The 55,631-nt window shown below is 73.2% G+C and carries 54 protein-coding genes (2 of these 54 only partly in view); 30 read left to right on the top strand and 24 right to left on the bottom strand.

Annotated features, from left to right (window positions below; genetic code table 11):
- Positions 1-1,549, bottom strand: the 5' portion of a protein-coding gene (locus tag ACIRGB_RS01555) for a prolyl oligopeptidase family serine peptidase (protein ID WP_403857460.1). It extends 575 nt beyond the left edge of the window; the window shows 1,549 of its 2,124 coding nt (coding positions 1-1,549); it begins with the start codon at positions 1,547-1,549; the stop codon falls past the left edge of the window.
- Positions 1,550-1,736: 187 nt separating this feature from the next.
- Here ACIRGB_RS01555 and ACIRGB_RS01550 point away from each other — a divergent pair, with 187 nt between their 5' ends.
- The 4 genes from ACIRGB_RS01550 (at position 1,737) to ACIRGB_RS01535 (ending at position 5,786) form a co-directional block, all read left to right on the top strand.
- A complete protein-coding gene (locus ACIRGB_RS01550; protein WP_403857457.1) occupies positions 1,737-1,931 on the top strand; it encodes a hypothetical protein in 195 nt (64 codons plus the stop codon).
- Positions 1,932-1,972: 41 nt separating this feature from the next.
- The gene (gene mshB / locus ACIRGB_RS01545) at positions 1,973-2,869 is read left to right on the top strand and encodes an N-acetyl-1-D-myo-inositol-2-amino-2-deoxy-alpha-D-glucopyranoside deacetylase (RefSeq protein ID WP_403857454.1); all 897 of its coding nucleotides are present in this window, start codon (positions 1,973-1,975) and stop codon (positions 2,867-2,869) included.
- Positions 2,866-3,288, top strand: a complete 423-nt coding sequence (locus ACIRGB_RS01540; RefSeq protein WP_403857451.1) for a DUF6113 family protein — start codon at positions 2,866-2,868, stop codon at positions 3,286-3,288. The genes mshB and ACIRGB_RS01540 overlap by 4 nt, the downstream gene beginning before the upstream one ends.
- A gap of 155 nt (positions 3,289-3,443) precedes the next feature.
- Complete coding sequence (locus tag ACIRGB_RS01535) at positions 3,444-5,786, top strand: hypothetical protein (protein ID WP_403857449.1); 2,343 nt, start codon at positions 3,444-3,446, stop codon at positions 5,784-5,786.
- A 66-nt stretch (positions 5,787-5,852) separates the two neighbouring features.
- On the opposite strand, the gene ACIRGB_RS01530 is transcribed toward ACIRGB_RS01535, so the two are convergent.
- Together ACIRGB_RS01530 and ACIRGB_RS01525 are read right to left on the bottom strand one after the other, a co-directional pair.
- The gene (locus ACIRGB_RS01530; RefSeq protein ID WP_403857446.1) at positions 5,853-6,737 is read right to left on the bottom strand and encodes a transglutaminase-like domain-containing protein; all 885 of its coding nucleotides are present in this window, start codon (positions 6,735-6,737) and stop codon (positions 5,853-5,855) included.
- Positions 6,738-6,778: 41 nt separating this feature from the next.
- Positions 6,779-7,795, bottom strand: a complete 1,017-nt coding sequence (locus ACIRGB_RS01525) for a GNAT family N-acetyltransferase (protein ID WP_403857443.1) — start codon at positions 7,793-7,795, stop codon at positions 6,779-6,781.
- A gap of 140 nt (positions 7,796-7,935) precedes the next feature.
- On the opposite strand from ACIRGB_RS01525, the gene fdxA reads away from it, so the two are divergent.
- Entirely contained in the window at positions 7,936-8,256 is a 321-nt protein-coding gene (fdxA, locus tag ACIRGB_RS01520) for a ferredoxin (RefSeq protein WP_003973842.1), read from the top strand.
- Between the two features lie 115 nt (positions 8,257-8,371).
- The gene (locus ACIRGB_RS01515) at positions 8,372-9,469 is read left to right on the top strand and encodes a bifunctional succinyldiaminopimelate transaminase/glutamate-prephenate aminotransferase (RefSeq protein WP_403857440.1); all 1,098 of its coding nucleotides are present in this window, start codon (positions 8,372-8,374) and stop codon (positions 9,467-9,469) included.
- Positions 9,470-9,681: 212 nt separating this feature from the next.
- Here ACIRGB_RS01515 and ACIRGB_RS01510 read toward each other — a convergent pair whose 3' ends face one another.
- Together ACIRGB_RS01510 and ACIRGB_RS01505 are read right to left on the bottom strand one after the other, a co-directional pair.
- Positions 9,682-10,113, bottom strand: coding sequence for an ATP-binding protein (locus tag ACIRGB_RS01510; protein ID WP_403857437.1), 432 nt, complete (start codon positions 10,111-10,113; stop codon positions 9,682-9,684).
- A 337-nt stretch (positions 10,114-10,450) separates the two neighbouring features.
- Positions 10,451-11,419: a heavy metal transporter gene (locus ACIRGB_RS01505; protein WP_403857434.1), complete on the bottom strand. Its 969-nt coding sequence runs from the start codon at positions 11,417-11,419 to the stop codon at positions 10,451-10,453.
- Between the two features lie 83 nt (positions 11,420-11,502).
- Here ACIRGB_RS01505 and dapE point away from each other — a divergent pair, with 83 nt between their 5' ends.
- Positions 11,503-12,582, top strand: coding sequence for a succinyl-diaminopimelate desuccinylase (dapE, locus tag ACIRGB_RS01500; protein ID WP_403857431.1), 1,080 nt, complete (start codon positions 11,503-11,505; stop codon positions 12,580-12,582).
- A 108-nt stretch (positions 12,583-12,690) separates the two neighbouring features.
- Positions 12,691-13,449, top strand: coding sequence for a TIGR00730 family Rossman fold protein (locus ACIRGB_RS01495; RefSeq protein WP_403857429.1), 759 nt, complete (start codon positions 12,691-12,693; stop codon positions 13,447-13,449).
- A gap of 96 nt (positions 13,450-13,545) precedes the next feature.
- Here the strand turns inward: ACIRGB_RS01495 and folP are convergent, their stop codons facing one another.
- On the bottom strand, positions 13,546-14,406 hold the full coding sequence (gene folP, locus ACIRGB_RS01490) for a dihydropteroate synthase (RefSeq protein WP_403858173.1): 861 nt from the start codon (positions 14,404-14,406) through the stop codon (positions 13,546-13,548).
- Positions 14,407-14,605: 199 nt separating this feature from the next.
- On the opposite strand from folP, the gene ACIRGB_RS01485 reads away from it, so the two are divergent.
- Both ACIRGB_RS01485 and ACIRGB_RS01480 read left to right on the top strand, forming a co-directional pair.
- Positions 14,606-14,965 (top strand): DivIVA domain-containing protein, encoded by a 360-nt coding sequence (locus tag ACIRGB_RS01485; RefSeq protein ID WP_356371480.1) that lies wholly within the window; start codon positions 14,606-14,608, stop codon positions 14,963-14,965.
- Positions 14,962-15,546: a DNA-3-methyladenine glycosylase I gene (locus ACIRGB_RS01480; protein ID WP_403857424.1), complete on the top strand. Its 585-nt coding sequence runs from the start codon at positions 14,962-14,964 to the stop codon at positions 15,544-15,546. Before ACIRGB_RS01485 ends, ACIRGB_RS01480 begins: the two co-directional genes overlap by 4 nt.
- A gap of 33 nt (positions 15,547-15,579) precedes the next feature.
- Here ACIRGB_RS01480 and ACIRGB_RS01475 read toward each other — a convergent pair whose 3' ends face one another.
- Positions 15,580-16,383 (bottom strand): enoyl-CoA hydratase/isomerase family protein, encoded by an 804-nt coding sequence (locus ACIRGB_RS01475; RefSeq protein ID WP_403857421.1) that lies wholly within the window; start codon positions 16,381-16,383, stop codon positions 15,580-15,582.
- A 381-nt stretch (positions 16,384-16,764) separates the two neighbouring features.
- On the opposite strand from ACIRGB_RS01475, the gene ACIRGB_RS01470 reads away from it, so the two are divergent.
- On the top strand, positions 16,765-16,932 hold the full coding sequence (locus tag ACIRGB_RS01470) for a DUF3117 domain-containing protein (protein ID WP_003966491.1): 168 nt from the start codon (positions 16,765-16,767) through the stop codon (positions 16,930-16,932).
- Positions 16,933-17,067: 135 nt separating this feature from the next.
- On the opposite strand, the gene ACIRGB_RS01465 is transcribed toward ACIRGB_RS01470, so the two are convergent.
- Positions 17,068-17,766: an O-methyltransferase gene (locus tag ACIRGB_RS01465; RefSeq protein ID WP_307852241.1), complete on the bottom strand. Its 699-nt coding sequence runs from the start codon at positions 17,764-17,766 to the stop codon at positions 17,068-17,070.
- Between the two features lie 247 nt (positions 17,767-18,013).
- Between ACIRGB_RS01465 and sigE the strand changes: the two genes are divergently transcribed.
- From sigE to ACIRGB_RS01440, 5 genes are all read left to right on the top strand, one after another.
- Complete coding sequence (gene sigE, locus ACIRGB_RS01460; RefSeq protein ID WP_385953736.1) at positions 18,014-18,685, top strand: RNA polymerase sigma factor SigE; 672 nt, start codon at positions 18,014-18,016, stop codon at positions 18,683-18,685.
- Complete coding sequence (locus tag ACIRGB_RS01455) at positions 18,682-19,671, top strand: zf-HC2 domain-containing protein (protein ID WP_403857418.1); 990 nt, start codon at positions 18,682-18,684, stop codon at positions 19,669-19,671. The genes sigE and ACIRGB_RS01455 overlap by 4 nt, the downstream gene beginning before the upstream one ends.
- A gap of 94 nt (positions 19,672-19,765) precedes the next feature.
- Positions 19,766-22,096, top strand: coding sequence for a trypsin-like peptidase domain-containing protein (locus tag ACIRGB_RS01450; protein ID WP_403857415.1), 2,331 nt, complete (start codon positions 19,766-19,768; stop codon positions 22,094-22,096).
- A gap of 146 nt (positions 22,097-22,242) precedes the next feature.
- Positions 22,243-22,704, top strand: coding sequence for a sec-independent translocase (locus tag ACIRGB_RS01445; protein ID WP_403857412.1), 462 nt, complete (start codon positions 22,243-22,245; stop codon positions 22,702-22,704).
- A 228-nt stretch (positions 22,705-22,932) separates the two neighbouring features.
- A complete protein-coding gene (locus ACIRGB_RS01440; protein WP_164273098.1) occupies positions 22,933-23,604 on the top strand; it encodes a hypothetical protein in 672 nt (223 codons plus the stop codon).
- An 84-nt stretch (positions 23,605-23,688) separates the two neighbouring features.
- On the opposite strand, the gene ACIRGB_RS01435 is transcribed toward ACIRGB_RS01440, so the two are convergent.
- The 3 genes from ACIRGB_RS01435 to ACIRGB_RS01425 are packed head-to-tail and all read right to left on the bottom strand — an operon-like array spanning position 23,689 to position 26,748.
- Positions 23,689-24,822 carry an Mrp/NBP35 family ATP-binding protein gene (locus tag ACIRGB_RS01435; protein ID WP_403857409.1) on the bottom strand — a complete coding sequence of 378 codons (1,134 nt, stop codon included), beginning with the start codon at positions 24,820-24,822 and terminating at the stop codon, positions 23,689-23,691.
- 44 nt (positions 24,823-24,866) lie between these two features.
- Entirely contained in the window at positions 24,867-25,466 is a 600-nt protein-coding gene (locus ACIRGB_RS01430; RefSeq protein WP_403857406.1) for a DUF1003 domain-containing protein, read from the bottom strand.
- Entirely contained in the window at positions 25,456-26,748 is a 1,293-nt protein-coding gene (locus ACIRGB_RS01425) for a magnesium transporter MgtE N-terminal domain-containing protein (protein ID WP_403857403.1), read from the bottom strand. The genes ACIRGB_RS01430 and ACIRGB_RS01425 overlap by 11 nt, the downstream gene beginning before the upstream one ends.
- A 283-nt stretch (positions 26,749-27,031) precedes the next feature.
- On the opposite strand from ACIRGB_RS01425, the gene ACIRGB_RS01420 reads away from it, so the two are divergent.
- Entirely contained in the window at positions 27,032-27,769 is a 738-nt protein-coding gene (locus ACIRGB_RS01420) for a hypothetical protein (RefSeq protein WP_403857400.1), read from the top strand.
- Between the two features lie 15 nt (positions 27,770-27,784).
- Here ACIRGB_RS01420 and ACIRGB_RS01415 read toward each other — a convergent pair whose 3' ends face one another.
- A complete protein-coding gene (locus ACIRGB_RS01415; protein ID WP_403857397.1) occupies positions 27,785-28,297 on the bottom strand; it encodes a hypothetical protein in 513 nt (170 codons plus the stop codon).
- 33 nt (positions 28,298-28,330) lie between these two features.
- Positions 28,331-29,446, bottom strand: coding sequence for a magnesium and cobalt transport protein CorA (locus ACIRGB_RS01410; protein ID WP_403857394.1), 1,116 nt, complete (start codon positions 29,444-29,446; stop codon positions 28,331-28,333).
- 520 nt (positions 29,447-29,966) lie between these two features.
- On the opposite strand from ACIRGB_RS01410, the gene ACIRGB_RS01405 reads away from it, so the two are divergent.
- Positions 29,967-30,563, top strand: coding sequence for a suppressor of fused domain protein (locus ACIRGB_RS01405; protein ID WP_356371467.1), 597 nt, complete (start codon positions 29,967-29,969; stop codon positions 30,561-30,563).
- 42 nt (positions 30,564-30,605) lie between these two features.
- Here ACIRGB_RS01405 and ACIRGB_RS01400 read toward each other — a convergent pair whose 3' ends face one another.
- Positions 30,606-31,829: an MFS transporter gene (locus ACIRGB_RS01400; RefSeq protein WP_403857391.1), complete on the bottom strand. Its 1,224-nt coding sequence runs from the start codon at positions 31,827-31,829 to the stop codon at positions 30,606-30,608.
- A gap of 172 nt (positions 31,830-32,001) precedes the next feature.
- Between ACIRGB_RS01400 and ACIRGB_RS01395 the strand changes: the two genes are divergently transcribed.
- From ACIRGB_RS01395 to ACIRGB_RS01385, 3 genes are all read left to right on the top strand, one after another.
- Positions 32,002-32,652 (top strand): DUF6758 family protein, encoded by a 651-nt coding sequence (locus ACIRGB_RS01395; RefSeq protein WP_403857388.1) that lies wholly within the window; start codon positions 32,002-32,004, stop codon positions 32,650-32,652.
- Positions 32,653-32,789: 137 nt separating this feature from the next.
- Positions 32,790-33,647, top strand: a complete 858-nt coding sequence (locus ACIRGB_RS01390; RefSeq protein WP_403857385.1) for a PHP domain-containing protein — start codon at positions 32,790-32,792, stop codon at positions 33,645-33,647.
- A 55-nt stretch (positions 33,648-33,702) separates the two neighbouring features.
- Positions 33,703-34,308, top strand: a complete 606-nt coding sequence (locus ACIRGB_RS01385; RefSeq protein ID WP_003973815.1) for a MarC family protein — start codon at positions 33,703-33,705, stop codon at positions 34,306-34,308.
- Positions 34,309-34,375: 67 nt separating this feature from the next.
- Here the strand turns inward: ACIRGB_RS01385 and ACIRGB_RS01380 are convergent, their stop codons facing one another.
- Positions 34,376-34,528 (bottom strand): hypothetical protein, encoded by a 153-nt coding sequence (locus ACIRGB_RS01380; protein ID WP_007444413.1) that lies wholly within the window; start codon positions 34,526-34,528, stop codon positions 34,376-34,378.
- 298 nt (positions 34,529-34,826) lie between these two features.
- Here ACIRGB_RS01380 and ACIRGB_RS01375 point away from each other — a divergent pair, with 298 nt between their 5' ends.
- Entirely contained in the window at positions 34,827-35,723 is an 897-nt protein-coding gene (locus ACIRGB_RS01375; protein WP_403857382.1) for an NYN domain-containing protein, read from the top strand.
- Between the two features lie 25 nt (positions 35,724-35,748).
- Here the strand turns inward: ACIRGB_RS01375 and ACIRGB_RS01370 are convergent, their stop codons facing one another.
- Both ACIRGB_RS01370 and ACIRGB_RS01365 read right to left on the bottom strand, forming a co-directional pair.
- The gene (locus ACIRGB_RS01370) at positions 35,749-36,645 is read right to left on the bottom strand and encodes an alpha/beta fold hydrolase (RefSeq protein WP_403857379.1); all 897 of its coding nucleotides are present in this window, start codon (positions 36,643-36,645) and stop codon (positions 35,749-35,751) included.
- 116 nt (positions 36,646-36,761) lie between these two features.
- Positions 36,762-39,329, bottom strand: a complete 2,568-nt coding sequence (locus ACIRGB_RS01365) for a DEAD/DEAH box helicase (protein WP_403857376.1) — start codon at positions 39,327-39,329, stop codon at positions 36,762-36,764.
- 492 nt (positions 39,330-39,821) lie between these two features.
- Between ACIRGB_RS01365 and ACIRGB_RS01360 the strand changes: the two genes are divergently transcribed.
- Positions 39,822-40,595 (top strand): ferritin-like domain-containing protein, encoded by a 774-nt coding sequence (locus ACIRGB_RS01360; RefSeq protein WP_403857373.1) that lies wholly within the window; start codon positions 39,822-39,824, stop codon positions 40,593-40,595.
- A 42-nt stretch (positions 40,596-40,637) separates the two neighbouring features.
- Here the strand turns inward: ACIRGB_RS01360 and ACIRGB_RS01355 are convergent, their stop codons facing one another.
- The 4 genes from ACIRGB_RS01355 to ACIRGB_RS01340 all read right to left on the bottom strand — a co-directional run bounded on the left by ACIRGB_RS01355 (position 40,638) and on the right by ACIRGB_RS01340 (position 42,553).
- Entirely contained in the window at positions 40,638-40,907 is a 270-nt protein-coding gene (locus ACIRGB_RS01355; RefSeq protein WP_403857370.1) for a hypothetical protein, read from the bottom strand.
- A 189-nt stretch (positions 40,908-41,096) separates the two neighbouring features.
- Positions 41,097-41,324: a DUF3107 domain-containing protein gene (locus ACIRGB_RS01350; protein ID WP_007444428.1), complete on the bottom strand. Its 228-nt coding sequence runs from the start codon at positions 41,322-41,324 to the stop codon at positions 41,097-41,099.
- 142 nt (positions 41,325-41,466) lie between these two features.
- Entirely contained in the window at positions 41,467-42,108 is a 642-nt protein-coding gene (locus ACIRGB_RS01345; protein ID WP_403857367.1) for a TetR/AcrR family transcriptional regulator, read from the bottom strand.
- Positions 42,109-42,325: 217 nt separating this feature from the next.
- On the bottom strand, positions 42,326-42,553 hold the full coding sequence (locus ACIRGB_RS01340; RefSeq protein ID WP_403857364.1) for a hypothetical protein: 228 nt from the start codon (positions 42,551-42,553) through the stop codon (positions 42,326-42,328).
- Positions 42,554-42,865: 312 nt separating this feature from the next.
- On the opposite strand from ACIRGB_RS01340, the gene ACIRGB_RS01335 reads away from it, so the two are divergent.
- The 7 genes from ACIRGB_RS01335 to moeZ all read left to right on the top strand — a co-directional run bounded on the left by ACIRGB_RS01335 (position 42,866) and on the right by moeZ (position 52,136).
- Positions 42,866-43,924 carry an alpha/beta fold hydrolase gene (locus ACIRGB_RS01335; RefSeq protein ID WP_403857361.1) on the top strand — a complete coding sequence of 353 codons (1,059 nt, stop codon included), beginning with the start codon at positions 42,866-42,868 and terminating at the stop codon, positions 43,922-43,924.
- A gap of 8 nt (positions 43,925-43,932) precedes the next feature.
- Positions 43,933-45,621: a DUF3152 domain-containing protein gene (locus tag ACIRGB_RS01330; protein ID WP_403857358.1), complete on the top strand. Its 1,689-nt coding sequence runs from the start codon at positions 43,933-43,935 to the stop codon at positions 45,619-45,621.
- Positions 45,622-45,826: 205 nt separating this feature from the next.
- Positions 45,827-47,569, top strand: a complete 1,743-nt coding sequence (locus tag ACIRGB_RS01325) for a DUF3492 domain-containing protein (protein ID WP_403857355.1) — start codon at positions 45,827-45,829, stop codon at positions 47,567-47,569.
- A complete protein-coding gene (locus ACIRGB_RS01320) occupies positions 47,566-48,981 on the top strand; it encodes a hypothetical protein (RefSeq protein WP_403857352.1) in 1,416 nt (471 codons plus the stop codon). The genes ACIRGB_RS01325 and ACIRGB_RS01320 overlap by 4 nt, the downstream gene beginning before the upstream one ends.
- Before the next feature lie 117 nt (positions 48,982-49,098).
- On the top strand, positions 49,099-50,157 hold the full coding sequence (locus ACIRGB_RS01315; protein ID WP_403857349.1) for an NAD-dependent epimerase/dehydratase family protein: 1,059 nt from the start codon (positions 49,099-49,101) through the stop codon (positions 50,155-50,157).
- Positions 50,145-50,894: a spherulation-specific family 4 protein gene (locus ACIRGB_RS01310; protein ID WP_403857346.1), complete on the top strand. Its 750-nt coding sequence runs from the start codon at positions 50,145-50,147 to the stop codon at positions 50,892-50,894. The genes ACIRGB_RS01315 and ACIRGB_RS01310 overlap by 13 nt, the downstream gene beginning before the upstream one ends.
- Before the next feature lie 63 nt (positions 50,895-50,957).
- Positions 50,958-52,136, top strand: coding sequence for an adenylyltransferase/sulfurtransferase MoeZ (moeZ, locus tag ACIRGB_RS01305; protein WP_385967940.1), 1,179 nt, complete (start codon positions 50,958-50,960; stop codon positions 52,134-52,136).
- A gap of 71 nt (positions 52,137-52,207) precedes the next feature.
- Here moeZ and ACIRGB_RS01300 read toward each other — a convergent pair whose 3' ends face one another.
- From ACIRGB_RS01300 to ACIRGB_RS01290, 3 genes are all read right to left on the bottom strand, one after another.
- Complete coding sequence (locus ACIRGB_RS01300; protein WP_403857343.1) at positions 52,208-53,749, bottom strand: alpha/beta hydrolase; 1,542 nt, start codon at positions 53,747-53,749, stop codon at positions 52,208-52,210.
- A gap of 141 nt (positions 53,750-53,890) precedes the next feature.
- Complete coding sequence (locus ACIRGB_RS01295) at positions 53,891-55,441, bottom strand: alpha/beta hydrolase (RefSeq protein ID WP_403857340.1); 1,551 nt, start codon at positions 55,439-55,441, stop codon at positions 53,891-53,893.
- 81 nt (positions 55,442-55,522) lie between these two features.
- Positions 55,523-55,631, bottom strand: the 3' portion of a protein-coding gene (locus tag ACIRGB_RS01290) for a YbhN family protein (protein WP_403857337.1). It continues 2,669 nt past the right edge of the window; 109 of the gene's 2,778 nt are visible here — the last part of the coding sequence; its start codon lies off the right edge, out of view; the stop codon is at positions 55,523-55,525.

Below are 55,631 nucleotides of genomic sequence, written 5' to 3'. Positions count from 1 at the left end.
CGGCGACGACCACCGCGAACCCCTGGTCGGCGAACCACTGCGAGGTGAGGTGGGCGTTGTGCGCGGCCACGACGCGCTGGCCGTGCGGTCCCCCGTAGGGGTCCAGGAGGACGGGGAGGGGGGTGTCACCGTGGTAGTCCGTTGGCATAAGCACGGCGCACGGGACACGCCGTGCGCCCCCTTGGGTGAGGGTCACGCGCGGGGACAAACCGGGGTCTTCGGCATAGGACGCGATGGCCACCGCAGGCTTCCCGTCCCGCAGCACCCGCACCCGGGCGCCCGGCCGGTCCAGGGTGGCGGAGACGAGCACGGTCACGTCCCCCGCGCGCACCGCCGAGTGCACGCCGGGCTCCTGCGAGAGGCGCTCCACACCGAGTTCGCTCACCCGGTAGACGTGCACCTCGCCGGTCTCCGCCTCGGCCGCCTCCTCGCCCGCCGAGGCGGAGACCAGCACGTCGTCGGCCCCGACGTCCAGCACCGCCCGCAGGTGCAACTGGGCGCCGGTGAGCGGCCGTTCACCCACCGCGAGCACCCGGGCGCCGCCCTCGTCGGCGATCCGCACGAGTCGGCCCGAGGGGCTCCAGCAGGGCACCCCGGGGAAGAGTTCCAGCCAAATTGGATCTTCGTCGGCGTGCACCATGCGGGTCGTCCCCGAGGTGGTGTCCACCGCCAGGTACAGCTGGCTGCGCTGGTCGCGCGCCTGTACGAGAAGCAGCGGCGCACCCGCCGCTGACCAGTGCACTCGCGCCAGATACGGATACCGCGCCCGGTCCCAGAGGACCTCCGTGCGCCCCCCGTCGAGACCGACGAGGAACAGCCGCACGTCCGCGTTGGCGGTGCCCGCCGCCGGGTACGGCACGTGTTGTGGATCACGTTCGGGGTGGGCCGGGTCGGAGATCCACCAGCGCTGCACCGGCGTGTCGTCCACCCGCGCCACCAGCAGCCGGTCCGACTCCGGGCTCCACCAGAAGCCCCGGCCGCGCGACATCTCCTCGGCCGCCACGAACTCGGCGAGCCCGTACGTGACGCCCTCGCCGTCCGCCTCGGCCAGCGCCCTGTCCCCGTCGCCCTCGGCGCCCACGACCCGCAGGGCGCCCCGGGCGACGTACGCGACGTGCCGGCCGTCGGGGGAGGGGCGCGGGTCGATCACCGGCCCGGGGGTGGGCAGTTCGCGCGCGGTGCCGACCCGCAGCTCGGCCGTGAACAGGCGCCCCGACAGCGCGAAGGAGGCCAGCTCGACCGCCGCGTCGGTGGCGTAGCCGACGATCCCGGCGCCGCCCTCGCGGCTGCGCTCGCGCCGGGCCCGTTCCTCGGGCGAGAGGCGTTCCTCGGTGCCGCCCAGCAGGGCGCGGGGGTCGGCGGCGACGCGCTCCCCGCCCTCCTCGACGTCCAGGACCCACAGGGAGTTCGCCCGGTCCGTACCGGAACCGGAGCGCAGGAAGGCGACCCGTGAACCATCGGGTGCCACGGTGAACGAACGCGGCGCGCCGAGCGTGAACCGCTGGGTGCGGGCGTGCCGTTTGGGGAAGGAGTCGGACTCGGTCGTCATGCCTTGACCATATTGGCCATGCGCCCCCTTGTGCGGCCGTGCGCCGAGGGATGCGCGCGCACGGATAGTTATGATCACTAGCGCATAGTGGGTATCAACCAGGTGCTCCGTTGCGTGGATTTATCTGCCCCGAGCTTTGACTGCGACCGACCCCCCGTGTCCCTGGGCCCATTGGAGGTGAGCCGCCGTGGCACTCTCGATCTCGGCGGTTGTGCTGCTGGCGATCATCGTCTTCCTGCTGGTCAAGAAGTCAGGCTTGAAGGCCGGCCATGCGATCGTGTGCGTGCTCCTCGGCTTCTACCTGGCCTCCTCGACGATCGCTCCCACGATCAATGATCTGACGACCAACATCGCCGGGGTGATCGAGAGCATCAACTTCTGACGCCGCTGCCGACGCCGGCGCGGGCCTCATAAGGTGGGGGCATGACGGAACCACCCGCCCGGCGTCTGCTGCTGGTGCACGCGCACCCGGACGACGAGTCGATCAACAACGGCGTCACCATGGCCCGGTACGCGGCCGAGGGCGCGCACGTGACGCTGGTGACCTGCACCCTCGGCGAGCGGGGCGAGGTCATTCCGCCCGCGCTCGCCCACCTGTCCGGACCCGCCCTCGGCGGGCACCGCAGGGGCGAGCTGGCGGACGCGATGCGCGCGCTCGGCGTCGAGGACTTCCGGCTGCTCGGCGGACCGGGGCGGTTCGCCGACTCCGGGATGAGCGGACTGTCCGACAACGACGACCCGGGCTGCCTGTGGCAGGCGGACGTCGACGCGGCCGCGGCCCTGCTCCTCGACGTGATCCGCGAGGTGCGGCCCCAGGTGCTCGTCACCTACGACCCGAACGGCGGCTACGGCCACCCCGACCACATCCAGGCCCACCGCATCGCCATGCGGGCGGTGGAGCTGGCGGCCGAGGCCGGGTGCCCCGTCGAAAAGGTCTACTGGAACCGCGTGCCCCGCTCCTACGCGGAGGACGCCTTCGCCCGGCTCCGGGAGGACCTGCCCGGCCTGCCGTTCGACAAGGCGGCCGGCGTCGAGGACGTACCGGGCGTCGTCGACGACGAGCGGATCACCACCGAGATCCGCGGCGAGGGCACCGCGTACGCCGCCGCCAAGGCCGCCGCGATGCGCGCGCACGCCACCCAGATCACGGTCGCCGGACCGTACTTCGTCCTCTCCAACGACCTGGCCCAGCCCCTCCTCGCCACCGAGCACTACGAACTGGTGCGCGGCGAGCGGGGCGGCGGCGACGGCCTCGAGAGCGACCTGTTCGCCGGGATCGCCGGGACCGCAGGGGTCTCCGCGACCGGGGCGGCGTCGTGAGCGGCCGCGACGAGCCGGCGGGCTCCGCACTCGCCCAGCCCCTGCGCCCGCCCTCGCCCGGCCGGGCCGCCCTGTACGTGGGGCTCTTCGTGCTCGGCGCCGTCCTCGGCGTGGCGGGCGCGCTGGTGCAGCCGGCCTGGTTCCCGGGCGGACTGCTGCTCGCGCTGGCCGCCGAGGCGGGGCTGTGCGTCGGGGCGGGCCGTGCCGTGGGGCGCCGGGGAGGGGCCGTGGCGCCCGCCCTCGGCTGGGGGCTCGCCGTGGTGCTGCTCACCACCAGCCGGCCGGAGGGCGACTTCCTCTTCGCCGCCGGTGCCGGCTCCTATCTCTTCCTGCTCGGCGGTATCGCCGTTGCTGTGATCTGCGCCACCCTCGCGCCGGTGCGGCAACCGGACGGCGGCTCCGCCCGACTTCGCAAGTGACGTACCGCTCCGCCGTGCCGCGGGCGTGCGAGTCCCGTGTGGGTTTCCCCGGCGGTCACGGGATACGCGTGAGGAGTGGCCAGTATGGTGGTGCGCGCCGCCGAGCCGCCCGCTGAAGGCGTGACGGGCGGCGGAGCCAACCGGGAGAACCTGCCTTGAGTCGTGAAACTGACAGTTCGTCCTCCGGGCCCCACGGGCGCGGCGGAGCCGCATACCCGTCGGGCACCCCGCCCTACGGGACACCCACGGCTTCCGACGCCGGTGCGGACGCGAGCCGTTCGGCCGCGCGACCGGAGGAGCGCAAGACCGAGACGACGCTGACGACCCGGATCCGGATCAACATCCCCGGGTCGCGGCCCATTCCGCCGGTCGTCGTGCGCAAGCCCGTCGCGGACACCGGGGATGCCGCCGACACCGCCGACGACACGGAGACGACGGGCGAGCGGCCCGCGCCGGCGCCGAGTGCCGCCGCGCCCACGGCCGCCGCTGACGAGGCGCCCGCCGAGACCGGCCCGTCCGCCGAGGAGAGGCCGACCAGCGACTGGTTCGCGCCCCGCAAGTCGGGCCCGGGCAAGGGCACTCCCGGTGGCGGCTCCACCAACGGCGCCGGTCTGCCCGGCGGTTCCGCGGCGGCCGCCGGGGGCGCGGGTGCGCAGGGCCCGCGCGGGGCGGGTACCGCGGGCGCGGGTGCTTCGGGTGCCGGTGCGCGGCCGGGCGGCGGGAGTGGCCGTCCCGGTGGTGTCGTCGGCTCCATGAGCGCGCCCGGCGGCTCCCGGCCCGGCTCCGCGGGCGGCGCCCCCCGTGCCGGTGCCACCGGTGGGCCCGTGGCGCCCGGCCACGGAGGCGGCACCGGTTCCTTCGACGTGACCGAGGCGCTGGCGGCCGGTCCACTGGGCGGCAACGGCAACGGCAACGGCAACGGCAACGGCAGCGGCAACGGCTCCCGGCCGGGCGGCGACGCCGGTGGCGAGCCGCGCCGCGACGACCTGCCGTACTTCGCGGAGGACGGGCAGGCCGCCCCGGGCCCCGGCGCCCCCGGCGGGCAGCAGAACGGCCTGAACGGGCAGTCCCCCTACGGCAACGGACCCCAGGGCCCCGCGGGCCCGACGAGCGGTCCGGTCACCGGCGACGGCCGGCTGGCGCCGCCCCCGGTCGGCGACCTCGGCGACCTGGGGATGTCCGGCGGCCCCGGAGCGCCGGCCGGGCCGCGTGAGCCCGCGCCCAACGGCCTGCGCGGCCCGGGCAGCCTGGGCGGGCCCGCGGGCTCCGGTCCCGGCGCGGGCCCGGACGCCACCCGCCCGGGCCCGGGCGGCGGGCTCAGCGACGACACCGCGATCCTCACCCCGCAGCGGCCGGTTCCCCCCGGCATGGGCAACCCGGACAACATCTCCGGCAACACCGTCACCAGCGGTATCCCCGTGGTGCCGGGCGAGCGCACCGCACCGTTCCCGGCCGGGTCCGGCGACGGGCCGCTGCCGCACACGCCGCCCAAGCTGCCCGAGCCGGTCTCCGCGCCGCCGGCCGGCCCGGCCAAGCCCGCCAAGGCCGCCAAGAAGAAGGGCCGGGGAAAGCTCCCGCTGCTCGCCGGCGGGCTGGTCGTCGTCGCCGGTGTCGCCTACGGCGCCGGCCTGCTGATGAACCGTTCCGACGTGCCGAAGGGCACCACCGTGCTCGGCGTCGACATCGGCGGCGGCACCCGCGACGACGCCGTCGAGAAGCTGGACGCGGTCCTCGGTGTCCGCGCGGCCAAGCCGCTCAAGCTCACGGTGGGCGGCGACACCGTCTCCCTGAAGCCGGACCAGGCGGGACTCCAGCTCGACACCCAGGCCACGGCCAGCGACGCGGCGACGAGCGACTACAACCCGATGTCCGTGATCGGCTCGCTCTTCGGCCAGAAGCGGGTCGTCGAACCGGTCATGCCCGTCGACGAGGAGAAGCTGCACGCCGCCCTGGCGAACGCCGCGAGCGGGGCCGGGTCGGTGACCGAGGGCACGATCAAGTTCGAGTCCGGCAAGGCCGTCCCCGTGTACGGCAAGGCCGGCAAGGGCATTGACGTCGCCAAGTCGACCGAGGCCGTGGAGGCCGCGTACCGCTCCCAGGTGGAGACGGGCACCGCCGCCGCGGTGAACGTGCCGACGACCACCAAGGAGCCCACGGTCTCCAAGGCCGAGGTCGACCGGATGCTGAAGGAGTTCGCCGAGCCGGCCATGTCGGCCAGGGTGACCGTGCAGACGGACCCCGCGCACTCCATCCCGATGAGCCCCGAGAAGTCGCTGTGGAAGTTCCTCAGGGTCACGGCCGTCGACGGCAAGCTCGTCGACAAGCCCGACCTGAACGCCCTCAAGGAGCTGTACGGCCAGACCTTCGACGGTGTGCTCATCACCCGGGCCAACGGTGAGAAGACCGCCGTCACCCCCCAGGACGTCTACGGCGCCATGCGCCAGGCCCTGAAGAGCAAGACCGACCGGGTGGCCGTCATCGACACCGACCCCAGCTGACACGGCAACAGGAATGAGGGGCGCCCGGCACTCGCCGGGCGCCCCGCCGCCGCGGCCGCGACGGCCTCAGTTCAGCATCGCCCGAGCCGCCCGGGCCTCCCCCCGCACCACCTCGGCGGCATCGCCGTCCACCGCCCCCACCACCTCCGCGTACGCCTCCAACTCCCCGGCCCCGGCCAGGAAATCCCCCCGCTGCACCAGCAACCGCGCCCGCTCGTACCGCAACCGCGCCGCATGCGCCGGCAACAGCAGCGCCAGCTCGACCGCCCACAGGCCCACCGCCGACTGCTCGGGCCGCCTGGCCGCCCACGCCCGGATGTTGTTCAGCACCCGCGACACGACGTCCAACGGCGCCGCGGGCTCCAGCATCGACGGCCGCAGCTCCGCCCCCGTCGCCCCGGCGACCAGCGTCTCCGCGTCCTTCCCGCTCAGCAGCCGCCCCCCGTCGAACGGGTCGACGAGCACCCGCTCCTCCAGCGGCCCGGACCCCGGCCCCGGCTCCGCCCCGAAGCCGACCACGAAGTGCCCCGGCAGCGCGACCCCGTACACCGGCGCCCCGGCCCGCCGGGCCACCTCGATCCACACCACCGACAGCAGGATCGGCAGCCCGCGCCGGCGCCGCAGCACCTCGTGCAGCAGCGACGACTCCAGCCGCTGGTAGTCGGCCGCGACCCCGTGGAACCCGTACCGCTCGCCGAGCAGGTCCCGCAGCGCCACCGCCCAGGCCCGCGGCGTACCCGGCCGGAACGGCAGCTGCCCGGCCAGCCGGTCCAGTTCCACCTGCGCGGCGTCCAGCCCCGCCTCGTCCAGCGTCCCGTCCGCCTCCGCGGCCACCAGCAGGCACAGCGTGGCCAGGTCGGGCCGCTCGGACCGCGCCTCTTCGGCGAACCGCCGCCGCAGTTCGGCCGAACGCTCCGGCGACGGGGGCTGGGGTGGATGAGGATGAGGCATGGCCGGCTCGTGCCCTTTCACAGCGATGTCACGGCGACGGATCACCGGTCCGTCCCGGTGTCCCCGGGTTCCCGGTAGTGGTGGTAGGCGTGGTGCGCGGCGAAGCCCATTCCGGCGTACAGCGCCCGGGCCCCGGCGTTGTCCGTCTCCACCTGGAGCCAGGCCGCCGACGCGCCCTCGTCGAGCGCCCGCCGGGCCAGCGCGGCCATGACGGTGGTCGCCAGCCCCCGGCGCCGCTGCGCGGGGTCGACCTCGACGGCCGCGAAGGAGGCCCAGCGCCCGTCCACGACACACCGTCCGATCGCCGCCGGGACACCCGTCGCGTCCGCACCGGGCACCGTGGCGAACCACACCGACGGCCCGGCGCCCAGCACCCGCAGGGCCACGTCGCTCACGCCCTTGCGCTGGTACCGGGCCAGCCACGCCTCGTCCGCCGCCCGGGACAGGACCACACCGGTGCCCTCGGCCAGATCGGCGACCGGAGCGAGTCCGCCCGTCCACATCTCGGCCGTCACCTCGCGGACCCAGCCCCGCCGCTCCAGCTCCGCGCACAGCGGCTCCTGCGTGCCCTCGGCGCCGGTGGCGGTCTGGACGTACGCGGGCAGCCCGCGCTCGCCGTACCAGCGGCGTACGGCCGTCAGCGCCTCGTCTAGCGGCAGCCCCGGATCGCCGAGCGGCAGCACGGAGTTGGCCCGCCGGGTGAAGCCCCCGGCCGCCCGCAGCTCCCACCCGCCGAGCCGCTCGCTCTCCACCGGCGGCCAGGCCCGCGCGGCGACCCGCGCCAGCTCCTCGTAGGACGCGGCGGGGCCGCGACGGCGGGCGGGCGCGGCCGGCACGACCTTTCCGGCGACCAGGGCGGACTCCGCGACACGCACGGATTCGCCACTCTTTCGTGTGATCAGCAGCACACCGTCGGTCCATGATGTGAGAACACCGACCGTGTCGGTGAACTTCTCGCCCGCGACACCAGCTTCGCTCAAGCGCCGTACGGAGACTCGTTTGCCCACGTCAGCAGCGGTGATACGGACCTCAAGCCGCCCTGCGGCAGAGATTTCCACGGGTCGGTCCACCCCTCCTGTTCGGATCATGCCCAAGAACGGAGATACTAGGGGCGGGCATCGACGACGCCGCGCTCCCGCGCGCCAGGCGGCGGAGCCTGAGGAGGCCCGCCAGCGCCCTATCGAGGAGGAACGACAGCGTGACCTACGTCATCGCGCAGCCTTGTGTCGACGTGAAGGACAAGGCGTGCATCGAGGAGTGCCCGGTCGACTGCATCTACGAGGGCCAGCGGTCCTTGTACATCCACCCGGACGAATGCGTCGACTGTGGTGCCTGTGAGCCGGTCTGCCCGGTCGAGGCGATCTTCTACGAGGACGACACTCCGGAGGAGTGGAAGGACTACTACAAGGCGAACGTCGAGTTCTTCGACGAGCTCGGTTCGCCGGGCGGCGCCAGCAAGCTGGGCCTGATCGAGCGCGACCACCCCTTCGTCGCCGCGCTGCCGCCGCAGAACCAGTAAGAGCGGCCCGCACCCGCGCCGCCTCGGTCCCGTACGGCCCGATCCCCGATCGGCGCCGTACGGGACCGAGGCGTTTGCCGTGCCGGGCGCTCACGAGGAAAGGGAGCCACCCACCGTGTCCGCAGTCTCCGACCGACTTCCCACCTTCCCCTGGGACAAGCTGGAGCCGTACAAGAAGACGGCCGCGGCCCACCCCGGCGGCATCGTCGACCTCTCGGTCGGCACCCCGGTCGACCCGGTCCCCGAGCTGATCCAGAAGGCCCTGGTCGACGCGGCGGACTCCCCGGGCTACCCGACCGTCTGGGGCACCCCGGCGCTGCGCGACGCGATCACCGGCTGGGTGGAGCGCCGCCTCGGCGCCCGTGACGTCACCCACCGCCACGTGCTGCCCATCGTCGGCTCCAAGGAACTCGTCGCCTGGCTCCCGACCCAGCTGGGCCTCGGCCCCGGCGACAAGGTGGCCTTCCCGCGCCTGGCCTACCCGACGTACGAGGTCGGCGCGCGCCTGGCCCGCGCCGAGTACGAGGCGTACGACGACCCGACCGAGCTGGACCCGGCGGGCCTGAAGCTCCTCTGGCTCAACTCCCCGTCGAACCCGACCGGCAGGGTGCTCTCCAAGGGCGAGCTGACCCGCATCGTGGCCTGGGCCCGCGAGCACGGCGTCCTCGTCGTCTCCGACGAGTGCTACCTGGAGCTGGGCTGGGAGGCGGCCCCCGTCTCCGTCCTCCACCCGGACGTCAACGGCGGCTCGTACGACGGCCTGGTCGCCGTCCACTCCCTCTCCAAGCGCTCCAACCTCGCCGGCTACCGCGCGGCCTTCCTGGCCGGGGACCCGGCGGTCCTGGGCCCGCTCCTGGAGATCCGCAAGCACGGCGGCATGATGACCTCGGCGCCGACCCAGGCCGCCGTGGTGGCGGCCCTCGGCGACGACGAGCACGTCCGCGTCCAGCGCGAGCGCTACGCGGCCCGCCGCACCGCCCTGCGCGAGGCCCTGCTCGGTCACGGCTTCCGCATCGAGCACAGCGAGGCCAGCCTCTACCTCTGGGCCACCCGCGACGAGTCCTGCTGGGCCACGGTCGCCCACCTCGCCGACCGCGGCATCCTGGTGGCCCCCGGCGACTTCTACGGCCCGGCGGGCGAAAACTTCGTCCGCGTAGCCCTGACAGCGACAGACGAACGCGTTCACGCAGCGGTCGAGCGCCTGCAGCCCTGACCCGCCTGCGGGCGCCGCTCCCCCCCCCCGCTGTGGGCAGTCGTTCCGCAGGGCGATGGGGGTACCTCCCATGCCTTTAAGGCAATGGGGGAGGGTGGGCACAGCGCCCGACGCCGGGCCACGGCCAAGACACGCCCACTGCAGGCGTAGGCAAGCAAAACGCCGGGGCCCAGGAAAGAAACCTGGACCCCGGCGCCGTACAAGCCCGGCGCTCAGCCGATCGGCAGCCCCTGCACCGGCAGCCCCCCCTTGCCCAGCGCCTCCGTCGGCAGCCCACCCTTCGTGGCGGTCGACGCCGTGTCACCCACGATGTCCCCGGCGGAGCCCGCCGCGTCCCCGGCCGCGTTCTGCGCCGCCGGCGTGGCCTTCTTGACGACCGATCCACCGGTCTTGCCGGCGGTCGGCACGGCCTTCTTGACGGCCTTGCCGCCGGTGTCGCCCGCGGTCCCGGTGACGCTCTCGGCCGCGGAGGCGGCGGTGTTGCCGACGTTCGCCCCGTCCAGGGCGGTCAGTCCCCCGAGGTTCGGGGTGGCCGGCAGTTCGGGCGCCGCGCTGGCGGAGCCGGCCGCACCGACCCCGGCAGCCGCTCCCGCAGCGACGAGCAGCGCGGCACGGGCGATCCGACGGGTCAGGGGGAGGGACATGATGCTCCTTCGACGTAAGTCGACGACAACGATGGGTAATCCGACCGGGCCCGGAGGGCGACCGGAGAGTGATCGACCGGGCTCGGACGCAGTGACTACCGCTCGAGAGCCACGAAGGTTGCGGCGGCCCAACGTAAAGAGTTGGTAATGCGTCGCATTATCAGGTGCACAGAAAAACGGGCAAAAGGGCGCCGGTCGGAAAGTCTGCTGAATCCTTACGGCCCTTGATTTTCCTGGGCTCCGACGCATTCGCGGGTGAGGGTGCGAAAACCCGTCCTCCGCGTCGGCCACGGACCGCCGCGGGTCACTCGCGCAGATGACGCTTCGTACGCGCGCGCTACCGGGTGGAGGTGATCCGCACCGGTCCCGCCGCCCGCTCCGCGCCCTGGGCGCCCGCGGCACCCGCCGGCTTCCACTTGCTGTCCGTGTTGCCCGCGGTCCACTCCCGGCCCGCGTAGGTGACCCGCTGGATGTGCAGCGAGGAGGCGTTGGCCACCGCCCAGTGCGCCAGCTGCCAGCCGCGCCGCACACGCTCCCCGGCCGCGCCGGAACCGGTGCCGCCGGTCACCGGCAGCGTCACGGTCCGCTCGTCGGAGCCGGCCGCGGGCCGGGCGGAGGCGGCGTCGCCGCCCACCTCGGCGCCGGCCGGGCGGAGCACGTCGTCCCCGAAGTCCCGTACCAGCGCCGCGCGGACCGCGTCCGGGCCCTTCTCCTTGGCCGTCCCGGGGAGCCCGTCGCAGGTCAGCGTCGCCGCGGACCGCCCGGTCAGCGCGGCGGCGAGCAGCTCGGCGCCCGGTTCGTGCTTGGCGTAGGCGTACGGGAAGGCGCTGCGCTGCACGCGCTGGGCGGCGTCGGTCAGCGGCAGGTCCAGGTAGCCGGGGATCTCGACCAGGTGGTCGTAGAACAGGCCCGCCGAGTACACCGGGTCCATGATCTCCTCGGGCTTGCCCCAGCCCTGCGAGGGCCGCTGCTGGAACAGGCCGAGCGAGTCCTTGTCGCCGTGGTCCAGGTTGCGCAGCGACGACTCCTGGAGCGCGGTCGCCAGCGCGATCGTCACAGCCCGCTCGGGCAACTCGCGCGCGGTGCCCACGGCGGTGATCGTCGCCGCGTTCACCGCCTGCTCCGGCGTGAACTCGTAGGCCGCCCGGTCGCCCCCGCCCCCGGCCACCCTGCACCCCGGGGCGCCCCCGCCCCCGGTGACGTACTGCACCGCCAGGTAGCCGGCGACCGCGAGGAGGGCCAGGGAGGCGGCGCCCGAACGGGCGAGGCGGCCACGGCGTTTGCGGGGTGGGGACGGCTGGAGCACGCGTACAAGGTACTGGAGGGTAGGGTCCGGTGTCCGCCGGGTACGGACTCTGCCCGAAAGGGCAGGGCGTTAGGGTCGGGGCCATGGCCGATACCCCGCTTGACCTCACGCTGGACGCCGCGGAGCTTACCGCGCGGCTCGTCGACTTCCCGTCCGAGAGCGGCACCGAGGGGCCCCTGGCGGACGCGATCGAGAGCGCCCTGCGCGCCCTGCCGCACCTGTCGGTCGAGCGGTACGGCAACAACGTCGTCGCCCGGACCGACCTGGGCCGCGCGGAGCGGGTCGTCCTGGCCGGCCACATCGACACCGTGCCGATCGCCGGCAACGTCCCGTCCCGGCTGGACGAGGACGGGGTGCTGTGGGGCTGCGGCAGCTGCGACATGAAGGCGGGCGTCGCCGTCCAGCTGCGCATCGCGGCCACCGTCCCCGCCCCCAACCGCGACCTGACCTTCGTCTTCTACGACAACGAGGAGGTCGCCGCCGAGCTGAACGGCCTGAAGCACGTCGCCGAGGCCCGCCCCGAGTGGCTGGAGGGCGACTTCGCGGTGCTCCTCGAACCGTCCGACGGGCAGGTGGAGGGCGGCTGCCAGGGCACCCTGCGGGTGCTGCTGAAGACGGCGGGGGAGCGGGCGCACTCCGCGCGCTCCTGGATGGGCTCCAACGCCATCCACGCCGCCGCCCCGATCCTGGCGCGCCTGGCCGCGTACGAGCCGCGCCACCCGGTCATCGACGGCCTGGAGTACCGCGAGGGCCTGAACGCGGTCGGCATCACCGGCGGGGTCGCGGGCAACGTCATCCCCGACGAGTGCGTGGTCACGGTCAACTTCCGCTACGCCCCGGACCGCAGCCCCGAGGACGCCCTCGCCCACGTCCGGGAGGTGTTCGCGGACTGCGGGGTGACGGAGTTCGTGGTCGACGACCACAGCGGCGCGGCCCTGCCGGGGCTGTCCCACCCGGCCGCAGCGGCCTTCATCGAGGCCGTGGGCGGCACCCCGCAGCCCAAGTACGGCTGGACGGACGTGTCCCGTTTCTCCGCCCTCGGCGTCCCGGCGGTCAACTACGGCCCCGGCAACCCGCACTTGGCGCACAAGCGCGACGAGCGGGTCGAGGTGGCGAAGATCCTCGCCGGTGAGGAACGCCTGCGGTCGTGGCTGACGGCTTGATCCACCGCGGGTTTATGTCGCTGCGTGGCGGACATGCTGAGGTCCCTCGTACGTAACCCGCGTAGATCTACGCTGAGGTGGAAGAACCTGCAACTGGAGGGAGCGCGCATGGCTACCGGCAACCCCGAGGGCAAGAAGCGGCCACCGGAGGAGCAGCGCCTGGGCCCCGTCCTCCGGCGGCGGGACAAGGTGCAGAAGAGCACCACGGACCAGCGGCTGCTGGACGAGCGCGCCCCGACGGACTGGGTGCACACCGACCCCTGGCGCGTCCTGCGCATCCAGTCGGAGTTCATCGAGGGCTTCGGCACCCTGGCCGAACTGCCGCCCGCCATCAGCGTCTTCGGCTCCGCCCGTACGGCCGCGGACTCACCGGAGTACGAGGCGGGCGTGCGGCTGGGCCGCGGCCTGGTGGAGGCGGGCTTCGCCGTCATCACCGGCGGCGGGCCCGGCGCCATGGAGGCGGCCAACAAGGGCGCCCTGGAGGCGAAGGGCACCTCGGTCGGCCTGGGCATCGAGCTGCCCTTCGAGCAGGGGCTCAACCCCTACGTCGACATCGGCCTGAACTTCCGTTACTTCTTCGTCCGCAAGATGATGTTCGTGAAGTACGCGCAGGGCTTCGTCGTCCTGCCCGGCGGCCTCGGCACCCTGGACGAACTCTTCGAGGCCCTCACCCTGGTGCAGACCCAGAAGGTGACCCGCTTCCCCATCGTCCTGTTCGGCTCCGAGTACTGGGGCGGCCTGGTGGACTGGCTGCGCGGCACCCTGGTGGCCCAGGGCAAGGCCGCGGAGAAGGACCTCATGCTCTTCCACGTCACGGACGACGTGGACGAGGCCGTGGCCCTGGTCTCCAAGGAGGCGGGCCGGTAGCGGCGCGTCACGGGCGGGGGCGAAGCCCCGGGCCCACCCCCGCCGAAGCCCCGGGCCCACCCCCGCCGAAGCCCCGGGCCGGCGCCCGCCGAAGTCCTAGGCCAAGCCCCGCCGGGCCGCCGCGGGCTCCCGGTGCCCGGCGATCGCCGCCACCATGTCCAGCACCTGCCGGGTCTCCGCCACCTCGTGCACCCGGTACACCCGGGCCCCCAGCCACGCCGAGACCGCGGTCGTCGCCAGCGTGCCGATCAGCCGTTCCTTCACGGGCCGGTCCAGCGTCTCCCCGACGAAGTCCTTGTTCGACAGGGACACCAGCACCGGCCACCCCGTCTCCGCCATCTCCCCGAGCCGCCGCGTCGCCTCCAGGCTGTGCCGGGTGTTCTTCCCGAAGTCGTGCCCGGGGTCGATCAGCACCGCCTCCCGCGGCACCCCCAGCCCCACCGCCCGCTCGGCCAGTCCCAGCGTCACCCGCAGGATGTCCGCCATCACGTCGTCGTACGCCACCCGGTGCGGCCGCGTGCGCGGCTCGGCGCCGCCCGCGTGCGTGCACACCAGCCCCACCCCGTACCGGGCCGCGACCTCCGCGAGCTTCGGGTCGACGCCGCCCCACGCGTCGTTCAGCAGGTCCGCGCCCGCCTCGCACACGGCCTCGCCGACCTCGTGCCGCCAGGTGTCCACGCTGATCACGACGTCCGGGAAGCGCCGCCGGACCTCCGCGACGAAGCCCACCGTCCGCCGCGCCTCCTCCGCTGCCGACACCTCGTCCCCGGGGCCCGCCTTCACCCCGCCGACGTCGATGATCGCGGCGCCCTCGGCCACCGCCTGCTCCACGCGCGCGAGGGCGGGCTCGTCGCGGAAGGTGGCCCCCTGGTCGTAGAAGGAGTCCGGGGTCCGGTTCACGATCGCCATGATCACCGGCTCGTGCGCCGCGAATTCGCGCCTGCCCAGCCTGAGCATCCCCTGTGACATCTCCTCGACCACACCGTTTCTCTCGTGCCGCTCTCGACCTCGGGCGCACGGTCCTTCGACGACCGCGGTCCCGGCTGTCAGACTCGCATGGCACGATCGGACCCGACACAACCGACTCCGGCACAACAGTCCGGCACAACCGGCCCGGACTCCTGCCGCACTCCGACCCGACCATGGGGGCCCAGCGATGGTCATGTTCCTGTTCCTCGTCATCGCGCTGGCCGTCGTCGTGGCCGCGGTGACGCTCGCCGTGGTGGGCGGCGGCGAGAGCGGGCCGCTGCCCGACGCCGCACCCGAGCGGGTACGGGACGCGCTGCCCCCGGACCGTCCGGTGGACCGCGGCGACGTGGAGCGACTGCGCTTCCCGCTGGTGGTCCGCGGCTACCGCATGGCGGACGTCGACGACGCCCTCGGCCGCCTCGGCGCCGAGCTGGCCGAGCGGGACGCCCGGATCGCCGACCTGGAGTCCGCGCTGGCGGGCGCCCGGGCCGCGGCGGCCCACCGCCACGTCGTCATGGACAAGCCGGCCCAGGAGGAGCAGCAGTGAGCGCCGGGGAGGCCATCGCGGGCCCGGACGGCGCGCTGCGCTGCCCCTGGGCGCTCTCCACCGCGGACTACGTCACGTACCACGACGACGAGTGGGGCCGCCCGGTCCACGGCGACGACGCCCTGTACGAGCGGCTCAGCCTGGAGGCGTTCCAGTCCGGCCTGTCCTGGATCACCATCCTGCGCCGCCGCACCGGCTTCCGCAGCGCCTTCGCCGGCTTCGAGATCGCCGAGGTCGCGGCCTTCACCGAGGCCGACCGCGAGCGCCTCCTCGCCGACCCCGGCATCATCCGCAACCGCGCCAAGATCGACGCGACCCTGGCCAACGCGCGCGTGCTGGCCGAGTGGGCCCCCGGCGAGCTGGACGAGCTGATCTGGTCGCACGCCCCGGACCCGGCCGGACGACCGGCCCCGAAGACCCTCGCCGACGTCCCGGCCGTCACCCCGGAGTCCACGGCGCTGTCCAAGGCCCTGAAGAAGCGGGGCCTGCGCTTCGTCGGCCCGACGACGGCGTACGCGCTGATGCAGGCGTGCGGGCTGGTCGACGACCACCTGGCGGCCTGCGTGGCCCGCCGGAGCTGAGCCGCCGGGCGCCCGCCGTCCGGCACGGGCCGCCTACCGGCCCAGGTACCTCGGCTTCTCCTTCTCGACGAAGGCCCGCACCGCGATCGCGTGGTCCTCGGAGGACCCCGCCCGCGACTGCAACTCGTCCTCCTTGTCGAGCGTCTCGGCGAGCGAGTGCGTCAGCCCGTACGCCATCGCCTCCTTCAGCGCCGCGTACGCCACCGTCGGCCCCTCGGCCAGCGCGCGCGCCGTCTTCTCGGCCTCGGCGCGCAGGTCGGCGGCGGGGACGACCCGGGTGGCGATGCCCAGCTCGTACGCCTCCCGCGCGCCGATGCTGCGCGGGAAGAGCAGCAGGTCGGCGGCGCGGCCGGGGCCGACGACGCGCGGCAGCGTCCAGGAGACGCCGGAGTCCGCGGTGAGCGCCACGCCCGCGAAGGAGGTGTTGAACGCCGCCGTGTCCGCGACGATCCGGTAGTCCGCCGCGAGCGCGAAACCGAGGCCCGCCCCGGCCGCCACGCCGTTCACGGCGGCGACCACCGGCTTCTTCGCCTCGGCGAGCGCCCGCACGATCGGGTTGTAGTGCTCGCGCACCGTGCTCATCGTCTGCCCCGAGCCGGTCTCCCGGTCGGCGGCCAGCAGCCCGATGTGTTCCTTGAGGTCCTGGCCGACGCAGAACGCGCGCTCCCCGGCCGCGGTCAGCAGCACCGCCCGTACGGCGTCGTCCGCCGCCGCGGAGCGCACCGCGTCCCGGAGCGCGACCTTGGTCTCGATGTTCAGCGCGTTCATCGCCTCGGGGCGGTTCAGCGTGATCGTCGCGAGCCCGTCGCTCACTTCGTGGAGCACGGTGTCGGCCATGGGAAATCCCCTCCGCGTCGGGTCATGCAGTGTCGTGCGGCGCCATGCGGTGGCATGCGTCCGGGAGACAGCATGACGGAGATCACCGGGAACGGATCGCTCAGGAGGTGTGACCTGCGTCAAAGAAATCCGGTCCGTATCCATTCGGTGGAAGTGTGTGAGGGCGCGCAGTATCGCAGTCACATCGCCGAATTGAGTGGTTTTGCTCGCGTGCGTTGCCCAAGCGATGCCGACCGATGTTGGTCATCGGGTCCTGGGATGCGGGATAATGGCTGGGAAGCAATGTGTTCGATGCCGGTGTCGCGCGTCCTTGCCGGAATGCGCGTGCCCTCACGGGCCGTCGCCGGTGACGGTGAGCTGGTATCAGGAAGGGGAACGAGCATGGCGGCCATGAAGCCGCGGACGGGCGATGGCCCGCTCGAGGTGACCAAGGAGGGGCGGGGCATCGTCATGCGCGTTCCGCTCGAAGGCGGCGGGCGGCTCGTCGTCGAGCTGACCCCCGACGAGGCCGACGCGCTCGGCGACGCTCTCAAGAAGGTCGTCGGCTGACGCGCGAGCGACCATACCCGTGCAATCACCCCGGTACCGCACATGGTGCCGGGGTGGTTGTCGTGTGACGGCCTTTCCCGGCGTCCGGCTTTTTTTCTTCGGCATTCGGGTGAGCGTCGTCCGTGCGACTTCGGTTCAGCGCTTCACGGCGCACAGCAGTCCGTCGCCCACCGGGAGCAGTGACGGCACCAGTTCCTGGCTCTCGCGCACCGCGCGCAGGACTTCCCGCAGCCGCAGCACCTCGGTGGGCTGCGGTCCCGAGTCGATCGTGCGGCCGGCGCCGAAGACGCCCTCGAAGGCGACGAGGCCCCCGGGGCGCAGCAGACGCAACGATTCAGCGAGGTAGTCCAGGTACTCCAGGCGGTCGCCGTCGCAGAAGACGAGGTCGTAACCGGCGTCCGCGAGCCGGGGCAGCACGTCCAGGGCGCGCCCGGGAATGAACCGGGCGCGGTTGCTGGCGAAGCCCGCGGCCCGGAAGGCCTGGCGGGCGAACTGCTGGTGCTCCGGCTCCGGGTCGACCGTCGTCAGTACCCCGTCCGGCCGCATGCCGTGCAGCAGATGGATTCCGGAGACACCGCAGCCGGTGCCGATCTCCGCGACCGCCTTGGCGTCCACGGCGGCGGCGAGCAACCCCAGGGCGGAGCCGGTGCCCGGGGTCACCGAGCGCAGACCCGCCTCGCGGGCCCGGTCACGTGCCCAGAGCAGCGCGTCGTCCTCGGCGACATAGGCGTCGGCGAACGCCCAGCTCGTCTGCCGGTTGCCGGTAATGACCCTCTCCTGTCCCCGTCGTTGCCTCGGCGTGACTGTATCCGTTGGCGTCGGGAACCCGCAGATGGGACCAGTCGTTAAAAGGGGAAGCAAGAAGGCGGAACCGAAGACGGCGACCGAGCGGCCCGGGGACGAGCCGTACGGGCGCAGATCAAATTCTCGTAAAACCGCTTATCCGGAGCTAACGGGCGAGGTGGCTATGGTAGGGGCTCCACTGGACACCACCAGAGCCGACAGGGGAGGTGCGGCCGCACCCGCGGATCGGGGCGGAGTGCTGCGGCGCTTCCTCGGATCGGCAGGCAGGCCGAAATCCGTGAACGACACCGCTGCTGACCACAGCCACGCCGACGGTCCCGCGACGGGATCCGCCCAGACCGCGACCTTCTCCAGCGACGCGGACGGGCAGGCGTGGACTCCGCCCACCTGGGAGGAGATCGTCAGCACCCACAGCGGCCGGGTCTACCGCCTCGCCTATCGCCTCACGGGCAACCAGCACGACGCCGAGGACCTCACCCAGGAGGTCTTCGTCCGCGTCTTCAGGTCCCTGTCGACCTACACGCCGGGCACCTTCGAGGGCTGGCTTCACCGCATCACCACCAATCTCTTCCTGGACATGGTCCGCCGCAAGCAGCGCATCCGGTTCGACGCGCTCGGCGACGACGCGGCCGAGCGCCTGCCCAGCAGGGAGCCCACCCCGCAGCAGCTCTTCCACGACGCCCACTTCGACGCGGACGTCCAGCAGGCGCTGGACACCCTCGCGCCCGAGTTCCGTGCCGCCGTCGTCCTGTGCGACATCGAGGGGCTGTCGTACGAGGAAATCGCCGCGACCCTCGGCGTCAAGCTCGGCACGGTCCGCTCTCGCATCCACCGCGGCCGTTCCCAGCTGCGCAAGGCGCTCGCGCACCGTTCCCCCAAGGCGCGGGCCGACCGCCGCTCGTTCGCGGCCGGTGTCCCCGCACTGGGAGGAGGGGGCACGAGCGCGTGAGCGGATCACGGCCTGAGACCGAGGGACACCTCGCAGAGCAGCACCTGGGAGACCGACTCTCCGCCCTGGTGGACGGAGAGCTCGGTCATGACGCGCGTGAGCGCGTGCTGGCGCACGTGGCGACCTGCCCGAAGTGCAAGGCGGAGGTCGACGCCCAGCGCCGGTTGAAGAACGTGTTCGCGGAAGCGGCCCCGCCGGCCCCCTCCGAGAGCTTCCTCGCCCGCCTCCAGGGACTCCCCGGCGGCGGTGACACGGACGGTGGCGGCCCGCCGCTCGCCGGACTGACCGGAGGCTTCGGCACGTCCGCGAGCCCCGGCGTCCTCGGCCCGAGGCGGGGCGAGCGGTTCGAGTTCGACTACGTCCGCGCCCGGTCGCACGCCTCGGTGCTGCCGCACTCCCCGTCGGGGCGCGGCTTCCGGATCCACGACGTGCACCGGCAGGAGTCCGACCGTTCGGCCTCCCGCGGGCTGCGGTTCGCCTTCGTCGCCGCCGGAGCGGTGTCGCTGGCCGCGATCGCGCTGGGCGGTGTCACCCTCGGCACCCCGGACACCACCACCGAGGCACGCGGCTCGGGCAGCGGCAGCAACGTGACGCCGCTGCGCACCCCGGGCGCGGCCGCGGCCACCGGCTCCGAGAGCCAGCGCCGCCGCACGGTCGGTCCGCTGCTCGGGCAGGGCCAGCGGGCACGGGGCGACACCCCCGTCGCGCCCACCAGCGCCTCCGCGCCGTTGCTGCCCGGGATGCCGGCCCCCGCCGGGAGCGAGGCACGGCAGCAGGCCGTCCGGGCGCTGACCGCTCCGGTGACGGCCGGTGCCGCCGTCATGTCCCCGCTGATACGTCCGCTGGAAGCCGTTCCGCCGCTCCCCCTGAGCTCCTGGTCGAAGGCCCCCGAGGTCAGGCCGCCCGGCCTGCTCACCGCCCCCGACCCGGTGCCGTCCCCCTACCCCGCGGCTTCCCCGGCCGCCTCCTACCCTCCGGTTCGCTGACGGGATCTGCGCGCCGGTCCGCGAACCTGATTGAATCCGGGGTGGCGCCAGAGCCCTTGGAGCCGACGATCTGCGGCCAGCTGCGGGGGAGAACATGAACGAGGGGAAGCCCACGAAGGCGAAGTGGTGGAGTCGTCCCCGCTCGTCCGAAGACGCACCCGACGGCGACTTCGAACTGGAACGCCCCCGCCCGAACCCCACCGCGGGCACGGGCACGGCCACCGACGGGGGCGACTTCGAGCTGGAACGCCCGGCGCCGCCCCGCCCGACCGACGAGGGCGACTACGAACTGGACCTCCCCCGGCCCGAGCACCCCGAACCGACGGACGCCGGTGGGCTTCTTCGGGACGGTCGGTCGGGAGCCGACGTCCCCGAGCCGGCCGACGCCGGTCTGCCTCGGCAGGGGGACCGGCGCGCTGTCCCGGCCCAGGACGCCGTTCCGGCCGAGGACGTGAGCTCAAGGGCCCACGCGGCGACCGGCTCCGCCCCGTCCGCCGACACCGCGCCCGCCGCCGAGCGGCCCAAGCCGCTGCACGAACCCGACCCGTACAGCACCCCGCCGTACGGTGAGCCGGGCCCCTGGGCCCCCGCTCCGCCGGTCCAGCACCCGGCGACCACGCCCGCGCACGGCACGGCGACGACGGCCCCGCACGCGCCCGGCACGCCTGCACCGGCGGCCACGCCCGCGTCCGGCTCGCCTGCACCGGCGGCCACGCCCGCGTCCGGCTCGCCTGCACCGGCGGCCACGCACGCGCCCGGCACGGCGACGGCGGCCCCGCACGCGCCCGGCTCGCCCGCACCGGCGGCCCCGCACGCGCCCGGCACGCCTGCACCGGCGGCCCCGCCCGCGCACGGCACGGCGACGGCAGCCCCGCACGCGTCCGGCACACCCGCACCGGAGACCCCGCCCGCGCCCCATACGCCCGCACCGGCGACCCCGCACTCCCCGGTGCTTCCCGCGAGCGCGTCGTCCGGGTCGCCGCCTCCGGGTGCGGTGCCCGACCCGGCGTTCGCGGATGCCCCGCCTCCGGTGCCGCGGGCCGGGCAGGACCAGCACCCGGCGGCGGCCGCCCCGGCGCACGACGCGCCGCCCCCCGCCGCCACCCCGGCGCACGACGCAACGCCCCCCGCCGCCGTCCCGGCGTATGACACGACGCCCCCCGGCGCCGCCCCGGCCCCCGACCCGTGGGCGGGGCCGGCGACCCCGGGGGCCGCTGCCGAACCCACCGCCGATCCGTGGGGGCGTTACGACCCCTGGGCCGCCTCCGCCCAGCTTCACGACGTGGCCGAGCGTGCGCCGAAGCGGCGACGTCGGCCGGGTGCGAAGGTGCTCGTCGGCGGGGCGCTGCTCATCGCCCTGGTCTCCGGCGGCATCGGCGGCGTCGTGGGCGCCCACCTGGAGCGGAACGGCGGCGTGGGCACCGTGGAGCTGCCCCAGGCCGGACCCGAGGCGGCCGGGCGGGACCCGGACAGCGTCGCCGGCATCGCCGCGCGCGCCCTGCCCAGCGTGGTGACCCTGCACGTGAGCGGCAGCGAGGCGGCCGGCACCGGCACCGGGTTCGTCCTCGACGACCGGGGCCACATCCTGACCAACAACCACGTCGTGGAGCCCGCGGGCTCCGGCGGCGAGATCACCGTGACCTTCAACAGCGGCGACACCGCCGAGGCCACCGTCGTCGGCCGGGACAGCGGGTACGACCTCGCCGTGGTGAAGGTCAAGGGCGTCAGCGGCCTCACCCCGATGCCCCTCGGCAACTCCGACAACGTGCGCGTCGGCGACCCCGTCGTCGCCATCGGCGCCCCCTTCGACCTGGCCGGCACGGTCACCTCCGGCATCATCAGCGCCAAGGAACGGCCCATCACCGCGGGCGGCGAGGAGGGCGAGGGCAGCGACGTCTCGTACGTCGACGCCCTGCAGACCGACGCGCCCATCAACCCCGGCAACTCCGGCGGTCCGCTCCTGGACGCGCGGGGCCGGGCCATCGGCATCAACTCCGCCATCCGCTCCGCCGACAGCGGCAGCGCCGAGTCGGATGGCGGCCAGGCCGGTTCCATAGGGCTCGGCTTCGCCATCCCCGTCAACCAGGGCAAACGCGTCGCCGAGGAACTGATCAACACCGGCAAGGCCACCCACCCGGTCATCGGCATCACCCTCGACATGAACTACACGGGCGACGGCGCCCGCGTGAGCGCCAAGGACGGCGACGGCGGCCCCGCGGTCACCACCGGCGGCCCCGGCGCGAAGGCCGGCATCAAGCCCGGGGACGTGATCACCGCGGTCGACGGGCAGCGCGTGCACTCCGGCGAGGAACTCATCGTCAAGACCCGCGCCCACCGCCCCGGAGACCGCCTGGAACTGACCCTGGAACGCGACGGCAAGGAGACCGAGGTCTCACTGGTGCTCGGCTCCTCCGGCGGTGACTGACCCCGGGGAAGGTCCGACAAGGCGCCAGGAAGGCAAACAATTCGGAAAGCGCTCACGTACACCCACTCGGGGCTCACGGGACGGTACCGGTCGGACGGGATCGACGGGTACCGTGGTGGCGGCCCGGACATCCCAAGGAGCTTCAGGTGTTCAATGACATAGGCGCACTAGAGCTGGTGACGCTCGTCGTCCTCGCCGTGCTCGTCTTCGGTCCGGACAAGCTCCCCAAGGTCATCCAGGACGTGACGCGCACCATCCGGAAGATCCGGGAGTTCTCGGACAGCGCCAAGCAGGACATCCGCCAGGAGCTGGGCCCCGAGTTCAAGGACTTCGAGTTCGAGGACCTCAACCCCAAGACGTTCCTCCGCAAGCAGCTGGACAACGACGAGCTGGGGCTCAAGGAGATCCGCAACGGCTTCGACCTGAAGAAGGAGATGGCTGAGGTCACCGACGCGGTCCACGGCCGTGACACGGAGCCCTCGTCCTCCGGCTCGTCGTCCTCCGGCTCGGGCGGCGGTCGTATCGACATGTCGAAGAAGCCCGAGACGCCCGGGAAGACCGGCAAGCCCGCCGACGACCGTCCGCCCTTCGACATGGACGCCACCTGATCCCACCCCGCGTCCGGCCCCGCGGACCGCGAACGTGACGTGTCTCATACTCCGGACGGGGCGCACAGGCCCCGAAGGCGACGCCCGCGCGGCCCACGCGCCGGGCGATTTCCCGGCTGCCGCCAGTGGGATGGCTATGCTGCCCGAGTTGTTGTGCGGACCGGACGAGTGCGCCCGAAGGGGGGCGGGCCGTGCCGGCCCGACGAGAGCGAGGAGGCGTCCGGGCACATGGAGACGACGAGTCGGGCAGTCGCGCAGGCGCCGGCCGCGGAGGGCGGACCACAGTCCCCCTCCGGCCGGCGTACGGTCGACGGCTACCTGCGTGCGCCCTTCCCGTGGTACGGCCTCGACGAGGCCTTCACGGGACGGCGCTGGCTGATGCAGATCGGTACGGCGGCCGACGGGGCCGTGGAACACGGCTCGATCGGGCACGGCGACGAACCGTCGGTCCGCAACGAGCACGTGGCCGGCGACGAGCAGGACGCCAAGGAGAAGTTCGCGGTCGTCGTGACCGTCGCGGCCAACCCCGACCGGCGCAGCGCCGACGGCACCGGCCTGCTGGAGGCCACCTCGGTGTCCTCGGCGGCCTGGCTCGCCGGAGTGGGGCTGCTGTCCTTCACCTGGCCCGGCCAGATGGACCACTCGCTGCGCGACGACTGGCTGGAGCAGCAGACGGAGACCGCCTGGGTCCTCGCGGACGACCTCGACGGCGAGGACTGGACGACGCTGTCCCTGCCGGTGGACGGCGTGCCGACGCCCTTCCACTACCGGGAGTCCGAGTTCGGCTGGGTGCTGGCCGGCTCGACCGAGCAGGGCGTGCACCTCGGCGCGTACGGGCGGGGCATGAGCGCGTACGGGCTGGCCTTCGCCGTCGTCAAGGACATCGCCGCGTACGCCTAGCCGGCCGCGGGTACGACGAAGGGCGCCGTCCCGGCGGACGGCGCCCTTCGTCGTACCCGTGTACCGGGTGTCCCGTACGGGACGTCAGAACTTGTTCTTCGGCGTGATCCCCAGCGACAGCCCCGAAAGGCCGCGCTGCCGGCCGCCGAGCTTGCCCGCGATCGAGCGCAGCGCCGCGCCCGCCGGGGAGTCCGGGTCGGACAGCACGACGGGCTTGCCCTCGTCGCCGCCCTCGCGCAGCCGGACGTCGATCGGGATGGCGCCGAGGACCGGCACCGACGCCCCGGTCGTGCGGGTGAGGCCGTCGGCGACCGTCTGACCGCCGCCGGTGCCGAACACGTCGACCATCTCGCCGCAGTGCGGGCAGGGCAGCCCGGACATGTTCTCCACCACGCCGACGATCTTCTGGTGGGTCTGCACGGCGATCGCGCCGGCCCGCTCCGCCACCTCGGCGGCGGCCTGCTGAGGGGTCGTCACGACCAGGATCTCGGCGTTCGGCACCAGCTGCGCCACCGAGATCGCGATGTCGCCGGTGCCGGGCGGCAGGTCGAGCAGCAGGACGTCCAGGTCGCCCCAGTACACGTCGGCCAGGAACTGCTGGAGCGCGCGGTGCAGCATCGGGCCGCGCCAGACGACCGGCGCGTTGCCCGGGGTGAACATGCCGATCGAGATGACCTTCACCCCGTGGGCCGAAGGCGGCATGATCATGTTCTCGACCTGGGTGGGACGCCCGTCGGCGCCCAGCATGCGCGGCACCGAGTGGCCGTAGATGTCGGCGTCGACGACACCGACCTTCAGACCGTCGGCCGCCATCGAGGCCGCCAGGTTCACCGTCACCGAGGACTTGCCGACGCCGCCCTTGCCGGACGCCACCGCGTACACCCGGGTCAGGCTGCCCGGCTTGGCGAAGGGCACCTCGCGCTCGGTCTGGCCGCCGCGCAGGGCGGTGGCCAGCTCCTTGCGCTGCTCGTCGCTCATCACGTCCAGCTCGACGTCGACGCGCGTGACGCCGTCGACCCGCGAGACCGCCTCCGTCACGCGCTGCGTGATCGTGTCCCGCATGGGGCAGCCGGAGACCGTCAGGTACACGGCGACCGCGACCGCTCCGTCCGCGCCGATCTCCACCGACTTGACCATCCCCAGCTCGGTGATGGGCCGGTTGATCTCGGGGTCGTTCACCGTCGCCAGTGCTTCGCGCACCGCGTCTTCCGTAGCCATAGACACGATGGTACGGCGCCGCCCATGGGGCGCGGAAAGCCCCGTCAGCGGTCGTGTACGTCACGCCCCGCGGGCCGATCCGCCGGGAATACGCCGCGGTCGGCGTGGTGGCCGTTCTGCCGCTCCTGAAGGTCCTTGACGAGGTCCTGGAGCTCGGAGCGGATCCAGTCCCGCGTCGCGACCTCGCCGAGCCCGATGCGCAGGGCGGCGATCTCCCGGGTCAGGTACTCGGTGTCCGCGATCGACCGTTCGTTCTGCTTGCGGTCCTGCTCCAGGTTGACCCGGTCCCGGTCGTCCTGCCGGTTCTGCGCGAGCAGGATCAGCGGCGCGGCGTAGGAGGCCTGGAGCGACAGCATCAGCGTGAGGAAGATGAACGGGTACTCGTCGAAGCGCAGCCCGCTCGGGGCCGACACGTTCCACACCACCCACAGGATGATGACGACCGTCATCCAGACGATGAACCGCCCGGTGCCCAGGAAGCGCGCGACGCGCTCCGACAGCCGGCCGAAGGACTCCGGGTCCCACTCGGGCAGCAGCCTGCGGCGCGGCGGACGCGGCTGGTCCAGGCGGGTCCGGGCGCGGGAGGACGCGGTCGCCCCCGACGTGGCGCGCTCCCGGGCCGTCGTCTCGCGCTCAGGCGCCATCGGAGCCCACCTCCCCCGTCGTCTCGTCCAGGTGGTACTCGGTCTCCCGCCAGTCGTCGGGCAGCATGTGGTCCAGTACGTCGTCCACGGTGACCGCGCCGAGCAGCGCCCCCGAGTCGTCGACGACGGGCGCCGCGACCATGTCGTACGCGGCGAAGAACCCGGCGACCACGGGCAGCGCGGCGTCCGGCTCCAGGGGTTGCAGGTCGTCGTCGAGGATCGAGCCGACCAGCGTGTACGGCGGGTCGCGCAGCAGGCGCTGGAAGTGGACCGTGCCCAGGTACTTGCCGGTCGGCGTCTCCTCGGGCGGCCGGCAGACGTAGATCTGGGCGGCGTGCGCCGGGGACAGGTCGGGGTGGCGGATGCGGGCCAGGGCGTCGGCGACGGTCGCGTCGGGCCGCAGCACGATCGGCTCGGTCGTCATCAGACCGCCGGCCGTGTGCTCCTCGTACGCCATCAGGCGCCGCATGTCGGCCGCGTCGTCGGGCTGCATCAGGCTCAGCAGCCGTTCCTTGTCCGCCTCGGGCAGCTCGCCGAGCAGGTCGGCCGCGTCGTCGGGGTCCATCGCCTCCAGGACGTCCGCGGCGCGCTCCTCCTTCAGCTTGCCGAGGATCTCGATCTGGTCGTCCTCGGGCAGCTCCTCCAGCACGTCGGCCAGGCGGTCGTCGTCGAGCGCGGCGGCGACCTCGGCGCGGCGCTTGGCGGACAGGTGGTGCAGGACGTTGGCGAGGTCGGCGGGGCGCAGCTGCTCGAAGGTGGCCAGCAGGTTCTCGGCGCCCTGCCCCTGCTCCTCCACGGAGAAGCCGGTGACGCCGGACCACTCCACGGTCAGCGTCTCGCCCTTGTTGCGGCGGAAGGCGCCGCCCTTGCGGCCCTTGCGGACGAAGACCTTGTCGATCTCCCAGTCCCGGCGGGCGGGCAACTGCTGCACCGACAGGTCGAGCACCGTGACCTCCTCACCCGTCTCGGCGAGCGTGACGCGCCGGTCGAGCAGCTCGCCGAAGACGAGGCGCTCGGTGGGCCGCTGCTCGAAGCGCCGGACGTTGACCACGCCGGTGGTGATGACCTGGCCGGACTCGATGCCGGTGACCCGGGTCATGGGCAGGAAGATCCGGCGGCGGGTGGTGAGTTCGACGACCAGGCCCAGCACCCGCGGGGGTTTGCGGGCCACGCGGAGCATGACGACCAGATCGCGCACGCGTCCCACCTGGTCGCCGGCCGGGTCGAAGACGGCGATGCCGGAGAGATGGGAGACGAAGATCCGGGGGGCGCCCGCTGCCATGGCCGCGGCCTCCTTTCCTTCCGCTGCGCGGAGTCGGGTGGGAGTGCGTGAAAGTCGAGTGGGAGTGCGTGAAGGCTGATGCGTACGGTGTCTCTTTTCCGAATTGCCCGCTCGGACGCGCTTCAGGCTAGCCCGTCCCCATCGGCCTCGCCCTGGTGGCCGGTCCGGACGGACTGGCTCCGTCCGCCCCGCACGGCCCCGGTACGCTGCGCCCTGGCCCGGTCGGTTCGCCGCCGACGTCCGTCGGCCCCGTGTCCGCCCTGTCAGAAAGGCAGTTCCTCCCGTGTCTGTGACTCCCCGGCGCCGAATCCGCAGGGCCGCCTGGCTGGGCGCGGTGTGCGCCCTGGCCGTGGCGGGAGCCGGGCTGACGGGATGCGGCGGCGAGGACCCCGACGCGGGCACCAACGGCCTCGGGAAGCTCCCGGCGGACGAGATCCAGGCGAAGGCGAGCACGGCCGCGCAGGCCGCCGGCACGGTCCGCCTGCACGGCACGGTGGACGCCGGCGGCAACAGGTACACCCTCGACATGCGGCTGAAGGCCGACGGAGGGACCGGGTCGGTCGCCGCCGAGGGGACGACGTTCGGACTGCTGCGCGTGGGCGAGCAGCTCTTCCTCAAGGCCGACGCCGGGTTCTGGAGCCATGACGGCGGCGACGCCAAGGCCGCCGACAAGCTCGCCGGCAAGTACGTGAAGGTGCCGCAGAGCGACCCCGTGTACAAGAAGTTCAGCGGCTTCACGGACAAGGACGTCCTCCTCGGCGGTCTGCTGACCCTGCACGGCACGGTGAAGACGGACGGCCGCCACGAGCAGGCGGGCGTGCGCACCATCCGGATCGCCGGCGACGACGGCGCCGGCGGCTCGCTGGACGTCTCCCTGGAGGGCACGCCGTACCCGCTGCGCCTGGTGCGGGCGGGCAGCGCGGGCACGATCGGCTTCTCGGACTGGAACAAGGACTTCGCGCTGGAGCAGCCGGCCAAGGACGACACCCTGGACTACGGCAGGCAGCTGCCGACGTCCTGAGGCGTCCTGGGGACATCAGCGCCGTTTGCGGCGCTTCAGCAGCAGGCGCGGTAGCCCGGCCGGCACCGGCTGCCGGGTCGTCGCGGGGCTCGGCAGCGGCGCCTCGGCCAGCGAGGCGTCGGGCAGCGGCGCCGTGCTCCCCGTCGGCTCCAGGCGCAGCACCCGGCACTCGCGGGCCCAGCGGTCGGTCATGGCCTCGCCGTCCGGGGCGTTCAGCCGCTTGCCCTTGAGGTCGCCGACGGCCGCCTGCCACGCCTCGGAACCGGACGGCAGCTCCACGACCCGGGCGGCCCACGAGACCAGCCGGCCGCCCTTGTCCTTGCTGCGCACCGTCACCTCGGCCGCGACCCCGTCGGCCAGGCCCGGCAGCGGCTGCTCGCCGGGCCCGTCGCCGACGACGCAGGCCGCGCCCTCGTGCCAGACGTGCCACAGCGCCCGGGCGGGCACCCCGGGGCCCGTGACCCAGATGAGGCCGGACTTCTTGGTGGCCTCCTCGACGAGGGCCTGGTCGAGCAGCTCGCGTGTCATGCGGTCAGCCTATCCAGGGGCCCGGGGGCGGGTTCAGAGCCAGCCGTTGCGCTTGAGCGTGCGGTGGATGCCCAGGCAGAGCGCGACCGTGACGGACAGGACCAGCGGGTAGCCGAACTTCCAGTGGGTCTCCGGCATGTAGTCGAAGTTCATGCCGTACACCCCGCACACCATCGTCGGCACGGCGATGATCGCGGCCCACGAGGTGATCTTGCGCATGTCCTCGTTCTGCGCCACGGACGCCTGGGCCAGGTTGGCCTGGAGGATGGAGTTCAGCAGTTCGTCGAAGCCGATGACCTGCTCCTGCACCCGCGCCACGTGGTCGGCGACGTCCCGGAAGTACTTCTGGATCTCCGGGTCGATCAGCCGCATCGGCCGCTCGCTGAGCAGCTGCATGGGCCGCAGCAGCGGCGCCACCGCCCGCTTGAACTCCAGCACCTCGCGCTTGAGTTGGTAGATCCGTCCGGCGTCGGTGCCGCGCGGGGTGCCCTTGCGGCCCGGCGAGAACACCTCCGTCTCGACCTCGTCGATGTCGTCCTGCACCGCGTCGGCGACCGCGATGTAGCCGTCGACGACGTGGTCGGCGATGGCGTGCAGCACCGCGGAGGGGCCCTTGAGCAGCAGCTCGGGGTCCTCCTGGAGGCGGCGGCGCAGCGCCCGCAGCGAGCCCTGCCCGCCGTGCCGGACGGTGATGAAGAAGTCCCGCCCGGTGAAGCACATCACCTCGCCGGTCTCGACGACCTCGCTGTTGGCGGTGAGCTGGTCGTGGTCGACGTAGTGGACGGTCTTGAAGACCGTGAACAGGGAGTCGTCGTAGCGCTCCAGCTTGGGCCGCTGGTGGGCCTGGACCGCGTCCTCCACGGCCAGCGGGTGCAGCCCGAACTCCCGGGCGATACCGGCGAACTCGTCCTCGGTGGGCTCGTGCAGGCCGATCCACACGAACCCGCCGTCGCGGCGCACCTGGCGCATCGCCGTGTGCGGGGTCAGCGGCACGTCGGTCTCGACGCGGGTGCCGTCGCGGTAGACGGCGCAGTCGACGACGGCGGAGGCGGTCGCCGGGTCGCGGGTGGTGTCGTAGGGGCCGCTGTCCTTGCGCAGGGAGACGCGGGACGGGCGGACCGCGGCGCGCAGGTTGTGGATCATCGACATGGCAGGCTCCTTCGCGGCGGGCAGCGAACGAGGCCGGTGACGGGTGGAACCGCCCGGAATGGGGACGTCCTGACCACGCGTGTTCGGCGCGTCCACAAAGCGGGGGGCACCGCACCGTCGCGGTGGCCGTCTACGCTGCTGATTCAGCTGCTGATACGGATCGACGGACATCGCGTCGACGGATCGGATCAGGCAAAACGAGACGAAGTGCTCTTCCGTCAGAAGGCGCGCACGGGAAGCTGCGGCGGAAAGGCCGAAGCAGCTGCGTCAGCGGCGGGAAGAGCGGGTGGTACTGCACGGTCGACTTCGGTCCATGCCGCCCACCTCCTCCGGCCGGTCCCTCGTGAGGGACGATCCATTCCCCTTGTTTGGAGGGGTTCCCCGTAGGGGAGAGTTCACAGCGTCGGGGGCTAGATCGCGACGCGCTGCGTGCTGCCCCGAACCGCTGGCCCACAGTACCAGCCGTGCGACGTGTCAAGGCGCCGCTTTGCCTCATCACGACGAGTTCTATGCTCGCCGCATGGCTGATGTTCTTCCTCTGGTCGAGGCCCGGTTGCACAGCGCGCTGGGCGAGCCGGACGCGCGCGCGGCGGTCACCTTCCTCGGCACCGACCGCATCGAGGTGCTGCGGTTCCCCGCCTCCGGCCAGGAGGGCGACGTCGTCCGCTACGCCACCCTCGGCATGTCGGCCCAGCCCATGGCGGACCCCACGGCCGCGCTCGCCGACCCGGTCAAGGGCCCCCGCGCCGAGCTGGTGCTCTCCGTGCGGGCCGGGGCGGCCGACACCGACAAGGTGCTCCGCCCGCTCGCCGTGCTGGCCGCGTCCCCGCAGGTCGAGGGTGTGATCGTGGCGCCCGGCGCGTCACTCGACGTCGGCGAGCCGCTGTGGCCCGGGGCCCCTTTCACCTCGGTGCTGGTCGCCGAGCCGGGCGGCCTGGTCGAGGACCTGGAGCTGGACGCCCCACTGGACCCCGTACGGTTCCTGCCGCTGCTGCCGATGACGCCGAACGAGGCCGCCTGGAAGCGCGTGCACGGCGCGCCCGCCCTCCAGGAGCGCTGGCTGAACCACGGAACGGACCTGCGCGATCCGTCCCGCAGGTCCGTTCCGCTGGACTGACGCGCCCAGTGGTCGAGTGACGTAACTCACCGGTTCCCCGCGTCAGTTGGCGAAGACCGTGACCGAGTCCTCGCTCGCGTGCCGCGGCTCCAGCTCCTCCGCCTCGTGGGTGAGCGCGCGGCGGCGTACGACGACCACGACCGCGCCGAGCAGGGCGGTCACCGCGGCCACCACGAACGGGATGTGGACGTCGGTCCACTCCTCGATCTTCGGCGCGAAGTAGGGGGCGGCCGCCGCGGCGAACCAGCGCACGAAGTTGTAGCCCGCGCTGGCCACCGGGCGCGGCGCGTCCGAGACCCCGAGGGCCAGCTCGGTGTAGACGGTGTTGTTCACGCCGATGAACGCGCCGGACAGGATCGTGCAGACGATCGCCGCGGTGTGGTTGCCGTAGCCGAGGACCAGGACGTCGGCCGCGAGCAGCACCAGCGAGCCGCCGAGCACCTTGAGCGAGCCGAAGCGCCGCTGCATGCGCGGCGCCACCAGCACCGAGAAGACGGCGAGCAGCACGCCCCACGCGAAGAACACGGCACCCGACTTGTACGGCGTCATGTTCAGCACGAACGGGGTGAAGGCCAGCACGGTGAAGAACGTGTAGTTGTAGAAGAACGCCGAGACCGCGGCGGAGGCGAGGCCGCCGTGGCCCAGCGCCTTGAGCGGGTCGAGCAGCGAGGTCTTGCGGGCCGGCTTCGGCTGCTCCTTCAGGAACACCGTGATGCACAGGAAGCCGATCGCCATCAGGAAGGCCGTGCCGAAGAACGGGTAACGCCAGCTGGCGTCGCCGAGCAGCGCGCCCAGCAGCGGGCCGCAGGCCATGCCGAGGCCGAGGGCGGACTCGTAGAGCAGGATCGCCGCGGCGCTCCCGCCGACCGCGGCGCCGACGATCACCGCGAGGGCCGTCGAGACGAACAGCGCGTTGCCCAGGCCCCAGCCGGCCCGGTAGCCGACGAGCTGTCCGACGGTGTCGGAGGTCCCGGCGAGGCCCGCGAAGACCACCACGAAGGCCAGGCCGAGCAGCAGGGTCTTGCGGCCGCCGATGCGGCTGGAGACGAAGCCGGTGACCAGCATCGCCAGGGCGGTGATGAGGAAGTACGAGGTGAACAGGAGGGAGACCTGGCCGGCGCTCGCGTCCAGGCCCTTGGCGATGGACGGGAGGATCGGGTCGACGAGCCCGATGCCCATGAAGGCCACCACGGACGCGCCCGCGGTCGCCCACACGGCCTTGGGCTGCCGCAGGATGCCGCCCGCACCCGCGTCGAAGGGGTCCATGCTTGCTCTCCAATACCGAGGGAATTGGTTGGTGTATACACATAGTAAGTTAGGTCTGCTAATTAATGCAACGTACACCTAGTAGCGCGGGGGGCGGGTGGGCCGGCGCCCTTCCGCCCGGATGGGTGATCGTCCTTGACGTGGGGGAGCGAGGGTAGGACCGTGGGGCTCTATGAGGGGCGAACCCAGTTGCCCGAAGTGTGGTGGCCGGGTCAGGGCTCCCGGTCTCTTCGCCGATTCCTGGCAGTGCGACCTGCACGGCCCCGTGCACCCGGTCCAGCCCGTCCTCCCGCCCAGCGTCGAGGCGCTCGGCGTCGTGGTGCACCGCACGCAGGTGCCGGTGTGGATGCCCTGGCCGCTGCCGGTCGGCTGGCTGTTCACCGGCGTGGCCTGTGCGGGGGACGACCGCAGCGGGGGCAGGGCGACCGCCGTCGCCTGTTCCGGCCCCGGTCCGCTCGGAGGCATCGGTGAGCTGATCCTGGTCGCCGAGGAACTGGGCGTCGGCCTCGGCGCGCGGTACGCGGGGCTCGACGCCCCCGACCCCGGGCCGTACCTGGACGTCGAGAAGCCGCCCCAGGCCAAGGTGCTGGCCGCGGGCCGCCCCACCCCCCTCTGGCACGTCTCCGGCGGTCCCGTGGACCGTGCCGTCTTCGCCGGGGAGGCCCTCGGCATGTGGCTGTGGGCCGTGGTGTGGCCCGAGCGGTCGGGGCTGCTGATGTACGAGGAGCTGGTCCTGACCGACCTGCGGGACGCGGGCGCCGAGGTCGACCTGGTGCCGTGCGGGGCGCTGTCGCCGCGGCTGATCGAGCCGACGGTGCGGTAGCGCCGCGCGGCGGCGGACACGGTGGCGCAGAGGCCGGGTAGGGGGCACAGAGGCGTTGCGGGTGTGACGGCGGGGGGTCGCGTTCCGGTTATCCTTGAGCGTCCCCTTCCGTCCCGTCACCGCTTGGAGTCAGCGTCGTGCGCATCGATCTGCACACCCACTCCACCGCGTCCGACGGCACGGACACCCCGGCCCAGCTGGTGCGCAAGGCCGCCGCGGCCGGTCTCGACGTCGTCGCGCTGACCGACCACGACACCACCCGCGGCCACGCCGAGGCCGTCGCCGCGCTGCCCGAGGGGCTCACCCTCGTCACCGGCGCCGAACTCTCCTGCCGCCTCGACGGCGTCAGCATGCACATGCTGGCCTACCTCTTCGACCCCGAGGAGCCCGCCCTGCTCGCCGAGCGCGAGCTGGTCCGGGACGACCGGGTGCCGCGGGCCCGGGGCATGATCGCCAAGCTCAACGCACTGGGTGTGCCGGTCACCTGGGAGCAGGTCGCCCGGATCGCCGGGGACGGCTCGGTCGGCCGCCCGCACGTGGCCTCCGCCCTCGTGGAACTGGGCGTCGTCCCGACCGTGAACGACGCCTTCACCCCGGACTGGCTGGCCGATGGCGGCCGGGCCCACGTGGGGAAGCACGAGACCGACCCCTTCGAGGCGCTCCGGCTGATCAAGGGCGCGGGCGGGGTCGCCGTCTTCGCGCACCCGGCCGCCGCCAAGCGGGGCCGCACGGTGTCCGAGGCCGCGATCGCCGACCTGGCGGCCGCCGGGCTCGACGGCATCGAGGTCGACCACATGGACCACGACGCGGACACCCGGGCCCGGCTGCGCGGGACGGCGAAGGAACTGGGACTCCTGGTGACCGGCTCCAGCGACTACCACGGCAGCCGGAAGACCTGTGTGCTCGGCGAGTACACGACCGACCCCGAGGTCTACGGGGAGATCACGCGACGGGCGTTCGGGGCCTTCCCCGTGCCCGGGGCCGGCGGGGCCTGAGCCTCACCCCCGCGCGTCCACCTTTCCACTCCTCCGCAAGGCCAGTAGCTCACCCATGTTCGACGTCGCCGTCTTCGGCTCTCTCTTCCTGACCCTTTTCGTCATCATGGATCCCCCCGGGATCACCCCGATCTTCCTCGCGCTGACCTCCGGCCGCCCCGGCAAGGTGCAGAAGCGGATGGCCCTCCAGGCCGTCTGCGTCGCCGGTGGCGTGATCACGGTGTTCGGTCTTCTCGGGCACCAGATCCTCGACTACCTGCACGTGTCCGTGCCCGCCCTGATGATCGCGGGCGGACTGCTGCTCCTGCTGATCGCCCTCGACCTGCTCACCGGCAAGACGGACGAACCGAAGCAGACCAAGGACGTCAACGTCGCCCTCGTACCGCTGGGCATGCCGCTGCTCGCCGGGCCCGGCGCGATCGTGTCGGTCATCCTGGCCGTGCAGAAGGCCGACAGTGTGACCACGCAGGTCTCGGTGTGGGCGGCGATCCTCGCCATCCACGTGGTGCTGTGGCTGGTGATGCGGTACTCGCTGCTGATCATCCGGGTGATCAAGGACGGCGGCGTGGTCCTGGTGACCCGCCTCGCCGGCATGATGCTCTCCGCGATCGCCGTGCAGCAGATCATCAACGGGGTCACCCAGGTGATCCAGGGCGCGTGAGCAACGAGAAGAGGGCCCCGCACGGAGTTCCGTGCGGGGCCCTCTTCTCGTGTGCGAAGGGTCCGCGCTACAAGGCCGAGGTGTCGGCGGGGCGGATCCACAGGCGCTGCCCGATGGCGGCGGCCTGCTGAACGATGCGGTTCACGGAGGCTGCGTCCACGACAGTCGTGTCCACGGGGGTCCCGTCGACGTCGTCGAGTCGCATGACTTCAAAGCGCATGGCCTCTCCCTTGTTCTGGTCATCCTCCAGCGGAGAACTACTGGTGTGGCTCCTGGGTCGTCGGTGCCCGGGCTTCCGTAGTGGTTCAACGGGATGCCCTCTGCAAACATTCCCTACGCTAAGGAAATTTTTCGCTCGACTAATTACTGGCAAGTAAGCCGCTTGTTACGAGGTGGCCGGCCGGTGGGTGCGGCGGGCCGGAGGATGCCGCGGGAGGCGGCGCGGACGCGGGACGTCCGCCGCAAAACCGACCGGGACCGGTTGTGTTCATAGCGTGACCGCCGGGACAATGGAGGCGATGAACGACGACCTCGCGCCCCTGAGCGCTCGTATCGATCGCACGAACGAGCTGCTCCAGCGCATGCTCGCCGAGGTGGCGAAGACCCCCTCGACCCACGCGATCTTCGTCGACGCCGGTTATCTGTACGCGGCGGCGGGGCGACTGGTGGCCGGGACGGAGGACCGCCGGGCCTTCGAGCTGGACGCCGACGCCCTCATCGACGCCCTCATCGACAAGGCCCGCACGGTGTTCGCGGACAGCCGCCTGCTGCGCGTCTACTGGTACGACGGCGCCCGCCGCCGCATCCACACCGCCGAGCAGCAGTCCATCGCCGAGCTCCCGGACGTCAAGGTCCGCCTGGGCAACCTCAACGCCAACAACCAGCAGAAGGGCGTCGACTCCCTCATCCGCTCCGACCTGGAGTCCCTCGCCCGGCACCGCGCCATCAGCGACGCGGCCCTGCTCGGTGGCGACGAGGACCTCGTGTCCGCGGTCGAGGCCGCCCAGGGGTACGGCGCCCGCGTCCACCTGTGGGGCATCGAGGCCCCCGAGGGCCGCAACCAGGCCGAGCCGCTGCTCTGGGAGGTCGACAGCCAGCGCACCCTCGACCTCGACTTCTTCAAGCCGTACGTCTCCCGGCGCACGACGCACACCGGCGAGGCCCCGGGCGCCCTGCGCCCCGGCCGCGAGGACGTCCGCTTCGTGGGCGCGCAGATCGCGGCGAAGTGGCTGGCGTCCCGGGGGCGCGAGTCGCTGGTGGAACTGCTCCCCGGCCACCCCTACCTCCCCGGCTCAGTGGACCAGGACCTGCTGGTGGAGGCCGAGGGACTGCTCCAGTACTCGCTGCGCGGCCAGCCCGACCTGCGACGGGCACTGCGGGACGGCTTCTGGGAGCACCTGCGGGCGCAGTACTAGTCGCCGTACCGGGGCCGGACGGCGCTCAGCGCACGTACGGCCGGGGCGGCACGGGATGGTCGTCCCAGAAGTCGGCGAGGGCTCGGGCCGTCGGCAGGGGCTGATCGGTGTTGGGGGAGTGCTCGGCGCCCGCGACGACCGTACGGCGCGCGTTCAGCCGCAGGGCCATCTCGTCCAGGAGGGGCACCGGCCAGGTGTCGTCGTAGGCGCCCGACAGCACGTGGAAGGGCAGCGGCACGGCGGCCAGCTCGGCGACACGGTCCGGCTCGGTGCACAACTGGCGTCCGGTGGCGAGCAGTTGCGCCGGCCTGGTGCCCAGCCAGCGGTCGCGCAGCCGTTCCGGGTCCTCTGGGCCGTGGGCGGGGGCCGGGGCACCGGCCTCCTCCGGCGGCCCCATCACCTGCATCACCTTCCAGACCTCCGCCATCGTCATCGTGTCCAGCGCGTCCCGCAGCAGCTTCACCCGCTGCCGCTGCGACTCGGAGATTCGCGCCGGGCCCGAGGACATCAGGGTGAGGGACAGGAACGGGGCGGGGTCGAGGAGGACGGCGGCCCGCGCGATCTGGCCGCCGAGCGAGTGCCCGACGAGATGCACGCGCGTCCCGAGGGCGGCGGCCTGCGCGAGCACGTCCCGGGCCAGCTCGGGCCGGGCGTACGCGGCCTCGTCGTGCTCGGGCCCGTCCGACTCGTACTGCCCGCGCCCGTCCACGGCGACCGTGCGGTAGCCGCGCGCCCCGAGCGGCCGGTGCAGCAGGGTGAAGTCCTCCTTGCTCCCCGTGAACCCGGGCAGCATCATCACCACGCCCCTCGGCGCGACCCCGTCGGCCACGGGCGAGTCGACGACGGCGAACTCGCCGCGGGCGGTACGCAGCCGGTACGCACGGGCGCGCGGGGGCGGGCTGAAGGCGGCGTTCCTGCTCACGGGCAGAGGTTATCGGGCGGGGACCGCCGGGCGCGGACACGGGCGTGCCAACGCCGTCGGCCCGGTCCCGCGTGGATCGCGGGACCGGGCCGACGGGCTGGGACGAGCGGCGCGGATCAGCTCTCGCCAGTCTCCGCGGTGGCCGCGGCCGTCTTGCGGGTGCGGCGGGCCTTGGGCTTCGCCTCCGCCGTCTCGGCGGCCACCGTGGGTGCCTCGACGGCGGCCGCGGCCTTACGGGTCCGGCGCCGCGGTGCGGCCTCCGGCTCCTGCGCGGCCTGGGCCGGGATCTCGGCGGTGGCCTCGGGAGCCGCGGCCGTCTTCCGGGTCCGGCGGGCCTTCGGCTTCGCCTCCGTGGCCTCGACCGTGTCGGCGGCGGTTTCCGCCTTGGCGGTGGCCGTCTTCCGCGTGCGGCGGGGCTTGGCCTCGGCAGCGGTCTCGGTCTCCTCCGGAGCCTGTACGGCCGGTTCGGCGGCCTTGCGGGTGCGGCGGGTCTTGGGCTTCGCCTCCGTGGCCTCGACCGTGTCGGCGGCGGCTTCTGCCTTGGCGGTGGCCGTCTTCCGCGTGCGGCGGGGCTTGGCCTCGGCAGCGGTCTCGGTCTCCTCCGGAGCCTGCGCGGCCGGTTCGGCGGCCTTGCGGGTGCGGCGGGTCTTGGGCTTCGCCTCCGTGGCCTCGACCGTGTCGGCGGCGGCTTCCGCCTTGGCGGCGGCCGTCTTCCGCGTGCGGCGCGGCTTGGCCTCGGCCGCAGCCTCCTCCGGGGCCTGCGCGGCCTCGGTGTCGGCGACGGCCGCCTTGCGCGTACGGCGGCGCGGCTTGGCCTCGGCCGGTTCGGACGCGGGCTCGGTCACTCCCTCGGCCGTGTCGAGCGTGGCCTCGGCGGCCGTGGCCTTGCGGGTACGGCGGCGCGGCTTCTCGGCGGGTGCCTCGGCAGCGGGGGTCTCGACGACCGCGGGGGTCTCGACGGCCGCCGCCTCGGTGGCCGTCGGCGCCGCCGTCGCGGCGGTCTCCAGCGGGGCGGCCGGAGCCTCGGCGGCCTTGCGGGTGCGGCGGCGACGCGGCTTGGCCGGGGCCTCCACGCCCTCCGTGGCCTGCGCCGTGTCGACGACCGTGGCCTCGGACGGCGCGAGCGCCGTGGCCTCGACGGCCTGCGCCACCGGGGCGTCGACCGACGCGGCGGTCTCCGGGCGGCGCGACGGCTCACCATTGCGCGTACGGCGCCGGCGACGCAGCGTGCGGGGACCCTGCGCGGCGTCGGTGCCCGGGTCGGCGGCGCCGTCGGCACCGCCGCTCGTCACGGGCTCGGCGGCGGTCGTCGCGGTGGTGGTGCTCTCCGCGTCCACCGGCGCACCGCCGCGCATCCGCCGGCGGCGGCGCGGCGTCGTACGGGACGAACGGTCGCCGTCGCGGTCGCCGGAACGCGCGTCGTCGCGGCCACCACGGCCACCCCGGTCACCACGGTCGCCCCGGTCGCTGCGCCCGCGGCCACCGCGGCCGCCCGTCTCGCCCAGGTCCTCGACCTCCTCCGCGTCGAGCCCGGCGCGGGTGCGCTCGGAGCGCGGCAGGACGCCCTTGGTGCCCTCGGGGATACCGAGGTCGGTGTAGAAGTGCGGGGAGGTGGAGTAGGTCTCCGCCGGGTCGCTGAAGCCCAGGTCCAGCGCCTTGTTGATCAGCTGCCAGCGCGGGATGTCGTCCCAGTCGACCAGCGTGATCGCCGTACCCTTCGCGCCCGCGCGGCCGGTGCGGCCGATGCGGTGCAGGTACGTCTTCTCCTCCTCCGGCGACTGGTAGTTGATGACGTGCGTCACGCCCTCGACGTCGATGCCGCGGGCGGCGACGTCGGTGCAGACGAGGACGTCCACCTTGCCGTTGCGGAAGGCGCGCAGGGCCTGCTCGCGGGCGCCCTGGCCGAGGTCGCCGTGGACCGCGCCGGAGGCGAAGCCGCGCTGCTTGAGCTGGTCGGCCAGGTCGGCCGCGGTGCGCTTGGTGCGGCAGAAGACCATGGCCAGACCGCGGCCGTCGGCCTGCAGTATGCGGGCCACCATCTCGGGCTTGTCCATGTTGTGCGCGCGGTAGACGAACTGCTTGGTGTTCGCGACCGTCGCGCCGGCGTCGTCCGGCGAGGTGGCGGAGATGTGCGTGGGCTGCGACATGTAACGGCGGGCCAGTCCGATGACCGCGCCCGGCATCGTCGCCGAGAACAGCATGGTCTGGCGCCTGGCCGGCAGCATGTTGATGATCTTCTCGACGTCGGGCAGGAAGCCCAGGTCGAGCATCTCGTCGGCCTCGTCCAGGACCAGGCTCTTGATGTGCTTCAGGCTCAGCTTCTTCTGGCCCGCGAGGTCCAGCAGCCGGCCCGGGGTGCCGACGACCACGTCGACGCCCTTCTTCAGGGCCTCCACCTGCGGCTCGTAGGCACGACCGCCGTAGATCGCGAGGACCCGCACGTTGCGGACCTTGCCGGCGGTCAGGAGGTCGTTGGTGACCTGCTGGCACAGCTCGCGCGTCGGGACGACGACGAGGGCCTGCGGGGCGTCGGTCAGGGCCTCCGGCGCGGCGCGGCCCGCCTCGACGTCGGCGGGGACGGTGACGCGCTCGAGGAGCGGGAGGCCGAAGCCCAGCGTCTTGCCGGTGCCGGTCTTGGCCTGGCCGATGACGTCCTTGCCCGACAGGGCCACGGGGAGCGTCATCTCCTGGATGGGGAAGGGGGTCAGGATGCCGACGGCTTCGAGGGCTTCGGCGGTCTCGGGGAGGATCCCGAGGGATCGGAACGTCGTAGTCAGGGTGCTGCCTCTTCTGTGTGCGTGGTGCGAGGCGAGCGCGCGGGTCGTGCCGGACCGTGTCGGGGACGTCGGCCGCCCTTACGGGTGAGCCGTAGGACACGGGACCTCTGTCGACGCTCCAGCGCTCGTACCACTGAGGGTCCCCCTCCGGATTCCGTACGCGGCGTGGCGTACGGCAGGAGGGCTGTCGGGTCGGAGCCGATCGGGCCACCGACCGGGCATCCTCATGCGTGCGGCCCGACGACGATGTCACGTACCCGTACGTCACATACTCGGCAGGCGCATTACCACCATACCCCGGATTCGCGCACACGCGATGGCCGATTTGGTCACGTAGTCGTCGTCACACTGACTGACCAGGGACTTACCACCGCCGAAGAGCGGGCTATTGTGCGCTGCATGACGAGCTCTGACAAGCCTGGCACCGCCGCAGACGCCCCCGCCGAGACCGCCGGAACCCCGGGTACCGCCGGAGCCACGCCGGTCGCCGCCCGCGACTGGGCGACGGCCGCGTCCGACCCGCAGTACCGCGCCGCGGTCGTGGACCTGCTCGGCGCGCTCGCGTACGGCGAGCTGGCGGCGTTCGAGCGGCTCGCGGAGGACGCCAAGCTGGCGCCCACGCTGGCGGACAAGGCGGAGCTGGCGAAGATGGCGTCGGCGGAGTTCCACCACTTCGAGCGGCTGCGCGACCGGCTGGCGGAGATCGGCGAGGAGCCGACGGGCGCCATGGAGCCGTTCGTGGCCGCCTACGACGGCTTCCACAAGCAGACGGCCCCCTCGGACTGGCTGGAGGGCCTGGTCAAGGCCTACGTCGGCGACTCCATCGCCAGCGACTTCTACCGCGAGGTCGCCGCCCGCCTGGACACGGACACCCGCGAGCTGGTCCTCGCCGTGCTCGACGACACCGGGCACGCGGGCTTCGCCGTGGAGAAGGTGCGCGCGGCGATCGACGCCGACCCGCGCGTGGGCGGGCGGCTCGCGCTGTGGGCGCGGCGGCTGATGGGGGAGGCGCTCTCGCAGTCCCAGCGGGTGGTGGCCGACCGGGACGCGCTGTCGACGATGCTCGTGGGCGGGGTCGCGGACGGCTTCGACCTGGCCGAGGTGGGCAAGATGTTCTCCCGGATCACCGAGGCGCACACCAAGCGGATGGCCGCGCTGGGGCTGGCCGCCTGACCTCCGCCGACGCGGGCCCCGGCGCGGTACGGCGGCTGCCGCTCAGGCGGCCGCCGAGCGGCGCCGAAGGCGTCCCGCGGGGCGCAGCAGCAGCGACACCGAGGCCGCGGAGAGCGTCGCCGAGCCCAGCAGCACCAGCACGAACCCTCCGGCGCCCAGCGCCGTGTGCGTGACGAACGCCCCGAAGAGGGCCCCGGCGACACCGGTCGGCAGGACCAGGAGCGGGGCGGGCAGGCGGTGGGGCAGCCGGTGTGCGGCGGCCCATGCCAGGGCGAGGCCGAGGAGTGCGGCGCTGAGCGCTTCCAAGATCATGTCCGGGTCCCTCCCACATGGCCGGCCTGCCCCAAACGGTCACAGCCGACTTACCCCTGACCTGCGGAATGCAATCCTCCCCCTGGGGGTGAACTGTGCGCCGCCCGTGAACGGGAAGACGGGTGGGGCCCGGCGGTGTGTCACCGCCGGGCCCCACCCGTACTTCGTTCGTCGTCCCGCGTCCGGCGGCTACAGCGCGCCGAAGCCCACCTTGCGCGGGGCCGGCTCACCGATCTCGACGTAGGCGAGCCGGTCGGCCGGCACCAGGACCTTGCGGCCGTGTTCGTCCACGAGGCTCAGCAGCTGCGACTTGCCGGCCAGTGCCTCGCCCACCACGCGCTCGACCTCCTCGGCGCTCTGACCGCTCTCCAGAACGATCTCGCGGGGCGCGTGCTGCACGCCGATCTTGACCTCCACGGCTATGTCCCTCCGACGGTCAGTAAGTGCGCGATCTTCCGCGCCGTACCAGCACACATTAGCCCGGTGAGGGGACGTACACGCTGCGTCGGAGAACGCCAGGAGCGAACACCCGGCGGGAACAGAACCCGCGCCGCGGTGGTCAGTGCTGTTCGGTGCCGTGCAGCGGGAAGCCGGCGATGCCCCGCCAGGCCAGCGAGGTCAGCAGCTGGACCGCCTGGTCGCGGGGCACGCTGCGGTCGCTGTGCAGCCAGGAGCGCGCCACCACCTGCGCGAGGCCGCCCAGGCCGGAGGCGAGCAGCATCGACTCCGCGCGCGAGAGGCCGGTGTCCTCGGCGATCACGTCGCAGATCGCCTCGGCGCACTCGTTCGTCACCTTGTCCACGCGCTCGCGCACGGCGGGCTCGTTGGTCAGGTCCGACTCGAAGACCAGGCGGAAGGCGCCGCCGTCGTCCTCGACGTAGGCGAAGTAGGCGTCCATCGTCGCCCGGACGCGCTGCTTGTTGTCGGAGGTCGACGCGAGCGCGTTGCGCACGGACTGGATCAGCGCCTCGCAGTGCTGGTCCAGCAGGGCGAGGTAGAGGTCGAGCTTGCCGGGAAAGTGCTGGTAGAGCACCGGCTTGCTGACACCGGCGCGCTCGGCGATGTCGTCCATCGCGGCCGCGTGGTAGCCCTGGGCCACGAACACTTCCTGTGCGGCGCCCAGCAGCTGGTTGCGTCGGGCTCGGCGGGGAAGGCGTGTGCCCCGTGGGCGTACCGCCTCTGTCTGCTCGATGGCTGTCACGCCGCCTCCCATAGTCGTCCTGTGCGGTGTGCGCCGCGTCGACATCGTACTTTTCGGTAACCGTGGTGTGGGTGCTGCGAGCGCAGAATTTCACGGACCGGACGGTGGCGAAAGCCGCACAACAGGTTTCAAAAGTGTCCAGACCGGGCAAAGATCGGCCTCCCATCCGGGCGGTGGAGCCGCTCCGGCGCCCCGTGGCGCGTCGCGTCCCCGCCGTTCAGCGGTAGTCGTCCTCGTCGTGCGAGACGACCCGGGCCTGCTCGGCCAGGTCGGCCTCGTTGGCGCGGTCCGGCTCGACGCGGGTGAGCGGTTCGTCGCGCTCCTGCCCGATGTCCGCCCGCTGCTCGGCGGCGTCGGCGTCGGGCGCCTCCACGTCGCGGTCCTCCGGATTCGGCGCCTGGAACTCGTCGTCGAAGGTCTCGGGGTCGGTCGGGTCGATGGTCATGCTTGGGCTCCCTTCCTACGGACGTCCCCGGGGTGCAGGGGTCACACGCGGGTGCCCACTTCTCGAGCCTAGGAGACACCCGATCCGGACGCCATGCGTCGCCGGGTGCGGTCTCGGGTGCTCGATGCCGCGCGGTCGGTCCCGCGTGCTCGGTCCGCTGTGTCTGGTTCTGCCTGTCCGGTTCTGCCTGTCCGGTCCTGGCGCCGATGGCAGGCGCCGACGGCATCCGTACCCCGCCGACGCGCCCCAGCAGCACCGCTTGTGACGGCGAACACATGAGCCACTGCGTGATCATCTCGTAACATTAGCTGCATGCCTTCGACCGAGCCGCCGTCCGTGCCGCCCGCCAACGTGCTGCCGAAGGTCGCGGCCGTCAAGGTCGCGGACGGGGAGCGGCTCAGGTCGGTCCACCTCCCCGGCATCACCCTGACGGTGCGGTCGAGACGCCCCACCCGCGAGGGACTGCCGCCCGCCCTCTACGTCCACGGCCTCGGCGGCTCCTCGCAGAACTGGTCGGCGCTCATGCCGCTGCTGGACGGTGTCGTCCACAACGAGGCCGTCGACCTGCCCGGCTTCGGCGACTCCCCGCCGCCGGACGACGGCGACTACTCGATCACCGGCCACGCGCGCGCGGTCGTCCGCTATCTCGACGCGTCCGGGCGCGGTCCGGTGCACCTGTTCGGGAACTCGCTCGGCGGCGCCGTCGTCACCCGCGTCGCCGCGGCACGGCCCGACCTGGTGCGGACGCTGACCCTCGTGTCGCCCGCGCTGCCGGAGATCCGCGTGCAGCGCACCGCCGTACCCACGGGACTGCTGGCGCTCCCGGGAGTGGTACGGCTGTTCAACCGGCTCACCCGGGAGTGGACGGCGGAGCAGCGGGTCCGCGGCGTGACGGCGCTCTGCTACGGCGACCCCGCGAGTGTGAGCGAGGAGGGTTTCCGCAACGCCGTCGAGGAGATGGAGCGGCGGCTGCAACTGCCGTACTTCTGGGATGCGATGGCGCGTTCCGCGCGGGGAATCGTCAACGCGTACACGCTCGGCGGCCAGCACGGGCTGTGGCGACAGGCCGAGCGGGTTCTCGCACCCACGCTCCTGGTCTACGGTGGTCGGGACCAACTCGTCGGTTACCGCATGGCCCAGCGGGCCGCCCGCGCCTTCCGTGACTCCCGGCTGCTGACCCTGCCGGACGCGGGACACGTGGGGATGATGGAGTTTCCGGAGGCCGTGGCCACGGCGTTCCGTGAACTCCTCGCGGACACCGCGGACACGGCTGCCGCCGCGGACGCGGTGGGCACCGGGAAGCCGACGGGTGGCGAGAGGACCGACGAGGCCGCGGACAGCGAGCCCGCCAACCAGACCACAGGAGGCTGAGGCGCGACGTGGGACGCCACAGCCGCCGCGGGCCCGCCCCCCGGGCAGACGCCGCGGACACCGCCGCAACAGGCGAGGACCGGTCGGGGCGACCCGACCCGCGCCCGGCGAACGGGCCGTCGCAGGAGCACCAGGTGCAGCAGGGGCCCCATGGGTACCAGGGCCACCAGGCGCACCAGGGGTCGTACCGGCCGCAGGGGGGCGACGGGGCGCCCCGTGGGGCGGCGCCTGGTGACGCCCCGGGCCTCCGCCAGGGGCACGCGGGCGCCGCCGGCCCGGCGCGAGGTTCGGGCGCTCGGTTCCCGGACGGAACTCCGGCCCACGGCTTCCCCCGGATGACGGACGGGACGCCCGCGCGGGGCGTCCCGAGGCTCCCCGACGGCACCCCGGCGCACGGTGTGCCCAGGTATCCCGACGGCACCCCGGCGCACGAGGCGCCGCGGGTGCGGGGCGGCCACCCCGAGCAGCGGGAGCCCGGCGGAGGCTGGGGCGAGTGGGGCGGGCGGACCGGTGCCGGGCGCGGATCGGCGGCGGGACCGAGCGCCGGGGTCCCCCGGGCTCCGGGGGCATTCGCGCCGTCGTCGCCGTCCGGGCTGCCGCGCTCGCCCTTCCCGAGGCAGCGCCGGGCGCCCGCGGAGGGGCCGCGGCAGGACTACCTGGACGCCTTCGGGGAGGACGACTTCGGGGAGGACGACGACGTCTTCTCGGGCCGCCCCGAGCGGCGTGCTCCCGGTGCGTCGGGGCCCGTCGGCCCGTACGCGTCCGTCACCGACCGGAGCGCCGTCGACGGAGGTGGTGCCAGGGGCGGCGCCGGGAGCGGCGGCGTTCCCGCCGACGCGGGTGCGGACGCCGGCGACCAACCGCCCACGGGCGAACCCGCACCGGTCAAGGGCGGCAAGGGCCGGACCTTCACCGGTATCGCGGCGGCCGCGGTCACCACCGTGCTGGCCGTCGTCGTGGCCGGTCAGGTCGCTGACGGCTCGGACGGGGGCGGCATGCGCGCACAGTCCGCCACCGACCAGGCCCGGGGGGTCCACGACCAGGCGTCACGGAACGACGAGCGCCCGACGCCCACCGCGCCCGAGGCCGTGAAGCCGCTGACGTACGAACAGAAGATGGGCAAGACCTACCCGCTCAGCGCCACCCTCAAGGCCTCGGGGAAGTTCGACGCGGTCCCGGGCATCGCCAAGGGGCCCGGGCGGGGCGAGAAGTACACCTACCGCGTGGACATCGAACAGGGGCTCGGTCTCGACGGCGCACTCTTCGCCGAGGCCGTGCAGAAGACGCTCAACGACGACCGGAGCTGGGCCCACAACGGCGCCCGCAGCTTCGAGCGCATCGAATCGGGCCAGCCCGACTTCGTCATCACGCTGGCCAGCCCCGGCACCACCGCCGAGTGGTGTGCCAAATCCGGCCTGGACACCACCCAGGACAACGTGTCCTGCGACTCGGCCGCCACCCAGCGCGTGATGATCAACGCCTACCGCTGGGCCCAGGGCGCCGCGCCGTACGGTGACGCGATCCACCCGTACCGGCAGATGCTGATCAACCACGAGGTCGGTCACCGCATCGGCTACAACCACGTCACCTGCGACAAGGACGGCGAACTCGCCCCGGTCATGCAGCAGCAGACGAAGTTCGTCGACCACGACGGAATCGACTGCCGCCCCAACCCTTGGGCCTACCCGAACAGCTGACCGGACAGGGCGTCACCTGCGGTAACCATGTGATCTCTTAGCGCGACCGAACGCGTCTCGCACGGGAAAGTTACGACCGTTCACCCCTTTTGGTGGCGCGATGGACAACCGTCCATCGCGCCACCTGCTTGTCCGCATACGTTCGTCCCGCTGCGAGCCGCCGGGCCAACGGCGGCTCCCCAAACGGGAGATCGGGGGTGCGCGCGTGCGCATCGGACTGCTTACGGAGGGTGGCTATCCGTATGTGAGCGGTGAGGCCGGACTCTGGTGCGACCGGCTCGTGCGCGGCCTGGAGCAGCACGAGTTCGACGTCTACGCGCTCAGCCGGAGCGAGCGCGAGGAGGCCGAGGGCTGGGTCCCGCTGCCGCCGCAGGTCGGCCGGGTGCGCACCGCCCCGCTGTGGGAAACCGTGGACGACGGCATCGTCCACGGACGGCGCGCGCGCCGGCGCTTCGCCGAGTGCTACGGCGAGTTGGCCACGGCCCTGTGCACCGCGAGCCCCGGGAACCCGTCCGGGACCCGGTCCGGGGGACCGGAGGGAGAGCCGGAAGGGCAGTCCGCCCTTGAGGCGGACCGTTTCGCCAGTGGGCTGTACGGCCTCGCCGAACTCGCCCGCGACGAGGGCGGACTGCCCGCCGCACTCCGCTCCGAGACCGCCGTACGCGCTCTGGAACGCGCCTGTCGCGCGCCCGGCGCCCACCGCTCGGCGCGCGAGGCGCGCGTTCCCGATCTGCTGACCGTCGCCGCGCGCCTCGAACGCGCCCTGCGCCCGCTGTCCCTCGACTGGTACGAGGACGACGACCTCGGCTCGGTGGACCTGTGCCACGCGACCTCCGGCGGTACGGCAGCCCTCCCCGGCCTGCTCGCCCGGCACTTCTGCGATGTGCCGCTGCTGGTGACCGAGTACGGGGTGCGGCTGCGGACGCACTACCTGACGGAACCCGACTCCTCGCCCGCGATACGGTCGCTGCTCGCCGCCTTCCACGGTCGGCTGGCCGCCGAGACCTACCGGCGCGCGGCCGTGATCACCCCCGGCAACACGCACGCCCGGCGCTGGCAGGAGCGCTGCGGCGCCGACCGCGCCAAGCTGCGCACGGTCCACCCCGGCATGGACGCGGCCCCGTTCGCGGAGGTGGGGGAGTCCCCGGAGTGCGCCGACCCGCAGACCCTCGTCTGGGTCGGCCGCGTCGAGCCGGCCAAGGACCTGGTCTCGCTGCTGCACGCCTTCGCGGAGATCCGCAGGGCGGAGCCCGGCGCGCGGCTCAGGATCGTCGGGGCCCCCGCGGGCCCCGAGGGCGCCGCGTACCTGGTCCACTGCAAGGCGCTGGCCGCGCAGCTGTTTCCCGACGAGGCCGACGGCCCGCACGCCGTCGGCCGCAACCCGGTCTCCTTCGAGGAGACCGGCGGGCCTGAACTGCCCTTCCGCGCCGACGCGTACGCCTCGGGCGCCCTGGTGGTGCTCTCCAGCGTCGTCGAGGGGTTCCCGGCCGGGCTCGTCGAGGCCATGTTCTGCGGCCGCGCGACGGTGTCCACGGACGTCGGCGCGGTGGTGGAGGCCATCGGCGGCACCGGGCTCGTCGTGCCCCCGCGCAATCCGCGGGCGCTCGCCGAGGCGTGCGTCGCGCTGTTGCGCGACCCCGAGCGCCGGGAGCGGCTGGGCGCCGCCGCGCGCGCCCGCGCACTGGAGCTGTTCACCGTCGAGCAGAACATCGCGGCATTTCACGGCATTTACCTGGAGATCCTCTCGCGTACTCCGGCACGCCGCGTCGTTCTCGACGCCACCGGTGAGCCGCTGCCCTTCGGCGTCCCCGCCGAGGCCCACGTCCCCGGTCGCTGGAGTGACCCCACGGCCCGGGTCGTGGCCCGGGGCGGTCCCGGCTGGGCGACGGAGGCCGGCCCGGTGCGGGCGGCCACGCCGGTCTCGGCCAGCGAGGGAGCGGCCCGATGAGCGGCCTCGGCGAACTGGACCGCCCCGAGACCCCGCGCAGCCCAGGGGCCTGGGACGAACGTTCACGGACGTCCCTGGCCCACGGGACCTACGGCACCTATGGGGCCGACGGGGCCAGCGACGCCGACACGGCTCTCGGCGCGGAGACGGGTGCGGGGGACGGCGGGCGCCCGGTGGAGGGCCCGGCTCCGGTGGAGGAGTGGAGTCCGGGGGAGGGGGCGCGGCTCCGTGACGGTGCCGCTCGGGACGGGGCTGTTGGTGACGGTGCCGGTCGTGACGGTGTCGTTCGCGACGGCGGCAGGAAGTCGCCGTCCGTGTCCGCCGCACGCCGTTCCGCCGCGGACCCCGTGAAGGGGCTGCTGCACCGGCACCGCGAGCTGTGCGAACGCGCCGTGGACCCGCTGGAGATCGCGGCGGGCCTGGAAGCGCACGGCGTCACCGACCGGACCGCCGCCCGCTTCCGCCACCGTGACGTGTTCTCCCTCGCGGAGGAGATGTACGCCCGTGTCCCGCGCGACCGCGACACCCCTGCGCATCCCGGAGACGACCCGGCATCCCGGCTGCGCGGGCCACGCACCGCCGGGGTGGTTCTCGCCCTGCTGCCCGGTGTGCTGTGCGCCGCCGCCGTGGCCGGACTCCGCCTCACCGAGGGCCGGCCGCGCCTGATCGTGGCCGTCGTCGGCGTCCTCGCGGTGTCCCTGGCCCTGGGGGCCGCACTGCGCCGCGGGCCGCTGAGCGCCGCCACGCGCACCACCGGCACCTGGACCTGCTGGCTCGTCGGCTACGCCGTCCTCGGCGACGGACTCCTGCGGACCGCCGTCGGCGGCGGCCCCGACGGTCTCCCGGACGGCACCGCCGACGGCCCGTGGCCCGTCACCGTCGCCCCCGTCCTGGCGCTCGCGCTGTCCTACGCCCCCGCGGCCGGATGCGCCCGCCTCTTCACCGCGGGCGCCCGCGGCAAACTGACGTCCAGCCGGGGCCTGGCCGACTTCTCCGCCTCCGTACGCCCCCTGCTGCTCGGCACGTTCGCCCTGTACGTGGGCGCCCTCACCGGGCTGCTCGCGCTGACCGGCGCCGTGCTCGGCGAGCCCGCCGGCCTTCCCCAGGGCCTCAGCCTGGGTGCCCTGCTGCTGCTCGCCCGGCTGCTCACCGTGCACGGTCACGCGCACGCCCCCACGCTCGTCCTCACCGCCGCGGCCGCCGCGGAGGCAGTCGCCCCGGCCACGCTCTTCGCCGGCCGCCTTCCCGGCTGCGGCTTCCTGTCCGCTCCCGTGGAGGCCCTGGTCACCGCCTGCGGCCCCGCCGGTGTCCCGACGGCCGTCTGCGGCCTCGGCGCACTGACCCTCCTGGTCCACGCGTGCCGCCGCCTGACCAGGGCCTCGGCCCACGCGACGACGGAGCCGACACGGTGAGCGCCCGCACGAACAGCCCTTCACCCACCCCCACCCCCAACACCCTCGCATCACCCCTTGAAGGAGCCCCCAGATGACCACCTCCCGACCCGACGCCTCGGCACCGGGAGCCGCCCGATGAGAGTCCTGCTGATCGGAGCCAACGGCTACATCGGCCGCTTCGTCGCCGACCGTCTGCTCGCCGACCCGGCCGTCCAGCTCACCGCCCTCGGCCGGGGAGACGACGCCGACGTCCGCTTCGACCTCGCCACCGGAAGCCCCGGCGCCCTCACCCGCTTCCTCGACGCGGTCCATCCCGGAGTGGTCGTCAACTGCGCGGGCGCCACCCGCGGCGGCGCCCGCGAACTCACCCGGCACAACACCGTCGCCGTCGCCACCGTCTGCGAGGCCCTGCGGCGCAGCGGCTGCGGTGCCCGCCTGGTGCAGATCGGGTGCAGCGCCGAGTACGGCCCCAGCCAGCCCGGCTCCTCGACCGCCGAGGACGCCGTGCCCCGCCCCGGCGGCCCCTACGGCGTCAGCAAACTCGCCGCGACCGAACTCGTCCTCGGCTCCGGCCTGGACGCCGTCGTCCTGCGGGTCTTCTCGCCCGCCGGGCCCGGCACGCCCGCCGGCTCCCCGCTGGGCCGGCTCGCCGAGGCGATGCGCCGCGCGATGCAGTCCGGCGACGGCGAGCTGCGGCTCGGTGGCCTCGGCGCCCAGCGGGACTTCATCGACGTCCGCGACGTCGCCCGCGCGGTGCACGCCGCCTCGCTCTCCGCCGCCCAGGGCGTCATCAACATCGGCTCCGGCCGCGCCGTCCGCCTGCGCGACGCCGCCGCCACCCTCGCCCGGGTGGCCGGCTACGGCGGCGCCCTGCACGAACTCGACGGCCCTCCGGGCGCGCTGCGGCCCACCATCGGCCACCCCCGCACGGAGACTGTCGGCCACCGCCTCGACGGACTCGGCCACCACAGGACCGACGCCCTCGGACATCACCGCCCGGACCCCCTCGGAAGCCGCGGCGAGCGCGCGGACGCCGAGCCCGCGGCACCGGCCCCCCACCCGTACCCCGACGGCTGCGGCAGCTGGCAGCAGGCCGACGTGCGCACCGCACGCGACCGGCTCGGCTGGCGGCCCCGGATCGCCCTCGAAGAGTCCCTCGCCGATATCTGGATGGAGGCGGCATGCCGTATCTGACCCGCACCCGGACCGGCACCGCGAGCACCGGTGTCCGCACCGGCCTCGGTGTCCCGGGGCTGGCCCACCCCCTCGTCGCCCCCGACGAGTGGGCCGGCCTCACCAGCCCCGGTATCCCGCTGCACTGGGTCGTCCTCAACATCGCCAACGGCCCCGGGGCGCACCCCGACCCGCGGTGCCTGGAGGCCGCCGGCCGCCTGCGCAACGCGGGCGTCCGCGTCCTCGGCCGTCTCGACGCCGCGTACGGAACCCGCAGCCTCGGCGAACAGATCTCCGACGCCCACCGGTACCTCGACTGGTACCAGGTCGACGGATTCCTCCTCGCCCACTGCCCGTCCGACCGGGCCGCCCTCCCCGAGGTCCGCCGTACGGTCACCACCCTCCGGACGATCCGTGACGATGCCCACATCGTCCTCGGCCACGGCACCCACCCCTGTCCCGGCTACGCCGAGAACGCCGACCAACTCGTCACCTTCTCGGGCACCTGGGCCGACTACCGCTGGTCCCAGGCGGCCGAGTGGAGCGCCGACTATCCGCCCGAGCGCTTCTGCCACTTCGTGCACGGCCTGCCGCGCGGGCACCTGGAGGAAGCGCTGCGCATCGCGCGTTGGCAGGGAGCGGCCACGATCTGCTTCACCGACCGCACGGACCGCGGCGGCCGGGCCGACCCCTGGGAGACGATGCCCGGCTACTGGGACGAAATCGTCTCGCGAGTCGGGACGGGTGTCTCGGAATGAAAAAGGCCGTGGCAGTGTTACTGGCAGAACAACCGTCATTACTGACCGACCAACGGAGTCCCCGTGTCGCTGCCACCCCTGGTCGAGCCGGCCGCCGAGCTCACCGTAGACGAGGTCCGCAGGTACTCCCGCCACCTGATCATCCCCGACGTGGGGATGGACGGGCAGAAGCGGCTGAAGAACGCCAAGGTGCTCGCCGTGGGCGCGGGCGGCCTCGGTTCGCCGACCCTGATGTACCTGGCGGCAGCCGGTGTCGGCACGCTCGGCATCATCGAGTTCGACGAGGTCGACGAGTCGAACCTGCAGCGGCAGGTCATCCACAGCCAGGCCGACATCGGCCGGCCCAAGGCCGAGTCCGCCCGTGACACCATCAAGGGCATCAACCCGTACGTGGACGTGATCCTTCACCAGGAGCGGCTCGAGGCCGACAACGTGATGGACATCTTCAGCCAGTACGACCTGATCGTCGACGGCACGGACAACTTCGCGACCCGCTACCTGGTCAACGACGCCTGCGTGCTGCTGAACAAGCCCTACGTCTGGGGTTCGATCTACCGCTTCGACGGCCAGGCCTCCGTCTTCTGGTCCGAGCACGGCCCCTGCTACCGCTGCCTCTACCCGGAGCCCCCGCCCCCCGGCATGGTCCCCTCCTGCGCCGAGGGCGGCGTGCTGGGCGTGCTGTGCGCGTCCATCGGCTCCATCCAGACCAACGAGGCGATCAAGCTCCTCCAGGGCATCGGCGAGCCGCTGGTCGGCCGCCTGATGATCTACGACGCCCTGGAGATGACCTACCGCCAGGTCAAGGTCCGCAAGGACCCCAACTGCGCGGTCTGCGGCGAGAACCCGACCGTCACCGAGCTCATCGACTACGAGGCCTTCTGCGGCGTCGTGTCCGAGGAGGCCCAGGCGGCCGCCGCCGACTCCACGATCACTCCCAAGCAGCTCAAGGAGTGGATCGACGACGGCGAGAACATCGAGCTCATCGACGTCCGCGAGCCGAACGAGTTCGAGATCGTCTCCATCCCGGGCGCCCGGCTGATCCCGAAGAACGAGTTCCTCATGGGCTCCGCCCTGGAGAGCCTCCCGCAGGACAAGAAGATCGTCTTGAACTGCAAGACGGGTGTCCGCAGTGCGGAAGTCCTCGCGGTCCTCAAGTCCGCCGGCTTCTCGGACGCCGTCCACGTCGGCGGCGGCGTGATCGGCTGGGTCAACCAGATCGAACCGGAGAAGCCCGTCTACTGACCGGCTCCCGGACCCGCTTCCCGGACGGCGGGGGTTTCGCGCACCGTGGGTGCCCGAAGCCCCCGCCGCCGTCATGAGCAGACCTTGCCGTCCTTCGGTACCGTCCCCTTCAGCAGGTAGGCGTCCACCGCGGAGTCGACGCAGTCGCTCCCGCTCCCGTACGCGCCGTGTCCCTCGCCCTTCCAGGTCAGCACCACGCCGACGTCCTTGCCCAGCTCGTCCGCCATCCTGCGGGCGCCCTCGTAGGGCGTGGCCGGGTCGCCCGTGTTGCCGACGACCAGGATCGGGGCCGCGCCGGGTGCGCTCACCTCCGGTGTCTCGTGCTGACCGGCCACCGGCCAGTCGTGGCACCATCCGGCGGTGTCCCAGCCGAGGAAGGCGCCGAAGACGGGCGACACCTTCTCGAACCTCGGCAGCAGCTTCTTCGTCTCCTCCGCGGTCGGCCGCTGCTTGTCGTCCAGGCACGATATGACCCGTTGCGAGTGGGTCGTCGTGCCGTAGCGCCCCGAGGGGTCACGCTCGTTGTAGCCGTCGGCGAGCGCCAGCAGTTCCGAGCCGTCCCCCTTCTCGGCCGCCTCCAGCGCGCTGCTCAGGGCCGGCCAGCCGCTCTCGCTGTACAGCGGCAGCACGATCCCGGTGAGCGCGAGGGTCTGCGTCAGCTTCCGCCCCGGCGAGGAGGTCGGCAGCGGTTCCGCGTCCAGGCGCTCCAGCAGGTCGATGATCTTCCGCGCCCCCTGCCCTGGTTCCTGCCCGGTCGACTCCAGGTAGTCGTCCAGCGCCCGCTGGAAGCCCCTGGCCTGGTTCTCGGCGTGGCCCATCGTGTCGGCGTCCGGGTCGACGACGGCGTCGAGGATCACGCGTCCCACGTGCTCGGGGAACTGGTGGGCGTAGACGCCGCCGAGTTCGGTCCCGTAGGAGATGCCGAAGTAGTGCAGCTTCTCGTCGCCCAGCACATGCCGCATCAGGTCCATGTCGCGAGCGGTGTCCGTGGTCGAGACGTGTTTCATGAGCTTGCCGGCGGCCCTCGCGCAGCCCTTGCCGAAGTCCGCGGCGTCCTTCAGGTAGGCCCGCTCCTCGGCCGGGGTGTCCGGCGTGGAGTCCACCGACTCGGCGGCGTCGATCGCCTCGTCGGTGCGGCAGCGGACGCCCTCACTGGCGGCCACCCCGCGCGGGTCCCAGCTCACCAGGTCGTACCGCTGGTGGAGGGAGGAGACGGTGTCGGCGTAGGACGGCATCATCGAGACGCCGGACGCTCCTGGGCCGCCGAAGTTGAACAGCAGGGAGCCGATGCGGTCGTCGCCGCTCGCCCTGGACCGGATCAGCGCGAGATCGATGGTATCGCCGTCCGGGTCGGACCAGTCCAGCGGCGCCTCGAGCGTGGCGCACCGCCAGTCGCCGTCCGGAGCCGGGGCCTCGTCGGTGCCCTTGCAGCGGGCCCAGTCCAGCGTCTGGGACGCCAGCGCCTTCGGTACTCCCGACGGGGCCGCCGCCGAAGGTGCCGCGCTGCTCCTGCCCCCGTCGTCCTTGTCCTCGTCGGACGAGCCGCCGCCGCAGCCCGCCGTCAGCAGTGCGGCGGCGGCCGTCAGAGCCGTCCACCGGACGAGACGTGCCATGTCCTCTCCCCCCTGGCAAGCCGTCCGCGCCGTGCGGCGGATGGCGTTCCTGCCATGGTAGGTGGAGCGGCCAGCACCCGCCGACGCCTGTGGATAACGCTCTGACCTGCCCATTCGCCCGACTCGTGGTGTCGTCCTCGGTCAGGAGCAGACGGTTTCGGCCGCCGGTACCCTGCCGTCGAGCAGATAGCCGTGCACCGCGTCCCGCACGCACTTGTTCTTGCTGTCGTAGGCACCGTGTCCCTGGCCCTTGTATGTCAGTTCCACGCCGACGCCCTTGCCGAGGGCGTCCACCATCCGACCGGCGCCCTCGTAGGGAGTCGCGGGGTCGCCGGTGTTGCCGATCACCAGGATCGGCGGTGCGCCCGGGGCGCCGACGTCCGGGTGGTCGGCGGCGCCGGCGACCGGCCAGTCGGTGCAGCTGAGCAGGGACCAGGCGAGGTAGTCGCCGAACAGCGGGGAGGCGTCCCGGAACTCGGGCAGCTTGCCCTCCACGTACCCGGCGTCGTACCGGGGTTTGTCGTCGGCGCAGTTGATGGCGACGTTCGCCGCGGTGATGTTGCTGTACTCACCGTCCTCGTTGCGCCCGTTCAGCGCGTCCGACAGCACCATAAGGACCCGCCCGTCCCCGTCGTACGCCTGCTCCAGGCCCTCGGTGAGGTACTCCCAGAAGTCCTTCGAGTACAGCGCCTGGGCGATGCCGCCGGTCGCGGCGGTCTCGGTGAGGTCGCGCGGGAAGACACCGGGGATCGGTTTGCGGTCGAGGCCCTTCAGCAGCCGGGCGATGCGCGCCTTGACGTCCTCGGCCGTGTCCCCGACGGGGCAGTCCTCGGCCTTCGACACACAGTCCTCGGCGAAGTTGTCGAGCGCCAGCTGGAATCCCTTCGCCTGGCCCAGTGCGCTCTGTTCCGCCGTCTGCGTCGGGTCGACGACCGCGTCGAAGACGGCACGGCCCACGTGCTCGGGGAAGAGGTGGGCGTAGACGCCGCCGAGTTCGGTGCCGTAGGAGATGCCGAAGTAGTGCAGCTTCTCGTCGCCGAGTACCTGGCGCATCAGGTCCATGTCGCGGGCGGCGTCGGTCGTGCGCACCCGCGGCAGGATCTTCTTCGAGTGCTTCTCGCAGGCCGCGTTGAACTTCTCCGTGTTGTCCACTAGCTCGGTGCGCTCGGCCCGGTCGTCGGGGGTGGCGTCCTGCTGGAAGTAGGTGTCGAGCTGCTGGTCGTCGAGGCACTCCACGGGGTCGCTGCGGCCGACGCCGCGCGGATCGAAGCTGACCAGGTCGTAGCGGGTGCGCAGGGTCGCGTAGTCCTGGCCGAACGCGGGCAGTGTGGTGACGCCCGACCCGCCAGGACCGCCGAAGTTGAAGACGAGCGAGCCGATCCGCCGGTCCGCCGCGCCGCTGGCCTCGGCGCGAATGAGCGCGAGCCCGATCGTGTCGCCCTTGGGGTCGTCCCAGTCGAGGGGGGCCTTCATCGTGGCGCACTGCCACGCGTCGCCGTCCGGCAGCGGGGAGGGGGCGGCGCCACCACCTTCGGCCTCGGACGGTGCCGGGCAGTCCTTCCAGTCCAGTTTCTGGCCCGTCAGGTCCTCGTCGTCCTCCTGTGATCCGCCGCCGCAGCCCGCCAGCAGGACGGACAGCGCGAGTGCGGTGGCGGTCAGGGCGGCGGCGCGCAGCCGGGAGGGGGTCGGCATGCGTCCATCGTGCGGTCGCGCGGGAGCGCCCGCCCGGGGCCAGGGCCGTACGGGGTACGGAGCGCCCTTTCCCGCGTCCGGCTACAGCGCCTCTTTGCGCGTGAGGTGGTTGAAGACCAGCCAGCCCGGCAGAACCGGCAGCCACAGGGTGAGCAGCCGGTACAGCAGCACCGCGGGCGCGGCGACCTCC

Source organism: Streptomyces sp. NPDC102490 (genome assembly GCF_044765285.1).
In the GTDB taxonomy this organism is placed as follows: Bacteria; Actinomycetota; Actinomycetes; order Streptomycetales; family Streptomycetaceae; genus Streptomyces.
The sequence above is the reverse complement of the archived record's forward strand: the minus strand, read 5'-3'. Positions and strand labels throughout refer to the sequence as shown.

Coding starts and splice junctions, on each gene's coding strand:
- ACIRGB_RS01435 (WP_403857409.1), bottom strand. CDS start 24,822: ATGGCTACGGAAGACGCGGTGCGCGAAGCACTGGCGACGGTGAACGAC.
- mshB (WP_403857454.1), top strand. CDS start 1,973: ATGACGGAACCACCCGCCCGGCGTCTGCTGCTGGTGCACGCGCACCCG.
- ACIRGB_RS01495 (WP_403857429.1), top strand. CDS start 12,691: ATGGCTACCGGCAACCCCGAGGGCAAGAAGCGGCCACCGGAGGAGCAG.
- ACIRGB_RS01380 (WP_007444413.1), bottom strand. CDS start 34,528: ATGCGCTTTGAAGTCATGCGACTCGACGACGTCGACGGGACCCCCGTG.
- dapE (WP_403857431.1), top strand. CDS start 11,503: ATGGCCGATACCCCGCTTGACCTCACGCTGGACGCCGCGGAGCTTACC.
- ACIRGB_RS01425 (WP_403857403.1), bottom strand. CDS start 26,748: ATGGCAGCGGGCGCCCCCCGGATCTTCGTCTCCCATCTCTCCGGCATC.
- ACIRGB_RS01385 (WP_003973815.1), top strand. CDS start 33,703: ATGTTCGACGTCGCCGTCTTCGGCTCTCTCTTCCTGACCCTTTTCGTC.
- ACIRGB_RS01315 (WP_403857349.1), top strand. CDS start 49,099: ATGAGAGTCCTGCTGATCGGAGCCAACGGCTACATCGGCCGCTTCGTC.
- ACIRGB_RS01295 (WP_403857340.1), bottom strand. CDS start 55,441: ATGCCGACCCCCTCCCGGCTGCGCGCCGCCGCCCTGACCGCCACCGCA.
- ACIRGB_RS01430 (WP_403857406.1), bottom strand. CDS start 25,466: ATGGCGCCTGAGCGCGAGACGACGGCCCGGGAGCGCGCCACGTCGGGG.
- ACIRGB_RS01410 (WP_403857394.1), bottom strand. CDS start 29,446: ATGTCGATGATCCACAACCTGCGCGCCGCGGTCCGCCCGTCCCGCGTC.
- ACIRGB_RS01335 (WP_403857361.1), top strand. CDS start 42,866: ATGCCTTCGACCGAGCCGCCGTCCGTGCCGCCCGCCAACGTGCTGCCG.
- ACIRGB_RS01375 (WP_403857382.1), top strand. CDS start 34,827: ATGAACGACGACCTCGCGCCCCTGAGCGCTCGTATCGATCGCACGAAC.
- ACIRGB_RS01485 (WP_356371480.1), top strand. CDS start 14,606: ATGGTCATGTTCCTGTTCCTCGTCATCGCGCTGGCCGTCGTCGTGGCC.
- ACIRGB_RS01400 (WP_403857391.1), bottom strand. CDS start 31,829: ATGGACCCCTTCGACGCGGGTGCGGGCGGCATCCTGCGGCAGCCCAAG.
- ACIRGB_RS01340 (WP_403857364.1), bottom strand. CDS start 42,553: ATGACCATCGACCCGACCGACCCCGAGACCTTCGACGACGAGTTCCAG.
- ACIRGB_RS01450 (WP_403857415.1), top strand. CDS start 19,766: ATGAACGAGGGGAAGCCCACGAAGGCGAAGTGGTGGAGTCGTCCCCGC.
- ACIRGB_RS01415 (WP_403857397.1), bottom strand. CDS start 28,297: ATGACACGCGAGCTGCTCGACCAGGCCCTCGTCGAGGAGGCCACCAAG.
- ACIRGB_RS01510 (WP_403857437.1), bottom strand. CDS start 10,113: ATGTCCCTCCCCCTGACCCGTCGGATCGCCCGTGCCGCGCTGCTCGTC.
- ACIRGB_RS01470 (WP_003966491.1), top strand. CDS start 16,765: ATGGCGGCCATGAAGCCGCGGACGGGCGATGGCCCGCTCGAGGTGACC.
- ACIRGB_RS01440 (WP_164273098.1), top strand. CDS start 22,933: ATGGAGACGACGAGTCGGGCAGTCGCGCAGGCGCCGGCCGCGGAGGGC.
- ACIRGB_RS01395 (WP_403857388.1), top strand. CDS start 32,002: ATGAGGGGCGAACCCAGTTGCCCGAAGTGTGGTGGCCGGGTCAGGGCT.
- ACIRGB_RS01360 (WP_403857373.1), top strand. CDS start 39,822: ATGACGAGCTCTGACAAGCCTGGCACCGCCGCAGACGCCCCCGCCGAG.
- ACIRGB_RS01300 (WP_403857343.1), bottom strand. CDS start 53,749: ATGGCACGTCTCGTCCGGTGGACGGCTCTGACGGCCGCCGCCGCACTG.
- ACIRGB_RS01320 (WP_403857352.1), top strand. CDS start 47,566: ATGAGCGGCCTCGGCGAACTGGACCGCCCCGAGACCCCGCGCAGCCCA.
- ACIRGB_RS01475 (WP_403857421.1), bottom strand. CDS start 16,383: ATGGCCGACACCGTGCTCCACGAAGTGAGCGACGGGCTCGCGACGATC.
- ACIRGB_RS01365 (WP_403857376.1), bottom strand. CDS start 39,329: ATGACGCTCCCCGTGGCCCTGTCGGGCAAGGACGTCATCGGCCAGGCC.
- ACIRGB_RS01310 (WP_403857346.1), top strand. CDS start 50,145: ATGCCGTATCTGACCCGCACCCGGACCGGCACCGCGAGCACCGGTGTC.
- folP (WP_403858173.1), bottom strand. CDS start 14,406: ATGCTCAGGCTGGGCAGGCGCGAATTCGCGGCGCACGAGCCGGTGATC.
- ACIRGB_RS01355 (WP_403857370.1), bottom strand. CDS start 40,907: ATGATCTTGGAAGCGCTCAGCGCCGCACTCCTCGGCCTCGCCCTGGCA.
- ACIRGB_RS01530 (WP_403857446.1), bottom strand. CDS start 6,737: ATGCCTCATCCTCATCCACCCCAGCCCCCGTCGCCGGAGCGTTCGGCC.
- ACIRGB_RS01405 (WP_356371467.1), top strand. CDS start 29,967: ATGGCTGATGTTCTTCCTCTGGTCGAGGCCCGGTTGCACAGCGCGCTG.